General features: G+C 70.4%; 52 protein-coding genes, 1 tRNA gene and 1 riboswitch (1 of these 54 running past the window's edge). Of the genes, 28 read left to right on the forward strand and 25 right to left on the reverse strand.

The genetic code is table 11. The annotated features are described in order from the left end of the window. The first annotated feature begins 300 nt into the window (after positions 1-300). From DEJ27_RS13835 to DEJ27_RS13845, 3 genes are read left to right on the forward strand one after another with little or no spacing between them, the layout of a single operon-like run. A complete protein-coding gene (locus tag DEJ27_RS13835; protein WP_110861878.1) occupies positions 301-1,260 on the forward strand; it encodes a hypothetical protein in 960 nt (319 codons plus the stop codon). 50 nt (positions 1,261-1,310) lie between these two features. Then, positions 1,311-2,048, forward strand: coding sequence for a histidine phosphatase family protein (locus DEJ27_RS13840; RefSeq protein WP_110861876.1), 738 nt, complete (start codon positions 1,311-1,313; stop codon positions 2,046-2,048). Beyond that, positions 2,038-2,901 (forward strand): NAD(P)H-hydrate dehydratase, encoded by an 864-nt coding sequence (locus DEJ27_RS13845; protein ID WP_071245375.1) that lies wholly within the window; start codon positions 2,038-2,040, stop codon positions 2,899-2,901. Before DEJ27_RS13840 ends, DEJ27_RS13845 begins: the two co-directional genes overlap by 11 nt. Before the next feature lie 144 nt (positions 2,902-3,045). Here DEJ27_RS13845 and DEJ27_RS13850 read toward each other — a convergent pair whose 3' ends face one another. Continuing rightward, on the reverse strand, positions 3,046-3,483 hold the full coding sequence (locus tag DEJ27_RS13850) for a YdeI/OmpD-associated family protein (protein ID WP_111091208.1): 438 nt from the start codon (positions 3,481-3,483) through the stop codon (positions 3,046-3,048). Positions 3,484-3,667: 184 nt separating this feature from the next. Between DEJ27_RS13850 and DEJ27_RS13855 the strand changes: the two genes are divergently transcribed. The 4 genes from DEJ27_RS13855 to DEJ27_RS13870 are packed head-to-tail and all read left to right on the forward strand — an operon-like array spanning position 3,668 to position 7,747. Further along, positions 3,668-4,813, forward strand: a complete 1,146-nt coding sequence (locus tag DEJ27_RS13855; protein ID WP_110861872.1) for an ABC transporter substrate-binding protein — start codon at positions 3,668-3,670, stop codon at positions 4,811-4,813. 5 nt (positions 4,814-4,818) lie between these two features. Continuing rightward, complete coding sequence (locus DEJ27_RS13860; RefSeq protein ID WP_258370366.1) at positions 4,819-5,778, forward strand: ABC transporter permease subunit; 960 nt, start codon at positions 4,819-4,821, stop codon at positions 5,776-5,778. Further along, positions 5,775-6,680, forward strand: a complete 906-nt coding sequence (locus tag DEJ27_RS13865) for an ABC transporter permease (RefSeq protein WP_181430166.1) — start codon at positions 5,775-5,777, stop codon at positions 6,678-6,680. Before DEJ27_RS13860 ends, DEJ27_RS13865 begins: the two co-directional genes overlap by 4 nt. Continuing rightward, on the forward strand, positions 6,677-7,747 hold the full coding sequence (locus DEJ27_RS13870; protein WP_111091211.1) for an ABC transporter ATP-binding protein: 1,071 nt from the start codon (positions 6,677-6,679) through the stop codon (positions 7,745-7,747). The genes DEJ27_RS13865 and DEJ27_RS13870 overlap by 4 nt, the downstream gene beginning before the upstream one ends. 133 nt (positions 7,748-7,880) lie before the next feature. On the opposite strand, the gene DEJ27_RS13875 is transcribed toward DEJ27_RS13870, so the two are convergent. Next, positions 7,881-8,360: an NUDIX domain-containing protein gene (locus DEJ27_RS13875; protein ID WP_027466654.1), complete on the reverse strand. Its 480-nt coding sequence runs from the start codon at positions 8,358-8,360 to the stop codon at positions 7,881-7,883. 79 nt (positions 8,361-8,439) lie between these two features. On the opposite strand from DEJ27_RS13875, the gene nagB reads away from it, so the two are divergent. Further along, positions 8,440-9,225 (forward strand): glucosamine-6-phosphate deaminase, encoded by a 786-nt coding sequence (gene nagB / locus DEJ27_RS13880; RefSeq protein ID WP_111091212.1) that lies wholly within the window; start codon positions 8,440-8,442, stop codon positions 9,223-9,225. A 160-nt stretch (positions 9,226-9,385) separates the two neighbouring features. On the opposite strand, the gene DEJ27_RS13885 is transcribed toward nagB, so the two are convergent. Next, the gene (locus DEJ27_RS13885; protein WP_111091213.1) at positions 9,386-10,561 is read right to left on the reverse strand and encodes a MalY/PatB family protein; all 1,176 of its coding nucleotides are present in this window, start codon (positions 10,559-10,561) and stop codon (positions 9,386-9,388) included. 116 nt (positions 10,562-10,677) lie between these two features. Between DEJ27_RS13885 and DEJ27_RS13890 the strand changes: the two genes are divergently transcribed. Continuing rightward, the gene (locus DEJ27_RS13890; protein ID WP_146244704.1) at positions 10,678-11,142 is read left to right on the forward strand and encodes a hypothetical protein; all 465 of its coding nucleotides are present in this window, start codon (positions 10,678-10,680) and stop codon (positions 11,140-11,142) included. A 104-nt stretch (positions 11,143-11,246) separates the two neighbouring features. Beyond that, complete coding sequence (locus tag DEJ27_RS13895; protein ID WP_258370367.1) at positions 11,247-13,694, forward strand: GH92 family glycosyl hydrolase; 2,448 nt, start codon at positions 11,247-11,249, stop codon at positions 13,692-13,694. A 16-nt stretch (positions 13,695-13,710) separates the two neighbouring features. On the opposite strand, the gene nagA is transcribed toward DEJ27_RS13895, so the two are convergent. The 7 genes from nagA to DEJ27_RS13930 form a co-directional block, all read right to left on the reverse strand. Then, the gene (gene nagA / locus DEJ27_RS13900; RefSeq protein ID WP_111091216.1) at positions 13,711-14,877 is read right to left on the reverse strand and encodes an N-acetylglucosamine-6-phosphate deacetylase; all 1,167 of its coding nucleotides are present in this window, start codon (positions 14,875-14,877) and stop codon (positions 13,711-13,713) included. After that, positions 14,874-15,281: a YrdB family protein gene (locus tag DEJ27_RS13905; protein ID WP_111091217.1), complete on the reverse strand. Its 408-nt coding sequence runs from the start codon at positions 15,279-15,281 to the stop codon at positions 14,874-14,876. Before DEJ27_RS13905 ends, nagA begins: the two co-directional genes overlap by 4 nt. A gap of 8 nt (positions 15,282-15,289) precedes the next feature. Then, a complete protein-coding gene (purU, locus tag DEJ27_RS13910; protein ID WP_110861849.1) occupies positions 15,290-16,150 on the reverse strand; it encodes a formyltetrahydrofolate deformylase in 861 nt (286 codons plus the stop codon). 176 nt (positions 16,151-16,326) lie between these two features. Beyond that, complete coding sequence (locus DEJ27_RS13915; RefSeq protein ID WP_110861847.1) at positions 16,327-16,539, reverse strand: hypothetical protein; 213 nt, start codon at positions 16,537-16,539, stop codon at positions 16,327-16,329. A gap of 106 nt (positions 16,540-16,645) precedes the next feature. Further along, positions 16,646-18,031, reverse strand: coding sequence for an MFS transporter (locus tag DEJ27_RS13920; protein ID WP_220035395.1), 1,386 nt, complete (start codon positions 18,029-18,031; stop codon positions 16,646-16,648). A gap of 112 nt (positions 18,032-18,143) precedes the next feature. Continuing rightward, on the reverse strand, positions 18,144-18,578 hold the full coding sequence (locus DEJ27_RS13925) for a MarR family winged helix-turn-helix transcriptional regulator (RefSeq protein WP_220035396.1): 435 nt from the start codon (positions 18,576-18,578) through the stop codon (positions 18,144-18,146). Between the two features lie 56 nt (positions 18,579-18,634). After that, positions 18,635-19,090 carry a MarR family winged helix-turn-helix transcriptional regulator gene (locus tag DEJ27_RS13930; protein WP_111032312.1) on the reverse strand — a complete coding sequence of 152 codons (456 nt, stop codon included), beginning with the start codon at positions 19,088-19,090 and terminating at the stop codon, positions 18,635-18,637. A gap of 74 nt (positions 19,091-19,164) precedes the next feature. On the opposite strand from DEJ27_RS13930, the gene DEJ27_RS13935 reads away from it, so the two are divergent. Further along, complete coding sequence (locus tag DEJ27_RS13935; RefSeq protein ID WP_111091218.1) at positions 19,165-20,037, forward strand: NAD(P)H-binding protein; 873 nt, start codon at positions 19,165-19,167, stop codon at positions 20,035-20,037. Between the two features lie 43 nt (positions 20,038-20,080). Here the strand turns inward: DEJ27_RS13935 and DEJ27_RS13940 are convergent, their stop codons facing one another. Continuing rightward, positions 20,081-20,554: a DUF2017 family protein gene (locus DEJ27_RS13940; protein WP_027466644.1), complete on the reverse strand. Its 474-nt coding sequence runs from the start codon at positions 20,552-20,554 to the stop codon at positions 20,081-20,083. Continuing rightward, entirely contained in the window at positions 20,551-20,856 is a 306-nt protein-coding gene (gene clpS / locus DEJ27_RS13945) for an ATP-dependent Clp protease adapter ClpS (protein WP_071245350.1), read from the reverse strand. The genes DEJ27_RS13940 and clpS overlap by 4 nt, the downstream gene beginning before the upstream one ends. 38 nt (positions 20,857-20,894) lie before the next feature. After that, a riboswitch (ZMP/ZTP riboswitch) is annotated at positions 20,895-20,979 on the forward strand. Positions 20,980-21,075: 96 nt separating this feature from the next. On the opposite strand from clpS, the gene glyA reads away from it, so the two are divergent. The 3 genes from glyA (at position 21,076) to DEJ27_RS13960 (ending at position 23,868) form a co-directional block, all read left to right on the forward strand. Continuing rightward, positions 21,076-22,353: a serine hydroxymethyltransferase gene (glyA, locus tag DEJ27_RS13950; RefSeq protein WP_017888107.1), complete on the forward strand. Its 1,278-nt coding sequence runs from the start codon at positions 21,076-21,078 to the stop codon at positions 22,351-22,353. Continuing rightward, positions 22,350-23,285, forward strand: a complete 936-nt coding sequence (locus DEJ27_RS13955) for a tetrahydrofolate dehydrogenase/cyclohydrolase catalytic domain-containing protein (protein ID WP_111091219.1) — start codon at positions 22,350-22,352, stop codon at positions 23,283-23,285. The genes glyA and DEJ27_RS13955 overlap by 4 nt, the downstream gene beginning before the upstream one ends. A gap of 133 nt (positions 23,286-23,418) precedes the next feature. Next, positions 23,419-23,868 (forward strand): hypothetical protein, encoded by a 450-nt coding sequence (locus DEJ27_RS13960; RefSeq protein ID WP_146244705.1) that lies wholly within the window; start codon positions 23,419-23,421, stop codon positions 23,866-23,868. A gap of 111 nt (positions 23,869-23,979) precedes the next feature. Here the strand turns inward: DEJ27_RS13960 and galK are convergent, their stop codons facing one another. Both galK and galT read right to left on the reverse strand, forming a co-directional pair. Next, positions 23,980-25,119 carry a galactokinase gene (gene galK, locus DEJ27_RS13965; protein WP_111091221.1) on the reverse strand — a complete coding sequence of 380 codons (1,140 nt, stop codon included), beginning with the start codon at positions 25,117-25,119 and terminating at the stop codon, positions 23,980-23,982. Further along, the gene (gene galT / locus DEJ27_RS13970) at positions 25,116-26,213 is read right to left on the reverse strand and encodes a galactose-1-phosphate uridylyltransferase (protein ID WP_110861830.1); all 1,098 of its coding nucleotides are present in this window, start codon (positions 26,211-26,213) and stop codon (positions 25,116-25,118) included. The genes galK and galT overlap by 4 nt, the downstream gene beginning before the upstream one ends. Positions 26,214-26,277: 64 nt before the next feature. Between galT and DEJ27_RS13975 the strand changes: the two genes are divergently transcribed. Both DEJ27_RS13975 and DEJ27_RS13980 read left to right on the forward strand, forming a co-directional pair. After that, positions 26,278-27,132, forward strand: coding sequence for a DeoR/GlpR family DNA-binding transcription regulator (locus tag DEJ27_RS13975; protein WP_110861827.1), 855 nt, complete (start codon positions 26,278-26,280; stop codon positions 27,130-27,132). Next, a complete protein-coding gene (locus DEJ27_RS13980; RefSeq protein WP_110861825.1) occupies positions 27,129-28,061 on the forward strand; it encodes an aldose 1-epimerase family protein in 933 nt (310 codons plus the stop codon). Before DEJ27_RS13975 ends, DEJ27_RS13980 begins: the two co-directional genes overlap by 4 nt. 88 nt (positions 28,062-28,149) lie before the next feature. On the opposite strand, the gene DEJ27_RS13985 is transcribed toward DEJ27_RS13980, so the two are convergent. Beyond that, complete coding sequence (locus tag DEJ27_RS13985) at positions 28,150-28,470, reverse strand: hypothetical protein (RefSeq protein WP_110861823.1); 321 nt, start codon at positions 28,468-28,470, stop codon at positions 28,150-28,152. A 186-nt stretch (positions 28,471-28,656) separates the two neighbouring features. Continuing rightward, complete coding sequence (locus DEJ27_RS13990) at positions 28,657-29,367, reverse strand: SGNH/GDSL hydrolase family protein (protein WP_111091222.1); 711 nt, start codon at positions 29,365-29,367, stop codon at positions 28,657-28,659. A 245-nt stretch (positions 29,368-29,612) separates the two neighbouring features. Between DEJ27_RS13990 and DEJ27_RS13995 the strand changes: the two genes are divergently transcribed. Continuing rightward, entirely contained in the window at positions 29,613-30,167 is a 555-nt protein-coding gene (locus DEJ27_RS13995; protein ID WP_181430167.1) for an SGNH/GDSL hydrolase family protein, read from the forward strand. 22 nt (positions 30,168-30,189) lie between these two features. Here the strand turns inward: DEJ27_RS13995 and DEJ27_RS14000 are convergent. Both DEJ27_RS14000 and DEJ27_RS17555 read right to left on the reverse strand, forming a co-directional pair. Further along, a tRNA-Lys gene (locus DEJ27_RS14000) sits at positions 30,190-30,262 on the reverse strand. Positions 30,263-30,316: 54 nt separating this feature from the next. After that, a complete protein-coding gene (locus tag DEJ27_RS17555) occupies positions 30,317-30,478 on the reverse strand; it encodes a DUF2207 domain-containing protein (protein ID WP_138801981.1) in 162 nt (53 codons plus the stop codon). A gap of 127 nt (positions 30,479-30,605) precedes the next feature. On the opposite strand from DEJ27_RS17555, the gene DEJ27_RS14005 reads away from it, so the two are divergent. From DEJ27_RS14005 to DEJ27_RS14015, 3 genes are all read left to right on the forward strand, one after another. Beyond that, positions 30,606-31,235 carry a hypothetical protein gene (locus DEJ27_RS14005; protein WP_027466634.1) on the forward strand — a complete coding sequence of 210 codons (630 nt, stop codon included), beginning with the start codon at positions 30,606-30,608 and terminating at the stop codon, positions 31,233-31,235. A gap of 536 nt (positions 31,236-31,771) precedes the next feature. Then, positions 31,772-32,371, forward strand: coding sequence for an ECF RNA polymerase sigma factor SigK (gene sigK, locus DEJ27_RS14010; protein WP_027466633.1), 600 nt, complete (start codon positions 31,772-31,774; stop codon positions 32,369-32,371). Beyond that, positions 32,368-33,243, forward strand: a complete 876-nt coding sequence (locus tag DEJ27_RS14015) for an anti-sigma factor domain-containing protein (protein WP_111091224.1) — start codon at positions 32,368-32,370, stop codon at positions 33,241-33,243. Before sigK ends, DEJ27_RS14015 begins: the two co-directional genes overlap by 4 nt. Positions 33,244-33,432: 189 nt before the next feature. Here DEJ27_RS14015 and pstB read toward each other — a convergent pair whose 3' ends face one another. The 6 genes from pstB to DEJ27_RS14045 all read right to left on the reverse strand — a co-directional run bounded on the left by pstB (position 33,433) and on the right by DEJ27_RS14045 (position 41,196). Next, positions 33,433-34,212: a phosphate ABC transporter ATP-binding protein PstB gene (pstB, locus tag DEJ27_RS14020; RefSeq protein WP_027466631.1), complete on the reverse strand. Its 780-nt coding sequence runs from the start codon at positions 34,210-34,212 to the stop codon at positions 33,433-33,435. A gap of 50 nt (positions 34,213-34,262) precedes the next feature. Beyond that, on the reverse strand, positions 34,263-35,348 hold the full coding sequence (gene pstA / locus DEJ27_RS14025) for a phosphate ABC transporter permease PstA (RefSeq protein WP_111091225.1): 1,086 nt from the start codon (positions 35,346-35,348) through the stop codon (positions 34,263-34,265). A 13-nt stretch (positions 35,349-35,361) separates the two neighbouring features. Next, complete coding sequence (pstC, locus tag DEJ27_RS14030) at positions 35,362-36,312, reverse strand: phosphate ABC transporter permease subunit PstC (protein ID WP_110861811.1); 951 nt, start codon at positions 36,310-36,312, stop codon at positions 35,362-35,364. A 250-nt stretch (positions 36,313-36,562) separates the two neighbouring features. Next, the gene (locus DEJ27_RS14035) at positions 36,563-37,669 is read right to left on the reverse strand and encodes a phosphate ABC transporter substrate-binding protein PstS (RefSeq protein WP_110861809.1); all 1,107 of its coding nucleotides are present in this window, start codon (positions 37,667-37,669) and stop codon (positions 36,563-36,565) included. 417 nt (positions 37,670-38,086) lie between these two features. Then, positions 38,087-39,034 carry an NUDIX domain-containing protein gene (locus tag DEJ27_RS14040; protein WP_110861807.1) on the reverse strand — a complete coding sequence of 316 codons (948 nt, stop codon included), beginning with the start codon at positions 39,032-39,034 and terminating at the stop codon, positions 38,087-38,089. Continuing rightward, positions 39,031-41,196 carry an RNA degradosome polyphosphate kinase gene (locus DEJ27_RS14045; protein ID WP_110861805.1) on the reverse strand — a complete coding sequence of 722 codons (2,166 nt, stop codon included), beginning with the start codon at positions 41,194-41,196 and terminating at the stop codon, positions 39,031-39,033. Before DEJ27_RS14045 ends, DEJ27_RS14040 begins: the two co-directional genes overlap by 4 nt. 207 nt (positions 41,197-41,403) lie before the next feature. Between DEJ27_RS14045 and DEJ27_RS14050 the strand changes: the two genes are divergently transcribed. From DEJ27_RS14050 to DEJ27_RS14065, 5 genes are all read left to right on the forward strand, one after another. Continuing rightward, positions 41,404-41,685, forward strand: coding sequence for a hypothetical protein (locus DEJ27_RS14050; RefSeq protein ID WP_027466625.1), 282 nt, complete (start codon positions 41,404-41,406; stop codon positions 41,683-41,685). Between the two features lie 117 nt (positions 41,686-41,802). Then, complete coding sequence (locus DEJ27_RS14055) at positions 41,803-47,130, forward strand: DUF6531 domain-containing protein (RefSeq protein WP_111091226.1); 5,328 nt, start codon at positions 41,803-41,805, stop codon at positions 47,128-47,130. 43 nt (positions 47,131-47,173) lie between these two features. Next, entirely contained in the window at positions 47,174-47,605 is a 432-nt protein-coding gene (locus DEJ27_RS17560; RefSeq protein WP_146238583.1) for a hypothetical protein, read from the forward strand. A gap of 2,835 nt (positions 47,606-50,440) precedes the next feature. Next, entirely contained in the window at positions 50,441-50,680 is a 240-nt protein-coding gene (locus tag DEJ27_RS14060) for a hypothetical protein (RefSeq protein WP_110861801.1), read from the forward strand. A gap of 39 nt (positions 50,681-50,719) precedes the next feature. Next, a complete protein-coding gene (locus DEJ27_RS14065) occupies positions 50,720-51,001 on the forward strand; it encodes a hypothetical protein (protein WP_110861799.1) in 282 nt (93 codons plus the stop codon). A 186-nt stretch (positions 51,002-51,187) separates the two neighbouring features. Here the strand turns inward: DEJ27_RS14065 and DEJ27_RS14070 are convergent, their stop codons facing one another. Then, on the reverse strand, positions 51,188-51,781 hold the full coding sequence (locus DEJ27_RS14070; protein WP_110861797.1) for a hypothetical protein: 594 nt from the start codon (positions 51,779-51,781) through the stop codon (positions 51,188-51,190). 319 nt (positions 51,782-52,100) lie between these two features. Here DEJ27_RS14070 and DEJ27_RS14075 point away from each other — a divergent pair, with 319 nt between their 5' ends. The 3 genes in view from DEJ27_RS14075 to DEJ27_RS14085 are tightly spaced (at most 36 nt apart) and all read left to right on the forward strand, a layout consistent with a single transcriptional unit that may run on beyond the window. Then, positions 52,101-54,788: a hypothetical protein gene (locus DEJ27_RS14075; protein ID WP_146238582.1), complete on the forward strand. Its 2,688-nt coding sequence runs from the start codon at positions 52,101-52,103 to the stop codon at positions 54,786-54,788. After that, positions 54,785-56,191, forward strand: coding sequence for an ABC transporter substrate-binding protein (locus DEJ27_RS14080; RefSeq protein WP_111091227.1), 1,407 nt, complete (start codon positions 54,785-54,787; stop codon positions 56,189-56,191). The genes DEJ27_RS14075 and DEJ27_RS14080 overlap by 4 nt, the downstream gene beginning before the upstream one ends. Before the next feature lie 36 nt (positions 56,192-56,227). Next, on the forward strand, positions 56,228-57,248 hold the beginning of the coding sequence (locus tag DEJ27_RS14085) for an FtsK/SpoIIIE domain-containing protein (protein ID WP_111091228.1). The gene runs 3,251 nt beyond the window's last position; 1,021 of the gene's 4,272 nt are visible here — the first part of the coding sequence; it begins with the start codon at positions 56,228-56,230; its stop codon lies off the right edge, out of view.

Below are 57,248 nucleotides of genomic sequence, written 5' to 3' on the forward strand. Positions count from 1 at the left end.
GCCCCGGTACGCCCGAATCCACCAGCCATCGCGCGCGTTCTGGGAAAGAACGGGCAGCCCGCCGGGAGCCGCCGACACTGCGCCGGGTCGAATCGGGCGTACCTGGTCGAATCGGGCGTACCTGGTCGAATCGGGCGTACCTGGTCGGAATTCCCGGCCAGGTACGCCCGATCCCGCTTGGCATCGCGCGCGTTCTGGGAAGGAACGTCTCCCCTCCACAACCGCCCAGGCCTGGAGGCCCGTCCACAGTTCCCGAGATCGGCCCCAGGAGCGGGTGGCTGAGCGGGCATCGTCACGTGCATGAACGAGTCGCTGCCCATCCTCCGAGCCTCCGCCATGCACGAGGCCGGCCTCGACGCCACCACCCTGCGCCGCCGAACCCGGACGCAGGGGGTCGGCCGCCTGGTCCGGGTCGGACCGAACGCCTTCGTCGACGGCGCCGCGTGGGACGCCGCCGGGCCTCGTCAGCGGTACGTCACCCGAGTCTTCGCGCGGCTCGGTCGGCTCGGCACTCGGGCGACGGCGTCGCACCTGTCCGCTGCGGCCCTGCACGGGCTCCCGGCGCTCGGCGGGTGGGACGTCCCGGTGCACGCGACGGTTCCGGAGTCGATGTACCGGGGCAGGAGCGCCGAGCTGATCCTGCACACGAGACCCGTCGGCCGGGGCGAACGGGTCGCAGTCGGTGCGATCGCCGTCACCTCCGTCCCCCGGACCGTCGTCGACATCGCGATGTCCGGCGACCTGCGGGCGGGCGTCGTCATCGCGGACGCCGCGCTGCGACGTGGGTTCGACGACACCGACCTCCGACGAGCGGTTCCTCCGAAGGCCCGCGCCCGAGCCCTGGCGCAGCAGGTGCTCGACCTGGCCGACGGTCGCTCCGGGTCGCCGGCCGAGTCGCTCGCTCGGGTCGTGTTCCGGGAGCTCGGGCTGCCCGAGCCGGTGCTGCAGCAGGAGTTCGTCGTGGACGGCCGTCGGTCCGCGGTCGACTTCTGGTTCCCGGACCACGGGGTCATCGTCGAGATCGACGGACGGGCCAAGTACTCCCAGGAGCGCTACCTGGGCGGCCGGAGCCCGACCGAGGTGTTCCTCGACGAGAAGCGGCGGCACGGTCGATTGCTCACCGTGCCGGGTGTCCGGACGATCATCCGGCTCGAGTGGCGAGACCTCTTCGACCTCGATGCGCTGGCGCTGCGACTCCGGGCGGCGGGGCTCCCGTGCGCGGTCCGCCCGGTCCGGAGCGCTCGACGCCGCACGGGGTGACCGTTCGGCACCGGTGAACCGGCACAGCACGCTCTGGCTAGCGTGGCGGCATGGCAGTGCAGGAGATCTGGCTCGTCCGTCACGGCGAATCGGTCGCGAACGTCGCAGCGGCCCGGGCCGAAGCAGCGGGAGACGACGCCATCGACGTCGAGTTCCGGGACGCCGACGTCCCGCTCAGCCCGCTCGGCACCGATCAGTCTCGCGCCCTCGGGCAGGAGCTCGCCGACCGCGGGATCGACGACGTCCCCGTCGCGCTGTGGGTGTCGCCGTACCTCCGTGCACAGCAGACCATCGCGATCGCGTTCGAGGCAGCCGGCCTCGCCGAACCCGAGAAGCGGGTGGACGAGCGGCTGCGCGACCGCGAACTGGGCGTCCTCGATCTGCTGACCATGCAGGGCGTCCGCAACCGGTACCCGGACGAGGAACGCCGCCGGCAGTGGCTCGGCAAGTACTACCACCGGCCTGCGGGCGGGGAGTCGTGGGCGGACGTGATGCTCCGGCTCCGGTCGCTCCTCGGCGACGTCGAGCGGGTCGAAGGTGCCGAGCGCCTGGTGATCGCCGCGCACGACGCCGTCGTGATGCTCGTCGTCGCGGTGTGCCTCGACCTCGACGAGCCGGCGCTCATGGAGTTCGCCCGGACCCACGCCGTCGCGAACGCCTCCCTCACCCGACTCCGTCGCGACGCCGGATCGCCGTGGGTGCTCGAGGAGTTCTCCTCCGTCGGACACCTGGACGACGACGAGGTCACCCAGCACACCGGCCGGAAGGACGACGAACATGTCCACTGAACCCGTCACCCCGAACTTCCTGCGGGACTGGCCACTGCCCGAACCCGGTGCCGGCAAGTACGGCCGCGGGCAGGTGCTCATCGTCGGCGGCGCCGCTCGGACCCCCGGCGCAGCGATGCTCTCCGCGCTCGCCGCACTCCGGGTCGGCGCCGGTCGTCTCACCCTGGCGGTCGGCCGGAGCGTCGCGAACGAGGTCGCGGTCGCCGTGCCCGAGTCCGGGGTCGAACCCCTCGACGAGGACCAGGACGGACACATCGCCGTCGGTGCGATCGAGGGCATCGCCGACAGCGCATCGAGTGCCGACGCCGTGCTGGTCGGGCCGGGGCTCGACGAGCCGGACGGTTCCCGTGACCTCGTGGCCGGACTCGCCGACGTCGTTGGTCCGCACACCACCGTCGTGCTCGACGCCTTCGCCCTCGGGGTGGCCGCCGACGTGCGGGACCGCCTGGAACCGCTGCGGGGACGGCTCGTGATGACGCCGAACTCCGGCGAGGCCGAACGCCTGCTCGGGCGGGAGTGCAGCGACGACGACGTGGCCGACGCCGTGGCGATCGCGAACCGGTTCGGCGCGGTCGTGGCCCTCGGTGACGCCATCGCCACACCGCAGGGTCGGGCGTGGCTCAAGGGCACCGGCTCCGGCGGTCTCGGCACGAGTGGCAGTGGGGACGTGCTGTCCGGAGCGGTCACCGGCCTGCTCGCCCGCGGCGCCGATCCGGCACAGGCCGTGGCGTGGGCGTCCTACGTGCACGCTGCCGCAGGCGACCGACTCGCGGTGCAGGTCGGGCCGCTCGGGTACCTGGCGAGCGAACTCGTGACCGAGATCCCGCGGGTCCTGGTCGAGCTGGGGGCCTGAGCCCGCCCGTTCTTTCCCAGAACGCCCGCGATACCTGGTGCTTCCGGGCGTACCTGCCGAGAACTTCCGACCGGGTACGCCCGAAACGACCTGGTACGCCCGAAACGACCAGGCCGCCCGCCGCCCGCCACTCGCCCCACGGCACTACCCCTGCAGGGACTCCACGGCCTTCTCGATCCGCCGTGCCCGGGTCTCCGGGGCCTTCGCCTGCGTGACGGGGTCGGCGAGTGCCCGCTGCCGCGAGTTCGAGAGGGTGTCGAACGCCGCACGCACGCCGGCCTCCTGCAGCGCGGCGGCCAGGTCCTCCGGCAGGTCGACGGTCCGGGGCAGGGTGTCGACCTCGAGTGCGACCTCGACGGTGTCCCCGGCGGCGATGCCGGCGGCCTCGCGGTGCGAGGCTGACAGCGGCACCAGGAACTGCTCGTTCATGACCCCGACGGTGGAGCGGTAGGTGTAGCCCCGGTTGATCGTGACGACCACCGCGGGGCGCTTGCCCGATCCGAGCGCCTCGATGACGGACTCCGGGACGGGGAGTCCGGTCGCCGTCTTCCGTGCTTGCAGGACCGTCGTCGTGAACCGCATCCGTGCCTCCAGGCCTGATGTGGGCGCGACCATGCGCCCAGAACGAGCAAATCGTACAGCCGCACCCGCTGTTCCGCCGCCGTTCACCACGGGAGCACGGGCCGGAAACCGGCCGCGTCCACGATCGACCAGAACCCGGACCCCCGGTCACCTCAGCACCTTCCCCCACCCGAAAGGCCCACCCGTGCAGCACAAGCGCACCCTGGCCGGCATCGCCCTGGCCGCCGCAGCGATCGTCACCCTCGCCGGATGCTCGGCGACGAGCTCCGCGACCGCCGGCTCCGACGGCGACGCCGACTGGAAGACCGCCACCAGTGCCGAGACCGCCGGCGGCATGGACGCCCTCGTCAAGGCAGCCAAGGCCGAGGGCCAGCTGAACGTCATCGCGCTGCCGCCGTCGTGGGCCAACTACGGCAAGATCATCGACGGCTTCACGAAGAAGTACGGCATCAAGATCAACTCCGCGAACCCGAACGGCTCGAGTGCCGACGAGGTCGCCGCGGTGAAGTCGCAGAAGGGCCAGTCCACCGCGCCCGACGTGCTCGACCTCGGCAACGCGGTGCTGCAGGAGAACCTCGACCTGCTCGCCGACTACAAGGTCGCGAACTGGGACGACATCCCCACCGACCTGAAGGAGAAGGACGGCGCGTGGACGCGTGACTACACCGGCCTGATGTCGATCGGGTACGACTCGTCGAAGATCTCCGACGCCCCGAAGGACCTGCAGGACCTGCTCGGCAGCGAGTACAAGGGCAAGGTCTCGATCGCGGGCGACCCGACGCAGGCCAACCAGGCCGCCTCTGCCGTGTACCTGGCGGCGCTCGAGAACGGCGGCTCGGCCGACGACATCACGAAGGGCGTCGACTACTTCGGCGACCTGAAGAAGGCCGGCAACTTCCAGAACGTGCTGCCGACGCAGGCCACGGTCGCCTCGGGTGAGACCCCGGTCGTCATCCAGTGGTCCTACAACAACCTGGCCTGGGGCCCCGCCGCCGGTGGATCGGGCAACAAGGACTGGAAGACCGTCGTCCCCGAGGGGCAGGCGCTCGGCTCGTACTACTCGCAGGCCATCACCAAGGACGCTCCGCACCCCGCGGCCGCGCGCCTGTGGCAGGAGTACATCGCCAGCCCGGAGGCCCAGAACCTGTACCTGCAGGCCGGCGCCTTCCCCGCCACCCTGTCGGCGATGGAGAAGTCCGGCAAGGTCGACCAGGACGCCCTCGACGCCGCCGGTGGCGCGCCGAAGGACTACGTCGAGCTGACCGACGCGCAGGTCGCCGACGCCGCGAAGGTGCTCAAGGCCAAGTGGTCCTCGACGATGGGGTCCTGAGCAGCATGACCACCGCATCGGCAGACGCGCCCGCGGCGAGCGCTCCGAGCACCGTGCGCCCGGCGTCCGCGCCCGCGCCCGCCGATGCCGTCCGTCGCGGCGCCGGACCCCGTGTCCGGCGTCGCGTCGGCCTCGCCTGGCTGGGGCTGACGCCCTTCGCCGCCTACGTCCTGCTGTTCCTCGCCGTCCCCGCCGTGATCGCGATCGGCAGTGGCTTCTTCGACGGCTCCGGAGCGTTCACGTTCGCGAACCTCGCGGCCTTCGCCGACCCGTCCGTGCTGCGGGCGTTCGGCGGGTCGTTCGGCCTGTCCGCCGCCTCCGCGGTCATCGGTGCCGTGCTCGGCGCGGTCGTCTGCTGGGCGCTCTCGGCACTGCGGCCGGACGGGCTGGTCCGGTCGATGATCGACTCGGCGGCGAGCGTCCTCGCCCAGTTCGGCGGCGTCATGCTCGCGTTCGCGTTCATCGCCACGATCGGCGTGCAGGGACTCGTCACGACGTGGTTGGTCACGGTCTTCCACGTCGACCTCAACGCGGACGGCGCCTTCCTGTACACCGTGCCCGGGCTCGTGATCCCCTACGTCTACTTCCAGGTGCCGCTCATGGTCCTCACGTTCATGCCCGCACTCGAGGGCGTCAAGGTCCAGTGGGGCGAGGCCGCCGCGACCCTCGGCGCCTCGCGCCTGACGTACTGGCGCCGGATCGCGTTGCCGGTCCTGGCGCCGGCGTTCTGGGGGTCGCTCCTGCTGCTCTTCGCGAACGGCTTCTCGTCGTTCGCCACCGCTGCGGCCCTCATCTCGCAGGGCGGCATCGTGCCGCTCACGATCCGCACGCAGCTCACCAGCGAGACGCTCGTCGGCTTGCAGAACGTCGCCGGGGTGCTCGCGTTCGGCATGGTCCTCGTGATGGCGGTCGTGATGGGCGCCTACTCGCTGCTGCAGCGCCGAGCCGCCAGGTGGCAGCGATGAGCGCGGCGGCCCCGGTCCGCCCGGCGCAGCCTGTTCGGCTCGGAGGCCCGTCCCGCGTCCGCCGCTTCGGCACGGCGCCGTCCCGTGGTGCGGCGGTGACCGTGCTCACCGTGATCGGGCTGCTGTTCGCCGTCCCGCTGGTCGCCCTGCTGCAGTTCACGTTCCGGCAGGGCACCGACGGCGGCCTGACCTTCGCGCACTGGGCGGCGATCGGCGACCCGGTCAACGCGTTCACCTACCAGCCCGTGTTCGACGGGCTCGGGGCGTCGCTGCTCATCGCCGTGATCACCGTCGGGATCGTGCTGCTCGTGCTGCTGCCTGCCCAGATCATCACCGCGCTCCGCTACCCGAGGCTCCGACGCATCCTGGAGTTCGTCTGCATCGTGCCGATCACCGTGCCGGTCGTGGTGCTCGTCGTCGGGTTCATCCCCGTGTACCAGGTGGTCTCGCAGGTCTTCGGCTCCGGCGCCTGGACGCTGGCGTTCGCGATCGGCATCGTCACGCTGCCGTTCGCGTTCCGCCCGATCGCTGCCGCCATCACCGCGATGGACCTGATCGTCCTGTCCGAGGCGGCCCGCTCGCTCGGTGCCTCGTGGTGGACCGTCACCTGGCGTGTGCTCCTGCCGAACCTGCGCCGGGGCATCACCGCCGCGTGCTTCCTCACGATCACCGTCGTCCTCGGCGAGTACACCCTCGCCGCGTTCCTCTCCCGCAGCACGTTCCAGACCGGGCTCGTGCTCGTGCAGGGGACCGACCCGTACGTCGCCGCGATCTTCTCGGTCGCCGCGCTCGTGTTCGGCTTCGTGCTGCTCGTCCTCATCGGCCGCATCGGGACCCGTCGCACGGGCCGAGCCCGCCGCACCCGCACCACCCGTCGTCCCCGCAACCAGGAGTCCGCATGACCGTCACCGCTCCGGCAGCCCCGGCGTCCCTCGCCACCACCGGTGCCGTCGTCGAACTCCACGCCGTCGAGAAGCACTACGGCGCACACCGGGCGCTCGCGGGACTGTCCCTCCGTGTCGAGCCGGGGGAGTTCGTCTCGCTGCTCGGCCCGTCCGGCTGCGGCAAGACGACGGCGCTCCGCGCGCTCGCGGGTCTTGAGGCGATCGACGCCGGCTCCATCCGCATCGACGGCCAGGACGTCGCCGACACCCCGGTCAACAAGCGCGACATCGGCATGGTGTTCCAGCAGTACTCGCTGTTCCCGCACATGACGGTCCGGCAGAACGTCGCCTTCGGCCTCGAGATGCGCCGGGTCCCCGCCGCCGAACGCAGGAGCCGCGTGGTCGAGGCCCTCGACATGGTCCACCTCGGCGAGTTCGCCGAGCGCTACCCGCACCAGCTCTCCGGTGGGCAGCAGCAGCGCGTCGCCCTGGCCCGTGCCCTGGTCACCCGCCCGCGGGTGCTCCTGCTCGACGAGCCGCTGTCGGCCCTGGACGCGAAGGTCCGGGTCTCGCTGCGCGACGAGATCCGCCGCATCCAGAGCGACCTCGGCATCACCACGGTGTTCGTGACGCACGACCAGGAGGAAGCGCTCGCCGTCTCCGACCGGATCGCCGTGATGCAGGCGGGCGACATCGAGCAGATCGGCACGCCCGAGGAGCTCTACCGCACCCCGTCGTCGGCCTTCACCGCGGACTTCGTCGGTCAGTCGAACCGGCTGCAGGGCGACCTGCGCGGGGGCGACGTCTTCGTGTACGGGTTCCGGGTGCCTGCCCTCGACTCCTCGGCTCCGGACGGCCCGGTGCTCGCCTACGTCCGGCCGGAGGACATCGCCTTCGCCCCCGAGGGCATCACCGGCACCGTCGTCACCTCGAGCTTCCTCGGGTCGATCCGCCGCACCACCGTCCGCCTGGACGACGACACCGTCGTGACCGTCCAGCACGAGGTCGGCGACCGCCGGGCCACCGGCGACCCCGTCGCCGTGCGCCTGCTCGGCGCACCTGTGGCGGTCGCGCCGCTCGTGTAGTCGCGACGACGTTTCGCGCTGCGCGACAGTCCACGCGCGACCAGATGCGTGGACTGTCGCTGTGCACGAAACGTCGGGGGACGCGGACGGGAGGCCCGTGGCGGCCTGGCACCGCGCCTCCAGGCCGGTGGGGTCAGCGCTGGAAGCGCGCCTCGCGCTCGTCCGCCAGCCCGGCCTCGACGCGTGCCCGCATGTTCTCCGACATGTCGGGCAGGGCGTCGAGCCGAGCCCAGAACGCCTCGGTGTTCTCGCCGTCGGCGGGGTTCGGCGTCCCGGAGACGTACCGGCAGGCGAAGACCAGGTCGAGGTACTGCGACCGGTCGCCGTTCGGGTAGGTCATCTCGGGCAGCACCTGCACCCAGGCCAGGCGTTCGGCGACGGCGACGACGTCGGCTTCCTCGAGGACCTCGCGTTCGGCGGCCACGGCGGGTTCCTCGCCCGGGTCGACGATCCCGGTGACCGGGGTGTAGGCACCCGTGTCGGCCCGTCGCACCACGAGCAGTTCGCGCTCGGCGCCGGAGCCGCGCGTCACGATCGCGCTCACGCCCGACAGCCAGAGCGGCGCCGTGCCGATCTTCTCGCGCAGGGACAGGACGAAGTCGGGGGTCGGCATGCCCCCACGCTACCCACACGCCCCCACGCTACCCACACGCCCCCTGTCGCAGACTGGTCATGACCAGTAGGCTGGGTGTGTGGAGATCATCATCCTGCCCACGCCGGACGAGGTCGGTCGCGTCGCCGCGGCCAAGATCGCGTCCGTCGTCGCCAAGAAGCCGTCCGCCGTCATCGGTCTCGCCACCGGATCCAGCCCGCAGGGCATCTACACCGACCTGCAGCGCCGGGTGCAGGCGGGCGAGATCTCGTTCGCCGAGGCCCGTGGGTTCGCCCTCGACGAGTACGTCGGCATCCCGCTCGAGCACCCCGAGTCCTACGCGGCCGTGATCGCCCGCGACGTCGTGGCGCCCCTCGGCTTCGACGCGTCGCGCGTGCGGGTGCCGGACGGCCGTGCCGCCGACCTGGAGTTCGCGGCCAAGGAGTACGACGCCGCGATCCGTGCCGCCGGTGGGATCGACGTGCAGATCCTCGGCATCGGGGCCAACGGCCACATCGGGTTCAACGAGCCGACCTCGTCGTTCGCCTCGCGCACCCGCATCAAGACCCTCGCACCGTCGACCCGTGACGCCAACGCGCGCTTCTTCGACTCGCCCGAGCAGGTCCCGACGCACTGCATGACGCAGGGGCTCGGCACCATCCTCGAGGCCCGCGAGCTCGTCCTCGTCGCCCAGGGCCCGACGAAGGCGGCGGCCGTCGCCGCTGCGGTCGAGGGGCCGCTCAGCTCCTTCGTGCCCGGCTCGGCCCTGCAGCTGCACGAGCACGCGACCGTCGTCGTCGATGAGGAAGCCGCCGCCGGGCTGCAACTCGCCGACTACTACCGCTACACCTACGCGAACAAGCCGGCCTGGCAGCGGTTCGAGTAGGCCGCCGCCGGCGTCTTGCTCAGACGCCGCCGTCTTGGTCAGACGCCGGCGTCTTGCTCAGACGCCGCCCGAGCACTGACACGCCGCCGAATTCGGGGGCGTGTCGATGGCTGCAGGGCGTCGCACGCGCACGCCGGCGTCTTCCGGCCAGGTCCGGTGTTCAGGCGCGCGCGGCTGCGGCGAGGCGGCTGAGCGCCTCGTCGAGGGTCTCCGCCGAGCACCCGAAGTTCAGCCGCGCGAAGCCCCGGCCCTGCCGTCCGAACGCCGGGCCGGAGCCGAGCGCCACCTTCGCCCGGTCGACGAGCTCCGCCGCGGGGTCGTCGCCCCACGGCAGCGCCCGCAGGTCGAGCCACGCCAGGTACGACGCCTGCGGCTGCCGGTACTCGGCGCCGGGCAGCACGCCGCCGATGCGCTCGGCCAGGGTGCGTCGGTTCGCGGCGAGCTCGGTGAGCAGTGACGCCAGCCACGGCCCGCCCTCGCTGAAGGCCGCGACGCTCGCGGTGTAGCCGAGGATGCCGGTGCGCTCGACGACCTCGGTCGGCAGGCCGTCGAACCAGCCGCGGGCCCGCTCCGAGGCGCCGATCATCATCGCGCACTTCGTGCCGGCGAGGTTCCAGGCCTTGCTCGCACTCGTCAGGGCGACGCCGAGCGATGCGGCCTCGGGGCAGGACTCCAGGAACGGGGTGAACACCGCGTCGGCGTGCACGAGCGGCGCGTGGATCTCGTCCGACACCACGACGGCGTCCCACTCGGCGGCGAGCTGGGCGAGCGCGACGAGGGAAGCACGGTCGTGCACCAGGCCGAGGGGGTTGTGCGGGTTGCAGAGCAGCACCGTGCGGGCTCCGTCGGCGAACGCCTGCGCGAGGCCGTCCAGGTCCATCCGCCAGCCGGCCGTGGTGTCGAAGGGGTCGGCGGGACCGGCTGGTGCGAGCAGCGGGACCTCGGTGACGGTGCCGCCGGCCTCGGACACGTACTCCCAGAACGGCGGGTACACGGGCGGCATGATGACCACCTGGTCACCCGGCTCGATGACCCGGCGCAGCACCTCGACCGCCGCGACCGACACGTCCGTGGTGGTGCGGACGAGATCGGGGTCGACCCGCCATGCCCACCGGCTCTCGGCGAAGTCGGCGAACGCCTCGGGCAGTGCCCGCCCGTGCCCGACGTACCCGGTGTCGCCGTTCGTCACCGCGGTGACCAGGGCGTCGCGGATCGGCTCGGCGAGCATGCTGTCCATCTCGGCGACGAACATGGGGAGCACGTCCGGCGGGAAGGCCGTGTACTTCTCGCTCGTGCGGGACCGGTACGCATCGAAAACGGACACCATGACGCTCATGCGCCCATCCTGACAGCGAGCCCCGCCGGGCGCGAGGGTGGTGGTCAGGCCGGGCGGAGCCCCGCCAGCAGCACCTCGACGTACCGGTCGGCACCGTTCCGTGCGACACTCGCCCGATGGTGGGGGTGGACGACGCAGCGACGGACGACCCGGTGGGTTCGGAGTACGCGCGGCTCGAGCGGGAGCGCCGGAGGGGCCGCGGTGCCCGGGGGGAGCGCCGCGTCGCGCTCGCCGCGGTGTTGGTGCTCTGCGTCGTTCCCGTCGCGATGTTCGCCACGATCGTCTCGACGCTGCGCCTGTTCGGGGACAACGTCGAGAGTCCCGGTGCGGTCCACACCTACGAGTTCCTGCTCGTCCTCGGGCCCGTCGCCTTCTTCGTCGCCGTGTTGTTCGACGTCCGGACGGGGCGCACCGGCGTCGTGGTGACCGCCCTCGTCACGGCACCGATCGTGCTCGTCGCCGCGTACGTGCTCGCCGTCCCGCAGGGGCGCTGGAACCAGACGGACAGCGACCCCGGGCGGGATCGCCACGTTCCGGCCTGCTTCAGCGGCACGGACGACTGTGCGGAGTACGGCGGCTGACCCCGAGCCCGTACGGAGCCCGTCGCCGAACCCGACGTGAACAGCGGGAGAGCGCTCGGTGACGAAAGCGGCATCCCCCGTCCGAGGGGGCTAGCGTCACGAACGTGAACCGATCTCGCGTGCACCGTCGCCCGCTCGTCCGTCCGCTCCCGCTCGCCGCGGTGGCCACGATCGCCGCACTGCTGGGCACGGGGATCGTCGCCGCGCCGGCGGTGGCCTCGCCGTCGACGCAGGCCGGACCGACCGTGACCGATCCGGCTCGGTACGTCGACCCCTTCATCGGCACGAGCAACAACGGCAACACCTGGCCAGGGGCCACCGCGCCGTTCGGCATGGTGCAGTGGAGTCCCACCGGTACCGCGGGCGATCAGACCTCGACCCCGGTCGCGAACGGCTACTCGTACGACGTGAACCGGCTGCGCGGCTTCAGCCTGACGCACCTCAACGGGGCCGGGTGTGCTCCGGGTGCTGCCGGGGACGTGCCGATCATGCCGGTCACGACCCCGGTCACGACCTCGCCGTCGGCCGACGCGAAGGACGCCGTCTACGCCGCCGGGTACTCCCACGACCAGGAGTCCGCGAGCCCCGGCCGCTACGGCGTCACGCTCGACAACGGCGTCCGCACCGACCTCGCCGTCACCACGCGTGCCGGCGTCGGCGCGTTCACGTTCCCGGCCGGCAAGGACGCGAACCTGCTGTTCCGGACCTCGAACTCGATCAACGGCAGCGAGGCCGCGATCACCAGCGTCGACCCCCGCACCCGCACGGTCAGCGGCAGCGTCCTGACGGGCGGCTTCTGCAGCCGCCGTGCGAACGGCGGCGGCGCCACCAACCCGGACCGCCGCAGCTACTACCGCCTCTACTTCACCGCGACCTTCGACACGGCGTTCGCGAGCACCGGTACCTGGAAGGACGGCACGGTCCAGCCTGGAGGCACGTCCTCCTCCGGTGGGGAGGGTTACCTGACCGGCGCCGACCGCGCCGGTCGCGGCTCCGGCGCGTGGGTCGGGTTCGACGCGCGTCGCGGAGCGACGGTGCAGGCGAAGATCGGCATCTCGTACGTGAGCGCGGCCGGAGCGGTCGCCAACCGTGACGGCGAGGTGACCAAGCGATCAACCGTCGCCAGCGTGGCGGCCGCCACACGGGCCTCCTGGAACCGTGAACTGTCGCGCCTGCGCGTCGGCGGCGGCACGGCGGACCGGACCACCCAGCTGTACACGTCGGTCTACCACGCACTCATGCAGCCGAACACGCTGAACGACCGCGACGGGCGCTACCTCGGGCCGGACCTGCGGGTGCACCGGATGGACCGCGGACACCGGGCCGTCTACGGCACGTACTCCGGGTGGGACCAGTACCGGGCGCAGATCCAGCTGCTCGCGCTGCTGCGGCCGGACGTCGCCGGGGACATGGCGCAGTCGATGCTCCGGTTCGCCGAGCAGAACGGCGGCGTGTGGGACCGGTGGCTGCACCTCGGTGCACCGACGCACGTGATGACCGGCGACCCCTCGGCCGCGACGCTCGCCACCTGGTACGCCATGGGGGTCCGGAACTTCGACGTCCGGGCCGCCTACGCCTCGCTCAAACGCCAGGCGACGGTCGAGAACGCGGACGCCGAGAGCGACATCGGGTGCCCGGGGCAGTGCCTGGCGCAGCGCCCCGCACTCGACGAGTACCTGGAGCGGCAGTACGCGGCGAACGACGACTGCTCCTGCTGGGGTGGAGCGGCCGAGACCCTCGAGGACTCGATCTCCGACAGTGCGCTCGGGTACTGGGCGGGGGCGATGGGGCTCCGCTCCGACGCCCGGATGTTCGCCGAGCGGGGGACCTACTGGAAGAACACCTTCAACGCCGCCGTCGGGTACCAGGCCGCGCGGCAGGCCGACGGCTCGTGGACGCCGGGCTGGTCGCCGTCGACGGGGACCGGCTTCGCGCAGGGCACCAGCGCGCAGTACACCTGGCTCGTGCCGCAGGACGTGCAGGGGCTGTCGAGCGCGCTCGGCGGTGACGACGCCGCGGTCGCACGGCTCGACGACTTCTTCCACGACGCCTCGGGCAACTGGGCCGTCACGGGCGGCGACGCGACAAAGTTCGACCCGACGAACGAGCCCGACATCCACACGCCGTGGATGTACAACGCGCTCGGCAAGCCCTGGAAGACGCAGGAGACCGTGCGGCAGGTCGTGGACGACGCCTACTCGACCGGCCCGGGCGGCCTGCCGGGCAACGACGACCTCGGCACGATGAGCGCCTGGTACGTCTTCGCCTCGATCGGCCTGTTCCCGCAGACGCCCGGGCGAGCGGAGATGCTCATCGGCAGCCCGACGTTCAGCACGGTCGACATCCGGCGCGCAAGCGGCGAGCGGATCGTCATCCGATCAACCGGGACCGAGCCGTACGTGCAGGGAGCCCGGTTGAACGGGCGGACCCTCGAGCAGTCATGGGTACCGGCGTCGTTCGTGACGCGGGGCGGCACGCTGTCGCTCCGGGTCGGGGACACGGCGGACACGGGTTGGGCGAGCGGCGAGCGGGGGCGGCCGATCGACCGGTGAACACACGCTGCGCGCCTCAGCGCAGCTCGCGCCCGCCGCCCCACACACGCTGCACCTCGAGCGACGGCGACAGCGCCACGAGGTCCGCGGCGAACCCCGGCGCCAGCCGACCCAGGCGGTCGCCGAGCCCGAGCGCCGCGGCCGGCACGCTCGTCAGCGCCGCCACCGCCTCGGGCAGGGTCCGCCCGGCGAGCGAGACCGCGTTGCGGAGCGCCACGTCCTGCGTCAGCGTCGACCCCGCGATGGTCTCGGTCCCCGCGACGTGCGCGACCCCGTCGGTCACCGTGACGTCGAGCGACCCGAGCCGGTACGAGCCGTCCGCAGCGCCGGCGGCACCCATCGCATCGGTGATCAGCGCCACACGACCCGGTGCCGCCCGGAAGAGCGTGTCCGCCACGACCGGGTGCACGTGCACGCCGTCCAGGATGAGCTCGAGCGTCACGCGGTCGTCCGCCACGGCAGCGCCGATCGGCCCCGGTGCGCGGTGGTGCAGCCCGGGCATCGCGTTGCACGCGTGGGTCAGGATCGTCGCCCCGGCGTCGAAGGCGGCGCGGGCCTGGTCGTAGGACCCGACCGTGTGGCCGACGGCGACCGTGACGCCGGCCGCGACGAACCGACGGACGGCGTCGAGGGCTCCGGGCAGCTCGGGCGCGATCGTGACCTGGCGGAGGACGCCCTCGCCCGCTCCGAGCAGCGCGTCGACCGCGGCGGGCGTCGGATCGATCAGGAACGACTCGTTGTGCGCACCCTTGTTGTGCGGGGACAGGAACGGTCCCTCCAGGTGCACACCGAGCACGAGCGGGTCGGTCGCCATCACGGCGCGGACGCGCGCCAGCGACGCCGCGAGGGCGGGCACCGGGTTCGCGACGAGCGACAGGACGGAGCGGGTCGTGCCGTGCGAACGGTGCATCTCGAGCGAACGGTCGAACGAGTCGTCCTCGTACGCCTCGGTCGCCCCACCGTGCCCGTGCAGGTCCACGAAGCCGGGCGTCAGGACCCCGTCGCCCAGGTCGACGACCCGGTCGGCCGCGGGGGCCTCGGGGCCGGAGCCGGTCGCGTGGATCGTGTCGCCGACGACCAGGACCCAGCCGTCGGCCGTGGTGCCGGCCGCGTCGACGACGCGGGCTGCGCGGACCAGCGTGCGCCGGGCCTCCTGGCCGGTCTGGAGGCCCGTGGCGCTCATGCGGTCTCCTTGCGGAACGCGATCACGCCGCTCAGAGCGGCGATCACGATGAAGACGATCCCGACGACCGGGTGACCGATGGAGATCCAGGTCGCGCCTGCGGCGACGACCAGGGCGACCTCGACGATGGTCTTGCCGACGATGTCGGTCTCGATCGGGGACCGCGGCGACCGGAAGAAGTACCAGACGACCGCGGCGAACAGCGGGGCGCCGACCACGAACAGGTAGCCGGGGAGCGGGAGCTGCCACGACCAGTAGCCCCAGAAGGCCAGGGACAGCAGGCCGAACACCATCACGGCGATCCGCAGGACCATCCAGGCCTCGAACCGCCGTCGCGGCTGCCGGACGGCTGCCGGGTCGGGAACCGATTCCCAGTCGACGGGGGACTGCGGGGCGTTGGTCATGGTGCTGCCTACTTGAAGATGATGGTGCGGGCGCCGTCGAGCAGGACGCGGTCCTCCGCGATCCAGCGCACCGCCTGGGTGAGCGTGCGGGACTCCTCGTCCTGCCCGATGGACACCAGCTCGGCTGGTTCCTTGGTGTGGTCGACGCGGACGACGTTCTGCTCGATGATCGGGCCCTCGTCGAGGTCACTCGTCACGAAGTGCGCGGTCGCACCGATGAGCTTGACCCCGCGTGCGTGCGCTTGCCGGTACGGGTTCGCGCCCTTGAAGCCGGGCAGGAACGAGTGGTGGATGTTCACGGCACGGCCCTCGAGCGCGGCGCAGAGCTCGGGTGACAGGATCTGCATGTAGCGGGCGAGGACGACGAGCTCGATGTCGTGCTCCTCCACCGCCTGCAGCACGCGTCGCTCCATCTGCTCCTTCGACTCGGCGTCGGTGACCGGGCGGTGCTCGAACGGCACGGAGTAGAACGCGGCGAGCTCGGACAGGTCCGCGTGGTTCGACAGGACGAGGGGGACCTCGATCGGCAGCTGTCCGCCGCGCTGCCGGTAGAGCAGGTCGTTCAGGCAGTGGCCCGCCTTCGACACCAGCACGAGGGTGCGCAGCGGACGACCGACGACGTCGAGCTGGACGCGGGCGTCGTAGCGGGCGGCGACGGGGGCGAGCGCTGCCTCGAAGGCGGCGCGGTCCACCGGCGCCATCACCTGCAGGCGCATGAAGAACGTGTTCGTGTCGGCGCTGGAGAACTGCTGCGACTCGGTGATGTTGCCCTGGGCGGCGACGATCGCTCCGGAGACGGCGTGCACGATCCCGGGCTGGTCGTCGCAGACGAGCGTCAGGGTCCAGTGTGTGGGGGTCGGGTCGGTCACCGGATCAGGGTACCGGCCGCCGGGGACGTGCTTCGTGAGCAGGAACGGTCGAGTGGGAAGCGGCGACTCGACCGTTCCTGCTCACGAAGCGTCAGTCGTCGGCGTCAGGCGTCGGCGTCGGGAGCGACGACGTCGTGACGGGAAGGCGCGCGTCGCCCAGGAGCGAGGCCGCTGCGTCAGCGCCGGTGCGCGAGCAGGCGGCGGACGAAGTAGACCTCCATGCACAGGGCCAGGACCGTCGCGGCGATGCCGATGCCGACGTACGCGGAACCCCGGTCGGCGTTGGCGATCGCCGCGATCGGGATGCCGACGCAGAGGATTCCGCAGATCACCACGTTCCAGACCGCGCCTGCCTTGGTGCCGCTGCTGAACCCGCCGCCGTTCGTCATGCCTGCGACGCTACCGGTCCGCGGTTGGCGAGGGGCCCCAGGACGTCGGGAGATCCTCGAGTGAGCAGAGGACGTCGGGTGCGGGGTACGACCCGTCGTCTTCTGCTCATTCGGCGTCGACGTCGGGCGCAGCGGCGGTGGCGTTGGGCGCAGCAGTGGTGGCCTGCCCGGCGTCGGCGTCCCGCAGGCGACGGTCGGCCAGGGTCAGCACCGTCAGGAGCACCGCGACGCCGAGGATCACCCACGCCAGCACGTGCAGGTCCGGCGTCGTCGGAGCCTGGCCGAACACACCGCCGATGAGCGAGGACGCCGCGATCGCCCCGATGTACACCGCGGTGCGGGACAGCCCGGCCGCGGTGCCGATGTACTCCGCGGGGACGAGGCGGTACAGCGCCGCCTGGTTCGACACCGATGCCAGGGCCTGCGGCACCCCGAACAGTGCCGGGGTCAGGGCGAGCAGGACGACGGGCGACCCGGTGTGCAGGAAGAGCAGGAGCACACCGCCGAGGATCGGCACCAGCGCGGCGACGACGAGTGGCCCGCGGATCGCGGTCTTCCGTGCGACCACGAACGAGGCCACCCCGGCGACGATCGCGGCCGGCAGCTGGATGTACCCGGCGACGTCGCTCGGGTAGCCCGCGACGTCCTGCACCCACTGCGAGAACCCGTAGGTCATCGTGTAGGCGAGCAGGTACGTCAGGAACAGGCGGCCGTACGTGCGCGACAGGGCACCGTTCCGGGCGAGCAGCCGCACATCGACGAACGGTCGCACGGCCCGGAGCTCCCACGCCACCAGGGCGACGAGCAGCACGACGGCCACCGCGAGCAGCCACCACAGCCCGGCGGACAGGTCGAGCAGGAAGACGAGCAGCGCCGAGACGGTCCCGGTCATCAGCACCATGCCGAGCGGGTCGAGCGCCTGCAGCACCGGCAGGTCGGCGTCGTCACGTGGACGCAGCCGGTCGGACGGCAGCCAGAGCGTCGCCACGACGATGCCGAACACCGCGAGCGGCACGTTCACCAGGAAGATCGCATGCCAGCCGAACGCGGCGATGAGCGCCCCGCCGAGCGGTGGGCCGGCGGCGGCGGACACGAGCGACGTGATCGACAGCGCCCCGAGCACGAGCGGCGGCGTCGGCCTCCCGATCCGGGCGGAGTGCTGCCGGAGCGTGGTGAGCGCCGCCGGGTACGCCGACGACGTCCCGATGCCGATGAGCACCCGGGCGAACACCGCACCGCCGAACCCGGTCAGGACCTCGGGCACCACCCCGGCGATCCCGACGATGACGAGCCCGGTCAGGAACACCTTCTTCGGGCCGAACCGGTCGGCGAGCTTGCCCATCGTGGGCTGCGCGATCGCGCTCGCCAGGTACAGGGCCGCGACGAGCCAGATCGCCTGCGCCGCACCGATGCCCAGGTCGCGGGAGATCGGGGTGAGGGCGACCGACACCATCGTGGTGTTGATCGGGTTGAGCAAGGGTCCGACGAGCACCGGGATGAGGAGCTTCGGACCGAAGCCGCTGGCCGTGGTCGTGTCGGGGGTCGTGGTGGTGGTGGACGTGAGAGCGCTTCTTCCGGTTGCAGGACTGGGCGACGGGTGCGGGTCAGGGATCGACGATCGGCCCGAGCAGGTCCATCGCCCGCGCGACGACGCGGCGGTCCGCCTCGGGCAGGGTCGCGAGCCGCTCGGCGAGCTCGTGGTTCCGCGCGGCCCAGGCGGCCTGGCGTGCGTCCCGGCCGGCCGCCGTCGCGCTGACGATCGACCGCCGGCCGTCCGTCGGGTCGGCCTGCCGCACGGCCAGGCCGAGGTCGACCAGGGCCTGGACGGTCGCGCCCATCGACTGCGGTCGGACACCCTCGGCTCGCGCCAGGTCGGCGATGGTGGCCGGCCCGTGCCGCAGCAGGCGTCCGAGGGCGGCGGTCTGCGACGCCGTGACGTCGTCCGACTTCGAAGCCAGCAACGAGCGCCGCAGCCGTCCGTGCATCGTCAGGACGGCGTCGGCCAGGTCGGTCGGGTCGGTCTCCGGTGCGTCGGTCACGCCCCGGAGGCTAGTCCTTCACCAGCCCACCTTGCAAGGTTGCCTTCCGATATCGTTCAGGGAACGGCGGAACCGTCGTCGCCGGCGTCCGGCTCGAGCAGCGGGAGCAGGGTCGCCGAGATCGGTTCCGCACCGTCGCCGAACCACGCGTTGCTCGCCCGGACGATCGGGTGCGCGCGTGCCAGCAGCGCCTCGCCCTGGTCGGTCAGCCGCATCCGGGAGGCCCGTCCCCGGCCCGGTGCGGCGCCCCGCTCCACGAGTCCCCGCGTCGAGAGCCCCCCGACGAGCGTCGTCATGCTCTGCGGCCGGACGCCGACCGCCCGCGCCAGGTCGGCCTGGCTGAGCTCGCCGGCCGCCGCGAGCTGGATGAGCGCCCCGAACTCGACGGGCGTCAACCCGAGCGGCGCCAGCTCGGCCGCGAGTCGGCGGGAGAGCGTCCGTGCGGCCCGGATCACCGTCCACGCCACGATGCCGTCGACGTCGTCGCGCGGGGCTGGGAGTTCCTGGGGCACGGGGCGATCGTACCGGCGTACATTCTGGTATCAGGAAACTGATACCAGAACGGGTCGGTCGGACAGGAGCAGACATGGGCGAGATCGTGGCGGTCACCGGCGTGACCGGGGACGTCGGGGGCAAGACGGCGGACCTGCTGCGGGCGGCAGGGGTGACGGTGCGAGCTGTGGTCCGACGACCTGAACAGGTCGACGCGCTCCGGACGCGGGGCATCGACGGCCGCCTGGCCGACCTGGACGACGAGGACGCACTCACCGCGGCGCTCGACGGGGTCGACCGGTTCTTCCTCGTGACGCCGGTCAGCCAGCGGCAGCGCGAGCAGGGCACCACCGGGGTCCGTGCGGCGCAGCGGGCCGGGGTCGGCCGGATCGTGCAGCTGTCGGGTGGGGACGCCGCCGAGCACTCCCCGATGTCGTGGGCGAGCGCCGCCTGGCACATCGACCGGCTGGTGCGCGAGAGCGGGCTGGCGTGGACGATCCTGCACCCCTCGTCGTTCATGACGAACGTGCAGCCCTCGGCGCCCGCGATCCGACGGGGGTGGTTCCCGCACACCACGGGCAGCGGGGTGATCGGCTGGATCGACACCGAGGACATCGCCCGGACCGCCGCCCGGGTGTTGACGGAGGACGGCCACGACGGCACCGAACCGGTGCTCACCGGGCCGGACCTGCTCGACGCGCGGGGTGTCGCCGCCGCGCTCACCGCAGGGCTCGGCCGACCCGTGCGCGCCCTGCACCTGCCGAGCCGTGTCTACGCCGGTGTGCTGCGCCTGAGCGGGGTGCCCGCCTGGCAGGCCGAGGGGCTCCGACAGCAGTTCGGCCGGGTCGTCCGCCGCGGCCTCGACGGCGTCGACGTGATGAGCGACGACGTCCTGCGCATCACCGGCACCGCACCCCGGAGCCTGGCCGACTGGGCGCGAGCCCACCGCGACGACCTGCTGGGGTGATTCGTCGCGCGGGAGGTGATCCGGGCCTCCAGGCCGTGGGCAGTCAGCGCGACGTGAGCGTGACGACCAGGTGCTCCTGCACGTAGCCGAGCCAGTCGTAGACGTCGCGCAGGCCGACGCCCGCGTCGGCCTCGACGGAGCGCTCCTCGTCGTCGGCGTCCTCGATGCCCAACCGGTCGGCGATCGTCAGCCGCAGGTCCGTGAGGGTGCGGAGCCACGCCTGCTCGTCCTCGGCGTCGAGCGAACCGTCGCGGGTGCCCGTCAGCCAGTCGTGCACGATCGAGGCGTTCGTCGTCTTCTGCGTGAGCAGATCGGACTGCGTGTACTTCCGGAACTCCGCGCTCGCCTCGTCGTCACCCGGGTAGGCGTCCGGGAACATCCGCTCGCTGATCGGGTCGGTGGACAGGTCGCCACCGAGCACCTGCCGCAGCTGTTCGGTGAGCGAGGCGAGCAGGTCGCGCTCGCCGGAGGACAGGCCGAGGTGGACGCCGTCGGCGCGGCGGACGAACGGGATCACGCTTCGGGGGCCTTGTCGACGGTCGCCTGCAGCCCGTAGCCGTGCATGGACTGCACGTGGGCCTCCATCGATTCGCGCGGGCCCGACGCCACGATCGCCCGACCGTCGTCGTTCACCTGGTGCATGAGTCGCTCGGCCTGCTCGCGCGAGAACCCGAAGTGCCGCTGGAAGACGTAGGTGACGTACGACATCAGGTTCACCGGGTCGTCCCACACCACCGTGACCCACGGGGTGTCCGCCCGCGCGCTGGTCCGTTCGTCCGTGGTGGTCCGTTCGTCCACGTCGGGCGAGAGCAGCGTCATGCATCCAGGGTGACACAGGGCGGGGTCGCTCGGTACGATCGTCAGGTCGCGACTGGCGTTGGATGGGTCACCATCGGGGAGCGACAAAGACACGGTGCGCGGCCGTACGCCTGGGCTGCACCGACCGACCGTCCGAGTGCGACCAGCTGGTCGTCCGCACACCGTAGGAGTCCCGTGTCCATTGCCGATCTGCCCCCGTTCGTCTCCGACTCGGCCGAGGTGGCCGAGCAGGCCGCCGCCCGCGCCGCGTTCAACGCCCCGCTCACCGAGGTCGACCCCGAGATCGCCGCCGTCCTGCAGCAGGAGCTCGGCCGCCAGCGCGACACCCTCGAGATGATCGCGTCCGAGAACTTCGTGCCGCGCGCCGTGCTCGAGTCGCAGGGCTCCGTGCTCACCAACAAGTACGCCGAGGGCTACCCGGGCAAGCGCTACTACGGCGGCTGCGAGTACGTCGACGTCGCCGAGCAGCTCGCCATCGACCGTGCCAAGGCGCTCTTCGGTGCCGAGTACGCGAACGTGCAGCCGCACTCCGGTGCCACGGCCAACGCTGCTGTCCTGCACGCCATCGCCTCGGCCGGCGACACCATCCTCGGCCTCGAGCTCGCCCACGGCGGTCACCTGACCCACGGCATGAAGCTCAACTTCTCCGGCCGCATCTACAACGCCGTGGCGTACGGCGTCGACCCCGAGACGTTCGAGGTCGACTACGACGACATCCGCGCCAAGGCCATCGAGCACCAGCCGAAGGTCCTGATCGCCGGTTGGTCCGCGTACCCCCGCCAGCTCGACTTCGCGAAGTTCCGCGAGATCGCGGACGAGGTCGGCGCGAAGCTCTGGGTCGACATGGCGCACTTCGCCGGCCTCGTCGCCGCCGGTCTGCACCCGTCGCCGGTCCCGCACGCCCACGTCGTCTCGTCGACGGTCCACAAGACCCTGGGTGGCCCCCGCTCGGGCATCATCCTGTCGAACGACGAGACCCTGTTCAAGAAGCTGAACTCCGCGGTCTTCCCGGGCCAGCAGGGCGGCCCGCTCATGCACGTGATCGCCGCGAAGGCCACCGCGTTCCTGCTCGCCGGCACCCCGGAGTTCAAGGACCGTCAGGAGCGCACGATCCGTGGCGCCCAGGCCCTCGCCGCCCGCCTGACCGCCGACGACGCCAAGGCCGCGGGAATCGACGTGCTCACCGGCGGCACCGACGTGCACCTGGTGCTCGTCGACCTGCGCGCGTCCGAGGTCGACGGCAAGCAGGCCGAAGACCTGCTGCACGAGGTCGGCATCACCGTGAACCGCAACTCCGTGCCGTTCGACCCGCGCCCGCCGATGGTCACCTCGGGTGTCCGCATCGGCACCTCGGCGCTGGCGACCCGCGGCTTCGGCGACGCCGAGTTCACCGAGGTGGCCGACATCATCGCGCTGACCCTCATGCCGAACCCGGACGTCGCAGCGCTCTCGGCCCGCGTGAAGGTCCTGACCGACGCGTTCCCGCTCTACGCGTGAGCGGTTCGGTCAGCGCGGCGCTCCCGCGCGAGCTCTGGGCCGGTGAAGGGAGTGCCGTCCGCATCGACGGCACGGCCCTCGCCGCCCGGACGCTCGACGAACTCCGGGGCCGGATCGACCGCCTGCACGAGCACGGCATCCGTCCGGGCCTCGGCACGATCATGGTCGGTTCGAACCCCGGCTCGATGTCCTACGTCGCGGGCAAGCACCGCGACTCGGCGTCGATCGGGCTCGACTCGCACCGCATCGACCTGCCCGAGACGGCGTCCGCTGCCGACATCCGGGCCGCGATCCTGCAGATGAACGACGACCCCCGGGTCACCGCGTTCATCGTGCAGCTCCCGCTGCCGCAGGGCATCGACCCGACGCCGATGCTCGAGCTGATGGACCCGGCGAAGGACGCCGACGGCCTGCACCCGACGAACCTCGGCGAGCTGGTGCTCGCCGTGCCCGGTGGTGCCGGCACGATCGACGCACCGCTGCCGTGCACCCCCCGGGGCATCGTCGCGATGCTCGACGCGTACGAGATCCCGATCCGTGGTGCGCACGTCACGATCATCGGCCAGGGGCTGACCGTCGGGCGGCCGCTCGGTCTGCTGCTCACGCGGCTCGAGGCGACCGCGACCCTGACGCACTCGCTGACCGCCGACGTCGCCGCGGAGTGCCGTCGTGCCGACATCATCGTCGCCGCGGCCGGGGTCGCCGGGCTCGTCAAGCCCGACTGGGTGCAGCCCGGTGCCGCCGTCATCGACGTGGGGATCACCCGCGTCGTCAACGAGGAGACCGGCAAGGCGAAGCTGCACGGCGACGTCGACCCCGCGGTCGCATCGGTCGCGGGCTTCCTGTCGCCGACTCCCGGTGGTGTCGGGCCGATGACCCGCGCGATGCTCATGAAGAACGTCGTCGAGGCCGCCGAGCGCCAGCTGTCGTAGCGCGCGGGGTCGCGCGCTGCCTGCGCTCGCGTGCTGGTCGCGTGCTGATGGTGTGCAGCGATGGTCGGGTGCCGTCGTCGCACCCGACCATTGCTGCACACGAAGCGCACTCCGCCGGTGCTACGGTCGCGGCATGGGGGATGAACGACTGCAGACAACGCCGGTGATGCGAGCCCGGTCCGAGCCGTCGCAACTGACCAAGGACGCCCGGTGGCTGATCGTCATCGTGGCGATCTGCGTGCTGTTCCAGGCACCGGGTTCGAGCTGGGCGACGACCTTCGTGCACGCCGGCCAGGAGTACACGTTCACGTCGGGCCCCTGGTTCGGATGGGCGCTCGCGACAGTGGGGTTCGCGGTCGTCGGGTTCGTCGTCGCGATCGCCCGGCGAGGTGCAGCCCGGTTCGACGAGCACACCGTGATGGGCCTGACCCTGGCCGCCGTGCTCGGGACCACCGCCCTGGTGTGGCTGCTCATGCCGGCACAGACCGCGTGGGTGGAGTGGGCCGTGGAACACGGTCGGACGCACCCGTTCGTGCTCGGAAACGTCGTCGAGCGCGTCGGGTACGCGGACTACTCCGGCTGAGTAGGCGGGCGCGCGGCGGGCGCTGCCGTTCTTTCGCGCCGAGCGACAGTCCACGGGCTGATCGCCGCGTGAACTGTCGCTGAGCGCGAAACGTCGCGCGGCCGAGGGCCGTCAGTCGCGCCGGGCGCCCTGCGCGGCGTGCACCGTGAACACGTTCGGCTCGCGGTACCCGGCCTCGGCGAAGGCCTCGATGACGGCCGCGGTGATCGCACCGCGGGACTCCTGGTCGACGAGCGCGATCGCCGCACCGCCGAATCCGCCCCCGGTCATGCGGGCACCGACGGCACCGTGCCCGACCGCCGTCGCGACGGCCAGGTCGAGCTCCGGCACGGAGATCTCGAAGTCGTCACGCATCGACTCGTGCGACGCGACGAGCAGCGAACCGATCGCCCGTGGGCCCTGTTCGCGCAAGGTGCGGACGGTGTCGAGGACACGCTGGTCCTCGGTCACGATGTGCCGAACGCGGCGGAAGGTCTCGTCGTCCAGGAGCTCCTGCGCCCGGGGTAGGTCGTCGACGCCGACGTCACGAAGGGCCTCGACACCGAGCACCTGCGCACCCTTCTCGCACGAGGCCCGACGAGCCGCGTATCCACCGGTCGCATGGGCGTGCTCGACACGGGTGTCGATCACCAGGACCTCGAGCCCGTTCGCCTCGAGCGCGAGGTCGACGACAGCGGTGTCGAGCGTGCGGCAGTCGAGGAACACGACGGCGTCCTGCTCGCCGAGCAGCGAGGCGGACTGGTCCATGATCCCGGTGGGTGCACCGACGGCGTGGTTCTCCGAGTACTGCCCCACGCGCGCCAGGGTCTTCCGGTCGAGGCCGAGTTCCCACAGGTCATTGAACGCGAGCGCGACGCCACACTCGATCGCAGCGCTGGACGACAGGCCCGCACCGACCGGTACGTCGGACTCGATGAAGACGTCGAACCCGGTCTTGTCGCTCAGATCGGCACCGGCCTGCTCACGCAGGGCCCAGGCGATGCCGAACACGTACGCCGACCAGCCGTCCATGGCCTCGGGCGACAGGTCGTCGAGGGACAGTGCCACGGGCTCGCTCGCGGCATCGAAGGCCGATGCGACGCGGATCGTCCGGTCGTCGCGCTGTGCGATCGACGCGGTGGTGCGACGGTCGATGGCGAAGGGCAGCACGTAGCCGTCGTTGTAGTCGGTGTGCTCACCGATCAGGTTGACGCGACCCGGGGCGGAGTACCGCACCGTCGGCTCGTACCCGTAGACCTGCTGGAACGTCATGCGCGCTCGACTCCCTGTCGGATGAACTCGGCCGCCTTCTCGGGCACGAGGTCCCCGATCCAGGCGCCCATGGCGGCTTCGCTGCCGGCCAGGAACTTCAATTTGTCCGCCGCACGTCGCGGCGAGGTGATCTGCAGCATCAGCCGCACGGTGTCGCGGGCGGTGTGCACCGGTGCCTGGTGCCACGCGGCGATGTACGGCGTCGGGTCGCCGTAGAGCGCGTCGAGCCCGCGGGTGAGCCGGAGGTGCATGTGCGCGAGCTCGTCCTTCTCGGCGTCGGTCAGGCCGGCGAAGTCGGGGACGTGGCGGTGCGGCAGCATGTGGATCTCGATCGGCCAGCGCGCGGCGAACGGGACGAAGGCGGTGAAGTGCTCGCCAGCGAGGACGACCCGCTCGGAACCCCGCTCGTTCGCGAGGTGCTGCTCGAACAGGTCCGGGCCGAACCGTTCGATGCTCGCGAGCAGTCGCTGCGTGCGCGGGGTGATGTACGGGTACGAGTAGATCTGCCCGTGCGGGTGGTGCAGCGTGACGCCGATCGCCTCGCCCCGGTTCTCGAAGGGGAACACCTGCTGGATGCCCGGCATCGCGGAGAGTGCAGCGGTGCGGTCGGCCCAGGCCTCGACGACGGTGCGGGCGCGCGACTCCGAGATGGAGGCGAAGGACCCTGAGGTCTCGGGTGAGAAGCACACGACCTCGCACCGGCCGACCGAGCGGAGCTGGCGGTTCAGGCCGACGTCGCTCAGGGACTCGAGCGACTCGGGAGCGTCGTCGGCTTCGAGCAGCGGGCCGAACGACGGCGAACGGTTCTCGAACACCGCGACGTCGTAGCGGCTCGGGATCTCGGACGGGTTGGCCGGGCTCTGGGGTGCGAGCGGGTCCTGGTCGGCCGGCGGCAGGAACACCCGGTTCTGCCGGGACGCCGCGATCGACACCCACTCGCCCGTCAGGACGTCCTGCCGCATCCGCGCCGTCTCGGGCCGCGGGTCGAGCACGCGCCCGTCGATGCTGCGTTCTGCTGGCAGCGTCGAGTCGGCGTCGTCGAAGTAGAAGAGGTCGCGGCCGTCCGCGAGCTTCGTCACGCGCTTGGTGATCACCGGGACAGCCTAGCGCTCGACTGAAGCGTTGCGAAAGACATCGGAAGCAAGCGAAACTGTCCACATGACGGACGCCGACCTCTCGTTCCTCGCCGGCGCGCTGCCCGCGCCCCTGCGGCAGGACCGCATCGTCGCGATCGTCGACGGCGCCCCGGGCATGGTCCGGACGGCCGCGTTGGCCGCGTCCCTCGGCACCAGCGAGGTGACCGTCCGCCAGGACCTCGCCGTCCTCGACCAGGAGGCCCGGATCCGCCGGGTGCACGGGGGCGCCGTCCGCCTCGGGGCCGGGTCCACCGAGCGCCCCTTCGAGGAGACCGCCGTCGAGCACCAGGTGGCCAAGGCGGCCATCGGCCGTGCGGCCGCCGCGCTGGTGCGCCCGGGGGAGTGCGTCGTCCTCGACGTCGGCACCACGCCGGCCGCCGTCGCCGAGGCCCTCGTGGCGCGCACCGAACTCACCGGCGTCACCGTCGTCACGAACTCCCTCACCACGGCGCTCGCGCTCGAGCGAGCTGTCCCGCGCTTCACCGTGATCGTCACCGGCGGCACCCTCCGGCCCCTGCAGCACTCACTCGTCGCCCCCTTCAACGGCGCGGTCCTGCCGATGATCGCCGCCGACCTCGTCTTCCTCGGCGGCACCGGACTCGACGTCGACCACGGGCTGACGAACGTGAACCTGCCCGAGACCGAAGCAAAGCGGATGCTCGCGGCGACGGCCCGGCGTACGGTCGTGGTCGCGGACGGGTCGAAGTTCGGCCGGGCCCACATCGGGGTCGTCCGCGCGCTCGAGGACATTGACGTCGTCGTCACCGCCGAGGCCGATGCCGCCGCGGTCGCCGCGATCCGGGCGGCCGGGGCCCAGGTGATCGTCGCCGACGGCGAGCGTCGCACCGAACCAGCCGGAAGGAAGAACGCCCCATGACCGCAGCACCCACGGGTGGCCAGTACCGCCTCCACCACGCCGGACCCGACGGGGTCGTCGAAGCCGTGGTCACCGAGGTCGCCGCGGGCATCCGCGAACTCCGCGTCGCCGGCTTCGACATCACCGAGCCGTTCCCCGTGACCGAGCAGCCGCCGGGCGCGAACGGTATCGTCCTCGCACCCTGGCCGAACCGCGTCGCCGGCGCTGCGTGGGAGCTCGACGGCAAGCGGCAGCAGCTCGACGTCTCGGAGCCGAAGTACGGCAACGCGTCGCACGGACTGCTCCGGTTCGCTCCGTACCGGGTGGTCTCGCAGACCGAGACGTCGATCCAGCAAGCGGCGACGATCCACCCGCAGCACGGGTGGCCCTTCACCCTCGAGACGCGCGTGCTGCACGAACTCGTCGACGACGGCATCCGCGTCACGCACGAGGTCACGAACCGTTCGGGTGTCCGCGCACCCTTCGCGGTCGGCGCGCACCCCTACCTGCGTGCCGGTGACACCCCCGCCGACGACCTGGTCGTCACGCTCGACGCCGCGACCGCGTTCACGGTCGACGAGCAGAAGGTGCCGAACGGTTCGGTGCCGGTCGAGGGCACGCCGTACGACCTGCGCCAGGGGCGGCGTGCCGGGGACTCGGACCTCGACACCGCGTACAAGGACGTCACCCCAGACGCCGAGGGGATCCGCCGCACGACGATGCACGGGCCCGAGGGTGACGGGGTCGAGCTCTGGCAGGACGCCTCGTTCCCCTACGTGCAGGTCTTCACGTCGCGCGAGTACCCGCGGGGCGACGGGAAGGGCCTGGCCGTCGCGGTCGAACCGATGACGGCGCCCGCGAACGCCCTGAACTCGGGCGAGGGTCTGCGCTGGCTCGAGCCGGACGAGACCTGGACCGGTTCGTGGGGGATCCGCCGCGTCTGGTCCTGAGGACTCCGGTCGGCTCGCACCGCTGACACGACGAAGGCCCCGCCGGGTGTCCGGCGGGGCCTTCGTTGTGTGTGTCGGAAGCCGGGCGTCAGCCGCGGCGCATCCGGAGCGCCTCGACCGCGAGGGACTCGGTCGCGTACCGGCCGACCTCGTGCGCCCACGCCGGGTCGTCGCCACGGAGCGCGATGAAGTCCTTGCGCTGCCGGCAGACGTAGCCGAGCACAGCGGTGGCCGTCGCGACCTCGATGAAGTCCTTGCGGATGTGGCGAGTAGTGACCTGGGCGTTGCGGCGGAGCGTGTCGAGCAGGAGCTCGTTGCTCATCGTCGTGTTGGTCGCTGCTGCGAGCTCGACGATGCGGCGCGCGTCACCGGTGGTGCTGGTCTGCGTGGCGTCGATGGGCTCGATCACGGTGTACCCCGTTCGTTCGTGGTGGTGCGGTGTTGCAGGATCCGTCGATCGGATCCGGGAACGACACTATCGGCGGTATGCCAACAATCCGCTGAGGGCGGGCTGGGCTGTGCAGGGGATCCGCCATGAGCCGGCTGGGGAGGACTTGTACCCCGGTGCCGCCGCCCACGCTGCCCCGTCACGTCGTCAGGAGCAGCGTTCGCTCGGCGCGGCCCTGGTGAGTTCTTCGAGCGCCCCGTCGATCCTGTCGGCCAGGTAGCGGTACCCGTCGTCGTTGAGGTGCTGCCCGTCGCCCGCCGCGTAGCTCGCACTGTTGCTCGACGTGAACCACTGCCGGTCGATCGCGTCGATGAACGGCACCCGGGCGTCTCGTGCGCCGGCGGCGACCGCCGCCGAGATGGCGACGGTGGTCTTCGCGCGGGGCTGCGGTGCCGAGGGGCCGATCGCGACCACGACCGCGTCCGGCCACTGTCGCTCCGCGGTCCGCAGGGTCTGCTCGACGCGGGTCTCGAGGGTCGTGGCGTCGACGAGCCAGTCGTTCTGGCTGCCCTGCACGATGACCAGCTCGGGGTCGAGGGACGCATGCCGCTCGATCCGCGCGATGTAGGTCCGTGCGGAGGAGTGCGACCTGCCGGTGTTCACGTAGCCGCTCCCGGGCACACCGTCGATGGTGGCGTCCCAGCCGCGTTCCGTCACGAGGTCCTGCGCCCAACCGTGCATTCCGTCGTACGAGCCACGCCCGGCCGTGTACGAGTCGCCGACGATGAGCACGTCCGAGCCGGGGGCGATCGCCGACGCCGCCTCGCTCGCCGACACGGTCGGTGCTCCCGGCTCCGGCTGGCACGCGTCGGACACCGCCGGGAGCATGACGAGGAACCCGGCGACGCCGAGGCTCATCGCGCCGAGGGCGACAGCCGGTAACAGGCGTCGCCTCCGGCGTCGTCGTCTGAGCAGCAGCGAACGGGGACCGTCCGGCCATCCGCCGTCGGTTCGTCGGGCCACGGCCGGGATTCTACGCGGCCCGATCCGCACCGCGGCTGACCGGTGAGGAGTGTCCGCGAACACCGCTGGCGGCACGCGGAGCGCTGGACTGGGCGTGGTTGGCTGGACACCCGCGACCGAAACCGACCCTGGGAGCTCCCGTGACGACCGTCACCTATGCCGGCGACAGCATCACGAACCCCGAGAACTCGTTCTCCTGGACCAGGTTCCTGACCGGGACCGATCTGCGGCTCGTCAGCGGTGTCGGCATCAGCGGCGCGACGTCGGCGGCGGTGCGGAACGCCGTGGCCCCCGTCGACGCTGACGTCCTCGTCGTCATGGTGGGGACCAACGACATCCGCCTCGGCGTGGGTCGGTCGACCATCCGCGACAACATCGCCGCGATCGTCGAGGTCGTCGGCGCCGACCACGTCGTCATCGGGCAGGTCGCACCGTCCAACCTCACCGACTACGGCGCCGACCACATCGACCGTGCCGCCGGCGGGTTCGCCCACAACCGCGACCTCGCCCGGTTCACCGCCGATCGTGGGTGGCTGCTCGTCGACCCCTGGTTCCCGGTCCGGCGCCTCGACGGCACCTACGCGTCCGGTGCGGCTGACGCCGACGGCGTCCACCCGACGGTCGCGACCGGCACCACCGCCGGGGCCATCCTGTCCACCGCCATCCGCATCGCCGCCGGTGGGGCGTCTGCCTGACACGCCGGGGTTCAGGAGGGTGTGGGCCCCGTGGGGCTCGAACCCACGACCCTCGGATTAAAAGTCCGGTGCTCTACCAACTGAGCTAGAGGCCCTCACCCGCAAGGCTAGCGGGTGAGGGCCTGAAGGAGCGGAACCGTCGGTCCGGGTCAGCCCCGACGTCCGGTGAGCGAGCGCAGCAGCCACGCGATGACCGCGATGACCAGCAGCACGATGCCCACCCAGAGCAGGAACTTCAGGCTCGCGGCGAACCCGCCGACGAACAGCAGGATGACTGCGATCACAGCCAGGATGATGAGCAGGGCGTTCATGGATGATCCTCTCCTTCACGTGCAGGGAGGAGCGCCTCCCTGCCGCAACACGGTACGCGTGGCGCAGCCGTTGCGTTCTGGGCGAACGGGACGCGGGCGTGTCACCGGCCGCGCCTACACTGCTGCGGTGCCTCGCGATCACCACCGTCCCGTCCACTTCACCGACGCCGAGTTCGCCGCCATCCAGGGCGGTGAGGACCCGGCGCTGGTGAACCGTGTCGCGCACGAGACCGCGAACGCACTGCTGCACCGGGTGCGCGAGGACCCGGACCCCGCCGTGGTCGAGCGGCTCGTCACCTACACCGACGTGCACGGCATCGACGCCATCGCGGAGCTGTGGGCACGGGTCGGGGCGCACACCCTGCCGGGGGCGCTCTGGCGGGTGTACCTGGTGCGCATCGTCATCCGGCAGAACCCGGAGGAGATCGCGTACCTGTTCGAGCGGGGCACCGCGCAGATCGGCACGATCGACCAGGCGGTCGCGGGCGCCGAGGAACCGACGGGCCCGGCCGAGATCCTGACGCTCGCCGACCGCATCCTGCACGGCCTGTACACCGGCGACCTCGCGGTGGCGCTCGACCGCGGGGCGTCGTTCTGCCGTCTGACCGCTGCCGGCGCGACCGCCGTGGCGGACGAGTCGGACCTGGTCGCGTCCGAGCGCGCGAGCGAACTCACGACGCGGGCGCTCCGCCTGACGGAGCTGGCGGCCGATCTGACCGAGGCGGCGGCGCTCTGGCGCCGCGACAGCCTGGACTGAGCGCGCTGCGGGACGGACCCGCACCGGGCCTCCAGGCCAGGGCCGCACAGCAGCGCGATGACGCACCAGGCCAGGGCCGCACAGCAGAAGACCGGAACGCACCCGGGCATGGAAAGACCGGGCCGCAGAAGCGCCTCTCGGCGCGAGGCCGCTCGAAGCGGCGAATTTTGGAGCCCGGGGCTTGCTGCGGCCCGGCGAGGTCAAGTCTACGAGACGCTGGCTGATCACTCGACCCTGTTCACTCATGGTGGACAGAACCGGCGCCGGGCGTGCCAGCGCGCACCCCTGCGAAGGCACGCCGCGCCCGTCCCGCCGAGAAATCCCGACCCCCATCCAATCCACAGCGGGGACCGCGCCGAATCATCTGCGTGACGGACGGAATGCCCGTCACGAAGCGAGAGGCCCGGTGTGACCCGGACCGGCACCGCCGGTCAATTCCCTGTGGGTCACGCCGGCCCCTCGTCTCGACCGCCCATGCGGAGGCTTCGCGCTACCCGCCTGGTCAACGAAAGCAACCGAGAGGAGGGAAACCTGCAATGCTTGCCCTCGTGGATAGCGACACCGAACGCTGGAGCTCGTCAGAGCCAGCTCAGGCATCGCCGGACGACCTCCTCGCCCGGGTCGCCGCCGGTGACCAAGCCGCCTTCGCGGACCTCTACGACGCACTCTCCGGTCGGGTCCTCGGTCTGATCACGCGCCTCCTCCGGGACCGCGCGCAGTCGGAAGAGGTCACGCAGGAGGTCTTCCTGGAGGTCTGGCAGCAGGCCACCCGCTTCGACCGGAAGCGCGGCACCGCCGCCAGCTGGGTCCTCACCATGGCTCATCGCCGAGCGGTCGACCGGGTCCGTGCCTCGCAGTCGTCGCACGACCGCGACACCAAGATCGGCATCCGCGACCTCGAGGCCGGTTTCGACCAGGTCTCCGAGTCCGTCGAGATCCGCATCGAGCACGAGCGCGTCGGCCGAGCGCTGGCGAAGCTCACCGAGTTCCAGCGGCAGGCCGTGCAACTCGCGTACTACGGCGGCTACTCGCACAGCGAGATGGCCGAACACCTCGGTGTCCCCATCGGCACCGTCAAGACCCGTCTCCGTGACGGGATGATCCGACTCCGAGACGAGATGGGGGTGACCTCATGACCGAACGCCACGACGACCCCGCACTGATGACGGGTTCCCACGCCCTCGACGCGCTGTCCGACGACGAGCGCGCGCTCCTCGAGGACGCCCTCCGGACGTCTCCCGAGCTGCAGGCCGAGAACGACTCGCTGCGCGAGACCGCGCTGCAGCTCGCCTACGCCGTCGCACCGATCGAGCCCCCCGCGTCGCTCAAGGCGTCGCTGCTGGCCCAGATCGCCACGACCCCCCAGGCCGCACCCCTCGCCGACACGACGGTCGACCAGACCCCGGTCGCCGAGACCACCTCCGTCCAGGAGGCCCGTCCCGAGCCCGCCAGGCACGTCGCCTCGATCGCCGACGGCCCCACCGCCGGTGGCCGGGCGTCGTCCGAAGCTCGCCGCCGCTGGTTCCAGCGTCCGGCGGTCACGTTGACGGCCGCCGCTGCCGTCGCCGCGGTCTTCTTCGGCGGACTCGGCGTCGGATCGATCTTCGACCCGAACGGCTCCGGCACCGGCACCACGCAGGCCTCGAGCGGCCTCGACCGCATCTACGCCGCCTCGGACTTCCAGCGCACCACGACCAAGGTCGCGGGCGGCGGTTCGGCGACGGTCGTGTGGTCGAACGACCTCGGCAAGTCCGCGGTGATCCTCGACGGTGTCGAGCAGGCGCCGAAGGGCAAGACGTACGAGCTCTGGTACATCGGCTCCGAGGAGCAGGGCGGCACCATCAAGTCGGCCGGCCTGGTCGACGGTGCGGCCGACGGTGTGCACTCCGCCGTGCTGCAGGGCTCGATGTCCGAGGGCGCGACCATCGGCATGACGGTCGAGCCCGAGGGCGGTTCCGAGCAGCCGACCACCTCGCCGATCATGGCGGTGCCCACCACCACCGCCTGACCCACTTCCGGAAGGTGCCTGTGCAGTCGATGCGCAGGCACCTTTCGTCGTTCCACGAGTCGATCGACGGGTGTCCTGTCGCCACACGCGTGCACGGGGCCGCGCGCAACCACCAAGGCCCGGTGCGCGTCCGTGGCGGACGTGCACCGGGCCTCCAGGCAGTCCGTCAGCGCGACGGACAGATGCCGATCAACCGAAGCGGCCCGAGACGTAGTCCTCGGTGGCCTGCACGGACGGGTTCGAGAACATCGTCGCGGTGTCGTCGAACTCGATGAGCTTGCCGGGAGCGCCGGTGCCGGCGATGTTGAAGAACGCCGTCTTGTCGCTGACGCGCGACGCCTGCTGCATGTTGTGGGTCACGATCACGATCGTGAACTCCTTCTTGAGCTCCTCGATCAGGTCCTCGATGGCGAGGGTCGAGATCGGGTCGAGGGCCGAGCAGGGCTCGTCCATCAGGAGCACGTCCGGCTCCACCGCGATCGCGCGGGCGATGCAGAGACGCTGCTGCTGCCCACCGGACAGGCCCATGCCGGGCTTGTCGAGGCGGTCCTTGACCTCGTTCCACAGATTCGCGCCCTGCAGCGAGCGCTCGACGATGTCGTCGGCCTCGGAGCGGGAGACGCGCTTGTTGTTGAGCTTCACGCCCGCCAGCACGTTGTCGCGGATCGACATCGTGGGGAACGGGTTCGGACGCTGGAAGACCATGCCGACCTGACGACGGACGAGCACGGGGTCCACGCCGGCGCCGTACAGGTCGTCGCCGTCGATCTTGACCGAGCCCTCGACCCATGCGCCGGGGATGACCTCGTGCATGCGGTTCAGGGTGCGGAGGAAGGTGGACTTGCCGCAGCCCGACGGGCCGATGAAGGCCGTGACGGTGCGGGGCTCGATGGTGATGTCGACGCCCTCGACCGCCTTGAACTTCGAGTAGTAGACGTTGAGGCCGTCGACCTCGATGCGCTTGGACACGTTGATCCTTCTGGGTGGGTGGTGTCGCTGGTTCCGCGGGGGGCGGAGGGTCAGCGGCTGAGCTTGGGGGCGAAGAGGCGGGTGATGAACCGGGCGAGCAGGTTGAGCAGCATCACGATCAGGATGAGCACGAGGGCCGCGGTCCAGGCCCGGTCGACGAACGGCACCGGGTTGGCGCCCTGCTGCGAGTACTGCGTGTACGCGTACACCGGCAGGGTCATCATCGGGTCACGGAACAGGTTGTAGTTCATGCTCGCGGTGAAGCCGGCCGTGACGAGCAGCGGGGCGGTCTCACCGATGACGCGGGCGATCGAGAGCATGACGCCGGTGGTGATGCCGGCGAGGCTGGTGGGGAGCACCACCTTGAGGATCGTGAGGTACTTCGGCACACCGAGGGCGTACGAGGCCTCGCGGAGTTCCATCGGGACGATCTTCAGCACCTCTTCGGTGGAGCGCACGACGATCGGGATCATCAGCACCGACAGGGCGACGGAGCCGACCAGGCCGAAGCGGGCACCCGGGCCGAGGAACAGCGCGAAGAGCGCGTAGGCGAACAGACCGGCGACGATCGACGGGATGCCCGTCATGACGTCGACGAAGAACGTGATGCCCTTCGCCAGTGCGCCGCGACCGTACTCGACCAGGTAGATCGAGGTGAGCAGGCCGATCGGCACCGAGATGAGCGCCGCGAACAGCGTGATCTCGAGGGTGCCGATGAGGGCGTGGACAGCGCCGCCACCCTCGGAGATGACCCCGCGCATCGAGTACGAGAAGAAGTTCGCGTCGAAGCGGGCGATGCCCTTGGCGATGACCGTCCAGAGCAACGACACCAGCGGCAGGACCGCGATGACGAACGCCGTGACGACGAGCGAGGTGACCAGGCGGTCGACCGCCTTGCGGCCGCCCTCGACGATGCGCGAGATGACGACGATGAGGACGTCGAACAGGACCGTGCCGAGGAAGATCGCGGCGACGACGTTGAAGTCCTCGACGGCGCCACCCGCGTTGAGCAGGGCGAAGACCAGGACGAGGGCGACCCAGCTGCCGACCAGCAGCAGCCACGGGACGGAGGCGTGCAGCTTGCCGTTGGCGTAGACGTTGCCGGCGGTGCCGGTCTGACGGAGCGCGAGGGACATCGGGTGCGACCTCTCAGCTGACTCGGCTGCGGACGATGTACCGCGCGAGCATGTTGATGACCAGGGTGATGACGAAGAGGATCAGACCCGACGCGATGAGCGCGTTGAGTGCCGTGCCCGAGGCCTCGGCGAACTGCAGGGCGATGTTCGCGGCGATCGTCGAGGGGTTCTGCGACGTCAGCATCTGGAACGTGACGTTCGTCGAGACCGACAGCACCAGCGCGATCGCCATCGTCTCGCCGAGTGCGCGACCGAGGCCGAGCATGATCGCGGAGACGATGCCGGACTTCGCGAACGGCAGGACCGACAGGCGGATCATCTCCCAGCGGGTCGCGCCGAGGGCCAGGGCCGCTTCCTCGTTGAGGGTCGGGGCCTGCAGGAAGATCTCACGCATGACCGCGGTCATGATCGGGATAGCCATGACGGCGAGGACGATCGACGCCGTCAGGATCGTGCGGCCGGTGCCGGACACCTGGCCGGAGAACAGCGGGAACCAGCCGAGGTACTCGTTGAGGAACACGTAGAACGGCTTCACCAGGGGCGCCAGCACGGCGATGCCCCAGAGGCCGTAGACGACCGACGGCACCGCGGCCAGCAGGTCGATCACGTAGCCGAGGACCGGCGCGAGTCGACGCGGCGCGAAGTGCGAGATGAAGAGGGCGATCCCGAGGGACAGCGGCACGGCGATCACGAGCGCGATGAGCGCGGACCAGACGGTGCCGAAGACCAGGGGGCCGACGAAGTCCCAGAAGTTCGTGGCCTTGCCCGGCAGCTCTCCGACCTTGGCGGAGAAGGCCGGGATGCTCTGCCAGACGAGGAACGCGGCGACGAGCACGAGCACGAAGAGGATGAGGCCGCCGGCGATGACCGAGGCGGCGGAGAAGACGCGGTCGCCGACACGGACGACGGCCTTCGGCTTGATCGGGGTGACGGTGGCCCCTGGCTGGGCCGGTGCGGTCGTCATGGGGTACTCCTGTCGGAGGAACGCCGGGGGAGGCGACGGGTTCTGGGGGTGGTGGTGCGGTGTCCGGGCCGTGGGCCTGGACGGGGGCCCGTCCGTGTGGGGTCCTGGACGGGGGCGCGTCCGGGTGGGTTCCTGGACGGGGGCCGTCCGTGTGGGTCCTGGACGGGGGCCGTCCGTGTGGGTCCTGGACGGCTGAGTGCCCGGACGCCGGTCAGGTGGGTGGGACCGGCGTCCGGGCGCTCAGGGGGCCTTACTTGATGGACGCGACCGCGTCCTTGGCCTTCGACGCGAGGTCGGAGGAGAGGGCGGCCGACTTGGCCTCCTTCGCAGCGGCGTCCTGAGCGGCGCTCGAGACGACGTAGTCGAGGTAGCCCTTCACGAGCTCGGCCTTGTCGGCCTCCTTGTACTCCTGGCACGCGATGGCGTAGGAGACGAGGACCAGCGGCCAGGCGCCGTCAGCGGTGTCCTTGCGGTCGATGTCGATCGCGAGGTCGTTGTCCTCGCGGCCGGTCGCGATCTCGGAGTCGGCGACGACCTGCGCGGCACCCTCGGCCGAGAGCTCGGTCGCCTTGTCGCCGACCATCAGCTTCGCGCGGTCGAGGTCGCCCGCACCGGAGTCGTCGATGTAGGTGATGGCGTTGGTGGCGCTGCCCATCGCGGAGGCGACACCGGAGGTGCCCTTCGCGCTGTCACCGACCGAGTACGGGAAGGTCTGGCTGGGCTCTTCGGTCCAGACGTCAGCGGCGTTCGCGGAGACGTACTCCGAGAAGTTCTGCGTGGTGCCCGAGTCGTCCGAGCGGTGCACGACCGTGATGTCGGCGTCCGGCAGCTTCGCGTCCTTGTTCAGGTCGGCGATCTGCGAGTCGTCCCACTTGGTGATCTTGCCCGAGAAGATGCCCGCGATGGTCTTCGCGTCGAGGGTCAGGTCACTGACGCCGTCGACCTTGTACGCGATCGCGATCGGGGAGATGTAGACGGGGATGTCGATGCCCTTGGTGTCCGCCTTGCAGGACTCGAAGGTGCCCGAGAGCTCCTCGTCCTTGAGCGCGGCGTCGGAGCCGGCGAAGTCCGCGGCACCTGACATGAAGTTCTCGCGGCCGGCGCCCGAGCCGTCCGGGGTGTAGTTGACCGTGACGCCCGAGGCCTCGTTCTGGAAACCGGCGGCCCAGGTGGCCTGCGCGGTCTGCTGTGCCGAGGAGCCGGAGCCGGTCAGGGTGCCGGAGAGGCTCGAGTAGTCGTTACCGCTGGTGGAGGAGGACTCGGTGCTGCCCGCGTCCTCGTTCGCCGCGCACGAGGAGAGCACGACTGCGCCGGCGATCGCGATTGCTGCGATCGAACCGATTCGCTTGATGTTCACAGGGGTCCCTTCGGGAATGGAATGCAGTGGGACCACTGCGGTCCCTGGGCCGGTGCCGACCCGGGAGCGACTGTAGGGACGCGAGGTGACCGCAATCACCCCCGTTGGTGAACGGGAGGTGAACGAGGGGTTGTCCACGTCGGGGCGGCGTGCGCCGCACCCGCGCAGGGAGCAGGATCGGGGGCACTGTGCGCTCGTTCGGAAGATGCGCACGCATGATCGCGGACGAGCGGTCGGGAGGCCCGGATCGCGTTCCCGGGCGCGGCGCGGCCCCGGCGTGTGGCCGGGTACCGGGCGCGTTGGCTGCGGTCCGGCGGCGCTGTGGCCCGGCGGCGCTGTGGCCCGGCGGCGCTGCGGTCCGGCGCTGTGGCCCGGCGGCGCTGCGGTCCGCCGGCACTGTGGTCGGGCGGTGGCGGGCTACGCCGGGATCGTGTTGCGGTGCGTCTCGACCGCGACGAGCGTGTCTCCGGCGATGTGCATGACGGAGAAGTCCCCGACCGACAGCATCGCGGCGCGGCGCAGGTCGAACCGGCCGGACTCGTCGGCGGTCGCGGTGGCGATCCGGGCGATGATGTCGGGCAGCACCGGGCCGTGCGAGCACAACACGGCGGTCTTGCCCTTGTCGAGCCGGCGCCGGACGACGCCCTTGACGTCGGCAGCTCCGCGGTCGTGGGCGTCCTGGCTGAGGTCAGGGGTGCTCGAGACGCCGAGCTTCGTCGTGGCGGACAGTGGTTCGACGGTCGCGAGGCACCGCGCCGCCGTGCTGCTCACGATCTTCTTCGGGCCGAACGCCGCGACCGGCGCCGCGGCGGCCTTGGCCTGCGAGCGGCCGACGGGCAGCAGCGGACGGGTGGCGTCGGGGCCGTCCCAGTCCGAGCCGGGCACCGTCTTCGCATGGCGCAGGGTGATCAGGGCGAACGTGCGGTGCTGTCCGGCGGCGGCACGCTCGGCGAACCGGTCGAGGATCGCGACGTCCCGCTCGTACGTCAAGCGTTTGCGGGCGTCGTCGATGGTGACCCACTCGAGCGCCGCGACCTCGTGGTTCGGCACGAAGGCGCCGGCGCGGGCGTACTCCTTGGCCGAGACCCGGGCCGCCCAGTAGTGCACGACCTTGTCGCGACCGTTCGGCAGCACGTACTCGGCGGTGCCGAGCGGTGCGCCGAGGTGGACGCGGTACCCGGTCTCCTCGTCGATCTCGCGCACGGCGGTCGTCGGGACGGCCTCGCCCGGGTCCACCTTGCCCTTGGGCAGGGAGACGTCCTTGTGGTGGTCACGGTGGATGAGCAGCACGAGGGGTGTGCCGTCCTGTTCGCGCCAGACGACCGCACCCGCAGCGACGACGGGGCCCGAGGGACCGCCGCTCACCGAGTCGAGCGCTTCCGGGCCGAGATCTTCCGCATGGTCACATTCTGCACGTCCTCGAGCGGACGGCCCGCATCGTCGGTGGAGTGCCGCGTCCACTCGCCGTCGGACTCCAGGTGCCACGAACTCGCGGTGTCCGCCATCGCGAGGTCGAACATCTCCTGCACCTCGGCGATGTGGTCGGGGGCGGTGAGCCGGACCAGTGCCTCGACACGACGGTCGAGGTTCCGGTGCATCATGTCGGCACTGCCGATGAACACCGCCGGGTCGCCGTCGTTGTGGAACGCGAATGCCCGCGAGTGCTCCAGGTACCGGCCGACGATGCTGCGCACGCGGATGGTGTCGCTGACGCCTTCCATGCCGGGCTTGAGCGAGCAGATGCCGCGGACCCAGACGTCGATCGGCACCCCGGCCTGGCTCGCCAGGTAGAGCGCGTCGATGATCTGCTCGTCGACCATCGAGTTGACCTTGATCCGGATGCCCGAGGGCTTGCCCGCGCGGGCGTTCGCGGCCTCGGTCTGGATGCGCTTGAGCAGGCCCTTCCGCAGGTGCAGCGGTGCCACGAGCAGGCGCTTGAACTTCTTCTCGATGGCGTAGCCGGACAGCTCGTTGAACAGGCGCGTGAGGTCCTTGCCCACGGTGTCGTCCGACGTGAACAGGCCCATGTCCTCGTAGATGCGCGAGGTCTTCGGGTTGTAGTTGCCCGTGCCGATGTGGCTGTAGTGCTTGAGCGTCCCGCCCTCTTGCCGGATGACGAGCACCAGCTTGGAGTGCGTCTTCAGCCCGACCAGGCCGTAGACGACGTGCACGCCGGCCTTCTCGAGCTTCCGGGCCCAGGTGATGTTGTTCTGCTCGTCGAAGCGGGCCTTGATCTCGACCAGGGCGAGGACCTGCTTGCCCGCGGCCGCGGCGTCGATGAGCGCTTCGACGATGGGGCTGTCGCCGGAGGTGCGGTACAGGGTCTGCTTGATCGCCAGGACGTTCGGGTCGGCCGCGGCCTGCTCGAGGAACGCCTGCACGCTCGTGGCGAAGGACTCGTAGGGGTGGTGGACCAGGACGTCGTTCGCCTTGATCGCGCGGAACAGGTCGGGCTTCGTGTTCGGTTCACCCGGCTGGAACTGCACCGGGGTGGTCGGCACGTGCTTGGGGTAGTGCAGGTCCGGACGGTTGATCTTGGAGATCTCGAACAGCCCGCCGAGGTCGAGCGGCGACGGCAGCCGGAAGACCTCTTCCTCGGTGATGTCGAGTTCACGGACGAGCAGGTCGAGGGTCACCGGGTCCATGTCCTCGGTGATCTCGAGGCGGATCGGCGGACCGAACCGGCGGCGCAGGAGCTCGCGCTCGAGGGCCTGGATGAGGTTCTCGGCCTCGTCCTCCTCGATCTCGACGTCCTCGTTGCGGGTGACCCGGAACACGTGGTGCTCGAGGACCTCCATCCCCGGGAACAGGTCGTCGAGGTGGTTCGCGATGAGGTCTTCGAGCGGGATGAAGCGCATCCGACCGGAGTTGTCGTCGGGGAGCTTGATGAAGCGGGAGAAGTTCTGCGGCACCTTGAGGCGCGCGAACTCCTGGCGCTGCGACTTCGGGTTGCGGACCCGTACCGCCAGGTTGAGCGAGAGCCCGGAGATGTAGGGGAACGGGTGCGCCGGGTCGACGGCCAGGGGCATGAGCACCGGGAAGATCTGCTCGTTGAAGTACTCCCGCATCCGCTGCCGGTCGGCCTCGTCGAGGTCGGACCAGTGCTCGATGTGGATGCCCGCGGCGTCGAGGTCGGGCTTGAGCGACCCGATGAAGGCCTGGGCGTGCCGGTCCTGCAGCTCGTGGGCCTTCTTCGCGATGTCACGCAGGACGTCGCTGGGGGCACGGCCGACGTTGGTCGGGACGGCGATGCCGGTGTCGATGCGGCGCTTCAGGCCGGCGACGCGGACCATGAAGAACTCGTCGAGGTTGGACGCGAAGATCGCCAGGAAGTTCGCCCGCTCCAGCAGGGGCTGCGTGCGGTCTTCACCGAGCTCGAGCACGCGCTGGTTGAACCGCAGCCAGCTGAGCTCGCGGTCGAAGTAGCGGTCCGTCGGCAGTGACTCGTGCTCGATCTCGATGACTTCGTCGAAGTCGTCGAGGTCGGGTGCGACGGATTCGCCGTCGAGCTGCGGTTCGGTGTCCATCCCCACATCCTGCCACCAGGCCCCTCCCGCCGGAGGGGCCTCGGTGGACGCTGTGGAAACCGGCGGTGAACCGTTCGGATGTGGAGGAAGGGTCACGATATACCGACGGTGACATCTGCCCGGGTTTGTGGGTATGGTGGGCCGTGTCAGAGCCTCCGGGGGGATTCCACTGCGCGGGGGTGCAGCTACGAATGAAAGAGGTTCATCATGTCGCGTGTCCTTTCGACCGAGCAGGCCAAGACCGCCATCCGTCAGGTCCAGTCGATCATCAACGGTGGTTTCACCGACCAGATCTCCCAGCTCGACGCCCAGGGCCGGATCCTGTCCGACTCGAACGTCTGGGACGGCCCGCTCGCGGCGACGTTCCGCGGGTCCACCTGGCCGGAGACCAAGGCTGCTCTGGACAAGGCGAAGACCGAGCTCGAGCAGCTCCGCACGCAGCTCGACAAGATCTCGCAGGACATCTTCACCGCAGGTGGCGGCGCGTAAGCACCGGCCTGTTCCCGCCCGGACCGTCGCACTCGCGGCGGTCCGGGCGTTCGCGGTCGGTGGGGCCGCTTCACCAGCACGATCAGCAGGACCAGCACCGACCCTGGGGGGACAACCATGGCGAAGATCCACGCCAACACGGATCCGATCGAGTTCGACGATGCCACCGCGGATGCGCTGAAGAGCTCGCTGACCACGTCGGCTGACGCGATCAGCGGACAGAAGGCATCGAGGCAGTCGTACGTGACGACCGCCTCCCAGGAGTTCCGCGGGCACTTCTCGCAGCTCTTCACGCAGAACGCGGGGACGGCATCGAGCGATGCCACCAACATCGTCGACGCCCTCGAGACCATCGCCGGGTGGATCGACACCATGAAGGCCGCCGCCGCGGACGAGCGCGCGCGCCGCAAGACCGCCCGCGAGTGGCAGGAGCGCGAGGACGGCCGCAACGGCTTCCAGGACTTCCTCAACGACACGGTCCACTACGACCCGATGCCGACCGTCGAGAACGAACCGGCGCCGAAGTTCGACCCGCCGGCGGTGACGACGAAGCCGCGTGACACCCCGAACCCCGGAGCCGGCGGTGGGGGCGGTGGTGGCACGTCGTCCGCCCGGCCCGCTGACCTCCGCTCGTTCGCGACCGGTTCCTCGGCGCTGAACCGTGCCCTCGACGGCAAGCCCGGGGCGCTCCGCGGCAAGCTCGCCGACTTCGCCGCGAAGTGCTCGTGGGCGCACATCGACGCCGGCAGCGTCGTGACGGCGTTCGAGCAGTGGATCGCGGCGAACGACCAGGACGTCACGTGGGCCAACACCGTCGCCGACGCCTTCGCGGCCGCCGGCGGCGAGGGCGAGGTCTCGACCGTCGCGGACTCCGGGCTCGCAGCCGCGCTCGCCGCGGCCGGCGTCTCGCAGACCCGCACCGATCTGCAGTTCGAGCCGCCGACGGCCTACGGTGCCCAGCCGACGACCGGCTTCTCGATGGACCCGGTGAACACCACGACGGGCAACTTCCTCGAGCCGGAGCTCGACCTGGCGTTCACCGGTGCATCTGCGGCGCTGCAGGTGACCCGCATGTACAACTCCCTCGACCAGCACGTCGGACTCTTCGGTCCGGGGTGGGCGTCGATCCTCGAGACCCGCCTGCTCCTCGACGACGAGGGCGCGTCGTTCGTCGGCGCCGACGGTCGCCAGGTGCGCTTCCCGCGCGACGGCGAGGGGTGGGCCCGCGGCGTCGGCGAGAACCGCTGGCTCGCGGCCGAGGGCGACCGGCTCGTCGTCCGCGACAACCAGGGTGAGCGCATCGACTTCTCGCCGTCCGGGCTGTGGCTCGGACAGCGCGGCGGTGCCGGCACCGCGGTCCGCGTCGAGCGGGACGCCGACGACGTCGTCGTGCGCCTGGTGCACGAGCGCGGGCGCTCGATCGACATCGACCACGTCGACGGCCGGGTGGCGGTGCTCCGCGCCTCCGACGGTCGCCGGGTCGAGTACGGGTACGACGATCGCGGCCGACTCGTCTCGGTGACCGACGCCGTCGGCACCCGCACGTACGGCTGGAACGACGACGACCTCATCACGACGGTCACGAGTGCGGCCGGTGTCGTCGAGGTCGACAACACCTACGACGACCAGCGCCGCGTGGTCGAACAGATCAGCCCGCACGGCCGCACCGTGCGGTTCGCCTACCTGCCCGGCCGCGTCACGGTGGTGTCCGACCACGACGGCTCGCGGTCCAACTCCTACATCGCCGACGCCAAGGGGCGTCTCGTCGGGGTCATCGACTCCGACGACCGACGCCAGTCGATGAGCTACGACCGGCACGGCAACCTGGTGTCGGCGACCGAGCGCGACGGGTCGGTGACCGTCCACGCGTACGACGACCGCGGCCGGAAGACCCGGACCGTCACGCCGTCCGGCGGCGATCTGACCTACGGGTACGACGACCAGGACCGCGTGACGACGGTCGTCACCGAGGCCGGTGCCGTCGTGAGCTACGCGTACGTGGGCGACGACCGCGACCCGTCGGTCATCGTCGACCCGGTCGGCGGCCGGACGGAGCTGACCTGGCAGGACGGCTCCCTCACCCACGTCGTCGACCCGACCGGCGTGGTCCTGACGCTTTCCTACGACGCGTTCGGTGAGCTCGTCTCGACCACCAACGCCGTCGGCGACACCGCTCGGATCGAGCGCGACGCCGCCGGTCACCCGGTCGCCGCGACCAGCCCCTCCGGTGCACGGAGCGAGTACCGCTACGACGCCGCCGGGCTCCTCGTCGAACGACGCGACGCCGACGGAGCCGTCTGGCGTTTCGAGTACGCCGCCGGAGCCCGGATCGCTGCGATCACGGACCCGCTCGGAGCACGGACGGCGCTCGAGTACGCCCCGAACGGCGAACTCGCGACCACGACCGACCCGCTCGGTCGCCGCGTCTCACGGACGTTCGACGACCAGGGGAACCTGGCGGAGCTCGCGTTGCCGGGGGGCGCGGTCTGGACGTTCGCGCACGACGCCTTGTCGCGCCTCCAGGCCGTCACCGACCCCGCCGGCGCGACCTGGCGGCGCGAGTACGACGTCGTCGGCGAGCTGACGGCCACCGTCGACCCGACGGGCGTCCGCCAGGAGTTCTCGGACGACGTCGCGACCGGCGTCGCGACCCTGCGCGACGCCTTCGACACCGCGACCGTCCGGTTCGACGAGTACGGCCGACCCGTCGAGTCCACGTCTGACGAGACCGGTTCCGAACTCATCACCTACGACGCCGCCGGTCGCCCCGTCGAACTCGTCGACGGCGAAGGCGGACTGACCCGACTCGAGCGCGACCTCGCCGGTCGCGTCGTCGCGTTGGTCGCCCCCTCGGGCGCGCGCTCCACGTACGAGTACGACGCCTGCGGGCGTCCCGCCGCAGCCACCGACGCCGCGGGGGCGCGGACGACGCTCACCTACGACGCGGACTCCCGTGTCGTGGCCCGGACCCTGCCCACCGGCGAGGTCGAGGAGATCACGTACGACGCAGTCGGGCGCGTGGTCACGCAGACGACTCCGGGTTCCGGCACCGCGCGGTTCCGCTACGACCAGGCCGGGAGGCTCGTCTCCAGCCACGACGCACGCTTCGGCCGTCGTCGGTTCCGCTACGACGCCGCCGGGCAGCTGATCCAGGTCGTCAACGGTCTCGACGGGGTCACCTCGTTCGAGTACGACGAGCGCGGGCGCCTGGTGACGATCACCGACCCTGCCGGCGGGACCACTCGACGGGAGTACGACGCCGTCGACCGCGTGGTCGCCGTCACCGATCCGCTCGGGCGGACCACCATGGCGGCCTACGACCCGGCCGGGCGCCAGATCCGGCAGACGGATCCCGACGGCCGCACCACCGAGTGGACGTACGACGCAGCCGGCCGCCAGCAGGCCGTGCTCGTCGACGGTGCGGTGCAGTCGGAGATCACCCGCGACACCGTCCACCGAACTGTCGTCGTGTCGGACCACACCCGTGGTGCAGGCCGGACGATCGAGCACGAGCTGCAGCACGACCGCCGTGGCCTGCTCGTCCGCCGAGCCCGCGGCGACCAGTCCGTCGCGTGGGAGTACGACGCTGACGGCAACCGCACCACTCGGGTCGACCCGAACGGCACCCGAACCACCTACCGTCGCGACGCCGTCGGCCGCGTCGTCGGTGTGGACCGTGACGGCACCGCTGCCGGCGCGTTCTCCTACGACGCCTCGGGTCGTATCGTCCAGGCGGCCACGGGCGACCTGGTGCAGTCGTGGTCGTACGAGGGAGGCGCCCTCGTCGCGCACACCTCGACCACGCTCGACGGTGCCACCAGCACGCGGATCGAGCGCGATGCCGACGCGCGGATCACCGCGGTCGACGGACCGTCCGGAGCGGTGTCGTACGAGTACGACGCCGCCGGGCAGCTCGTGCGCGCCGGGGACTCGACGTGGGCCTACGACGACGGTGGGCGACTCGTCGCCGAGACCGTCGGTGGTGTCGAGACGCGCCACGACTACGACGCTGCCGGACAGCTGGTCGCGACGATCACCGAGGCCGGCCGGACCGAGTACGTCCACGACGGTCTCGGCCGACGCATCCGGCGGACCGCAGCCGATGGTTCGACCACCGAGTACGCGTGGTCTGACCTGGGGTACCTCGCTGCCGTCGTCGACCGCGACGCCTCGTACGCCGAGACCGGTCGGCTCGACGTCTGGGTCGACGCGCTCGGTGAGCTCGCCGAGGTGGGTGGGGTCGCCGCGTGGTGGGACTCCGCCGCGGTCGTGCCGTCACTCATCAGCATCGCCGACACGTCGCTGCTCGACCTGCCGGGGGGTGTCACCGCGATCGGCGATGCCGTGACGCAGCCCGCTTGGCGCAGCGCTCGCGCGACCGATGCTGCGGACCCGTGGGTTGCGCTCGCTGCCGTCACCGACGTCGGGCTGCCCGCGGGGGTGTCCCTGACCGGCTCGGGTGGGGTGTCCGTCGCAGGGCTGGAGTGGCTCGGCGCCCGTGTGTACGACCCTGCGGCGCGGGGCTTCCTGTCGGTCGATCCGCTCGCGCCGATCCTGGGTGCCGCGTGGTCGGGGAACCCGTACTCGTACGCGGGCAACGATCCGTTGCAGGCCGTCGACCCGCTCGGGCTGCGGCCGGCGACCGATGCCGACATGCAGGCGTACCGGGATGCCAACCAGGGGTTCATCGTAGGAGCCGGCAAATGGATCGGTGAGCACAAACAGGCGCTCCTGGCGACGGCGATGATTGTCGGGGCTGTGGCCCTCATGTTCGTTCCAGGAGTGAACATCGCAGTGATGGCCGCCGCTGCGGCTGGGTCGGGTGCGCTCATGGCCGGGGGGATCTCGATCATTCAGCAGGGGCCGGACACGGGAAACGTCGACTGGGGGAAAGTTGGGATCCAGATGGTGATCGGCGGCGCGGCTGGGTTGGTCGGCGGTGGTGCTGCTGGCACGATCGCCAAGTACGGAACGCAGGCGACCCGTGCTGCCCTCCCTACAATTCAGAACATCGGCAATTCAGGCGTTCAGAACGTGGCGCGGGCCGCCGTGGGTTCGATGGGACAGCGAGCGGTCTCGGGAGGGCTGCAGCAAGCAAGTTCGAACACGCTTGACTACGGCATAAACGGCGAAAACCGCAACCTGGGTGGCTATGTGCACGCATTCGGTAGCGGCTTCGCCACGGGTGCAGGCGGGAGCGTCTTCGCTGGCAAGCTGGCAGGCGAACTTCGGCTGCCCCTGGTGAACGCGCAGGGCGTCGCCTCTCGAGCCGCCGGGCTCGTCAACGAGAGCACGGACCTCGTGGCCAACCACGTTGTCGGAGCGGGACAGTCCGTGGTCAACGAAGTCGTGCGACCCAACGGTGACCGCGGGGCAGACTTGCTCCCGGACGCTATGGGAGGATTCATCTCCGGAGCGAAAGGTCCACGTTGGGTTGGACACTGAGAGGGTGTGCTCGATGAATGACCGTAGAACCGCGCGAGCTACCGTGAACGATTCGGATCATGCGAGCCGTGGGGGTTACTCGAGATCGCGCTGGATTCGTTTTTTCTCGGCCCTTGGCGTATTGATCTTTATTATCCTTGCCGTGTTCGTGGGACCGGCGTGGTTGAACGCTTACGACGCGGCGAACCACACCTGGATAACCTGCGAAGTGAAGTCCGCTCATGCAGAGACTGGTAGTAACGTGAGTCGAACGGGGATTGGTGGTTCGCGTGCAGAGGTTGAAATAAGTACGAAGGGCTGCGGGTCGCTTCTGCTGCGCCAAGGCATCACTCAAGCGAACTCAAAGCGGGTTGCGACCGCGCTGGAAGAGAGCGGCAAGGTTGAGATTGAGGTGGGCTCGGGGTCCTACGCTATTCGCTCGGTTCTTGGCGTGATCAATCGCCTGCCTACCGCCTACGGCTTCCGCTCTGCGTAGTGTCATCGCATTGAGCGAGCCGACCGCCGCATCGAAGCCCCGAAGAAGGGGAATCGAAGGGCCTGGATCATCCTGGCCGTCTGGGCTTTCGGCGTCGTGGTGTCGCTAGTAGTGCTGCTGGTATGGCCATATTGGATGAGCGCGTACGACGAAACGCACCGGAAGACCATGCCGTGCAGCGTCTCCAGCGCAGAGGTCTACGCCGGGTCCACGGTGAGCCGTACTGGTTTGGGGGTGCCGTTCTCCTACCTGAAGGTAGACACACAAGATCGCCGACACGTCGCTGCTCGACCTGCCGGGGGGTGTCACCGGCACCATCGTGAACCAATGGCCGCTTTCCTAGGAGTGCTGTTGAGTAAGTTAATTGAAAGAATTGAGCAGCTCGTCCCTCTGCTTCTCAGCATGCAAGAGGTGGACTACGCCAGGGCGTTCCAGCAGGATGTGATCGCCATCCGCAGCGGAGACAAGGCCCGAAGAGTCAGGGCACTGGCGGACGTCGAAGGAATGCTTCGCGAGGGGTCGGGTACGCTAGCCGATCGTTATATCACTTGTGACGATGGTTCCCCAGATGTCGAGCGATCCCGATTGTTTCGTCATCTAGTGGTCAGGGTCAGATCCGAGGCAGCGATCCGACGGAGGCTGCGACTCTGAAGTGAGTGAAAAAAGACGAGAAGTACAAGGTTGCCTGCCGACGAGTCGTTGAGGCTTGCAACCGCGCAGTTCACCGGCAGGAAGTGACGGCTGGAGTCGGTCACTTCGTGGGCGGCTTGCGGGACGGCGTGAACGAATGAATGCGGCTCGGAGGCAACGGGCCTGTGCGAGGAGCTGCCAACGGGCTGTTGTCTGAAGCAGAAGGTCAGACGCACTCGACGCCGAGGCGCGTAGCAGGGTCGACGGAAAAGGGGCAGTGATTGGAACAAGAAGCTCGGGGTGCTGATGCTCTGCGGAGGAAACGAAAAAGGGGAAATATTCTCGTTTTCTTCGTTCTCGGTCTTGCGGTTTTCGTCACGATCGGCATCGTCGGTGGCGGGCAGCTGTTTGAAGCGTATGACAGATCGCACCAGATCGAGGAGACTTGCGAAGTTCAGAAGGCTGAGGCCTCATCAGGTGGCTCGACTTCCTCGAGGGGTGTCGGGACCCTATTCGATCAGGTTGAAGTCGACACGAAAGATTGTGGCCCCCTGGTGCTGCGACGCGGAGTGACTGAGCAGAACAAGTAGGAGATCGCGGACGAGTTGAGCTCCGCCGGACGTGTGCAATTCCGCATCGGGGCTGGGTCGTTCAAGTGGCGGGAAGTGCTCCACACCGTCCGGACACCGGTGATCGTGCAGTCCTACGTAGCTCACGAATAAGCTTGAACCGTGTCGGGGGGCTTTGGCGGCGATGCCGATGCGCGGACCGCCTCGCTTGACGGACCCTCGGGAGTGGTGTCGTCCGAGTTCGACGCTGCTGGGCGATTGGGACGCTGTTCCGCGCGGAAGGGAAGGACGAAGCCCCCGAAGAAGGCGAGTTGAAGGGCCTGGACGGCCCTGGCCGTCTGGGCTTTTGGAGTCGTGGTGTCGCAAGTAGTGCTGCTGGTATGGCCATTTTGGTTGAGCACGTACGACGAAACGCACCGGAAGACCATTGGTCTCCACGCCCGCTGATGAGAACCACGGAACATCGGAGTTGTAGTTGACGAGATCGGCGCCTGATCGCACAGTGCAGAGAAGGCTTGCGCGTAGGAGGAGGGCCTTAGCTTCCATTGTCCTGGTGTTTGTTGTCCTGTTTCCATTGCTCGGCTTCTTCGTTGGGCCGATTACGTTGAAGGCGTACGACGCGGGGCACCGGGTTAGCCCGATCTGTACCGTCAGCTCGGCGCACAGCAGCGTTGATTCGTCTCGTTCGTTGAAGGGCGTTGGATCGTCGACATCTCAAGTTGTGTTTGAGACTTCAGATTGTGGGACGCTCGTGTTGCAGTGGGGTGTCACGCGTGACAACGAGGACAAAATCGCCCGAAGCGTGGACAAGCGAGGGCGTTACAGATTCGATGTGGGCGAAGGGTCCTTCAATATGCGAAATTCCTGAACATGATTCGTCAGGCCGTATATGTGAAGAGCTTTGAATCCGCTTGAATTCCGCTTCCTCCTTTTGGGGTCGGCTTCGCCAATCGGGCGATTCAGCTCTGCCTGCCCGGACCGCGCCTTCGCGATTGAGCGCGTTGCGCAGGGGTTGTGCGGAGGCGGGACGTTCGAGTTCTCGCTTGGCACATCTTCGCGGCGGTTCCGAGGTGCGCTCCAGGTGATGAATTGGTATCCGACGGCCTTTGAGTACAAGCAATGAATTGCAGCAGTTGAGGGCTGCTTCAAGCGGCGGAGACCAATCCCGAAGAATCAGGGCACTGGCGGAAGTGGCGGCGACGGGAGAAGGAGAGCGCAACCGTGCCGAATGCTGAGACTCGGCTTGGGACGGAGGTTGCCCGGCGGCGTGTCTTTCGGAACCGCGCCGTCGCCGTGCTCTTGCTCTTCCTCGTCGTTGTCGTCCCGATCTGGGCATTCTTCGTAGCGCCGATCGCTTTGGGTGCGTACGACGATTCTCATCTGATGTCAGTGACCTGAACGGTTGAATCAGCAAAAGCGGGGAGCGGGCTCGTTCCGGCTGCGTGCCGGGCTCAAGATCCTGAAGGTAGCGCCGGAGATCTACAGCTACACCGGAGTGCCCGCCTCGGAGGCGCCCCGGCGCGGACCGCGTGACAGCACAAACGACGAGTGAGCCGGAGCGGTGATGTTGAGACGAAGGAGAACACGTGTCCAGGTCGTCACGCTGTGCAACGAGGTAGCCGGATTCCTCGGTCGGATGGAGGCTCGTGAAGCGGAGGGCTTCTACCTCCGCCAGGCCGAGGCGCTTCGCGTGGAGGAAGCGCGGCTTGCTCGGCGGCGGATCTACCGAAGGATCTACTCCGCGTCGAACTCGGGGGCAGGGGGCATGGGCGACATGTTCGTGGTCACGCCTGACGGCGCGGGCGATGTCCCTGCGACCGAAGCGTTCCAGCGGTCACTCTCCGCGCTGCTGCGGGCGACGCGCACATTTCCGTGATGAACTCGTTGTTCCGGCGCTGAAGGGGCACGGGAGAACATGACATTGTCGGAATTGCTCAAGCGACTCGACGATCACGCCGTCGAGGACGCCGCGTCGGCTTTGCAGATAGCCGCCGTACGATCTGCTCTCGTCGCCGTGTCCGAGCAGCCGCCCGACCATTCGGGGTACCGCAGGGGGATACAGGGCGCAGCCCGCCTTGTTGCCGACACCTGGCCCTACGAGAGCGAGCTGGGGGCGCTGGTGCTGGCCTTTTCCGAAGCGGTGCGACGCGACATTGGCCCGTACCGCACGACGGACACCGGGGCTGCAGTCGAGTGATCCAGGACTGAACGACTCGCACCGTCAGCTCCGCGCACAGTCTTGCGGGCTCGTCTCACTCCGTGAAGGGCACCGGCTCGTCGACGTCGCAGGTCGTCTTCGAGACGTCCGACTGCGGGGCGCATGTGCTGTGTGGGGTGTGGATCGCGACAGGTCCGTCGGCCCAGTGCAGCAGCAGTACGCCGGTCAGCGCCCGAAGGCCCCGGCGAACTCACCCCACTGCGCGGGCGCCCGCTGCTCGAGCCACGCGCAGAGCTCGGGATAGGCGGCGTCGATCGATAGGACGCTGATCACGCCGCGTTGGCCGTTCACCTTGATGTCGAGGCCACCGAACCGGTTGGTGGTGGGCCGGATGCGCTTGATCGCCGCCGGATCGACGGTCCGCGCGGCACGGAACATCGGCGTCACGACCAGCTGCGAGTCGTACGCCTCGACGCGACGGCGCTTCTGCCCGACGCCGAGGTAGACGAACAGCAGACCGAACAGCACCATGCCGACGCCGGCGATGAGCATCCCGATCGCGTCGGGGTCGTCGAGCACGCTGAGCGTGACCAGGAAGAAGAACCCGCCCACGACGATGACGACGATCCCGATGATCCGGAGCAGCAGGTAGCTGAACCGGCGAGCCCGGACGGTGAAGAGCACGCCGTACGCCTCGTCTCCCACGACGGTGGACGGTGGCCGCTTCCGGTCGTTCTGACGAACGAGCGCGCTGACGGCGGCCGGGATGGTGATCATGGCAATGAGCGCGATGAACACCGGCGAAAGGTTGATGTTCACCGGTCCGCCCCCGTTCCTGCGTTCGTGCGCCGTTCGAAGGGCGTGATGCCCTGGTCCCCCTGGATCATGCGTGCAGAGTATCAGCGCCCTGTGGACAGGCCCGAGCATCGTCGCGGATGCTCTATGTTGGATTTCAGTAGCGAGCTGTGGCCCGAACGGGGGTGGCTCCCGGGGCGGACCAGCCCGGACCTGACGCCGTTCAGCAACTAGCATCGATGTGCTCGACGATTCTCTTGGGGGGAAGACCGTGATGAACCAGCGTGCCGGGAACACCGGAGCACGACGGACCGGACGACGGATCGCGGGGACGGTCGCCGTCATGGGGATCGCAGCGCTGGTGCTCGCCGGCTGCACCTCCGACGACAAGCCTGTTGCCGACCCCTCGCGGGTCCTGCAGACCGTCGACACGCGCCTCGCCGCGGACGGCTCGATCACGTCGATCTCGGACACCGCGATCTCCGTCGCGGGCAAGGACTCCTCGTCGGCGACGACCGAGCACGACCCCGCGAAGGCGGCGAGTGACCTGCCACTGCGCATCACGACGCAGTACTCGACCAAGAAGAAGACCGGCACGGATCTGGCCGACCTCGACGGGTACTCGGGTCGGGTGTCGATCGACCTGACGATCGAGAACCTGACGGTCACGTCGAAGAACCTGACCTACGACGTCGCCGGCACGTCGCGGTCGACCCCGGCACTCGTGGGCGCGCCCTTCAGCATCGCTGCGTCGACCGTGCTGGCGGGGACCGCCGCCGACCGCGTCGTCACGGACTCCGCCGACTCCGGCTCGTCGACCGACGGTGTCGTGAGCACCAACGAGGACGGCGACGCGGTCGTCCAGTGGGGCCGGTTGCTCGCCCCGCCGACCTCCGGCGCGAGCAGCACGCTGCACCTCGTCGCCGACGTCGAGGACTTCACCGCGCCGACCATCGACGTCGCCGCGCAGCCCGGGCTGTCCACGGACCTGTCCTCCACGGGCGTCGTCAACGCCGCCTTCGGGTCCGACAGCGACTCCGAAATCGCGCTCCAGCGCCGCACGATCGACCTCATCTCCCAGGTGAACGAGGTGTTGGCGCGTGCCGGTGGCACCATCACCGAGGTCCGGTCGAACCTCGAGACGACGTCGGAGACCCTCGGCGTCAGCACAGCCGAGCGCCTCAAGGAGAGCAGCTCCTCCCTCGCCAGCACGATGCAGTCCCTCTCCGGACAGCTCGGCTCCCTGAACAGCGACCTCGGCACCACGGTCAAGGCCACGCAGTCGACGGTGTTGCAGCAGCTCCAGCAGACCACCACGAGCCTCGACAGCCTGCTCGGGGACACGTCCGCGACCGCGCCGGCAACGGTGCTCGACGGCAACGGGTGCGCGGCCACGCCGAAGACCCAGTCCACCGGAGGCAGTGTCTACGGCAACCTCCTCCGCGTCTCGGCGCAGCTCACCGGCTACGCCGATGCGAGCGAGGCGTGCAAGCAGCAGGTGAGCGGGCAGCTGGCGGGCGCCGTCGGCCCGGCGTCGCCGGACGAGACGACGTGCGCCCCTCAGGAGGCCCGTGGATCGTTGACCTGCGCGCTCTGGGATTCGTCGCGTGCGGTGAGCACCTCGCTGATCGGTCTGGTCAGCACCGGGCAGCAGCTCGCCGACCAGCTCGACCCCAAGCTCGCGGACATGGCGATTGAGCAGTCGGACGCCCTGCGCGCCAAGCTCGGCGAGATCGACACCGCCGTGCAGGCCCTCGGCGCCGACGGCACCGGTGAGGTCGCGCGCACCCTGCAGGCGTTGCAAGACCTCCGCGACCAGACCGCCGACGACCTCGGCCCCGTGCGCGACGCCGTCACGACGGTGAACCGGCAGGCAGTCGCAGCACGCGGGCTGGTGGGCAACGCCGGCGACGGTCGGTTCAGCACCTCGATGCAGGCGCAGAACCTCGAGGTCGCCGACCAGCTCTGCGCCCTCGCGGCGACGGACCAACTCGACGCCGAGCAGGCCGATGCGCTGCGCGGGTACCTGACCGCCACGCCGTGCCCCGGCGCCGAAGAGGGCACGACGTTGCAGCCCGGTGGACGCTTCAGCACCCCGATGGACGAACGCCTCAGGGACCAGGCGAAGCAGTGGGACGCGGTGGTCGCGGCGACCGATCTCCGCTCCGAGACCGGGATCGGTGCCGCGGTCACGACGCTGTCCGACGACGTCGACGCGCTCGACGACGGCATCGCCGAGGTCCGCCGGGCGGTGCGCAACGACGGTGGTTCGGTCGAGGGAGCGGCGCAGGAGCTCCAGGAACTCGTCGAGCAGGCAACGAAGTCGAGCGCTGTGGTCGGCACCCAGCTGACCGCGATCAGCACGCAGCAGACCCAGCTGCAGGACGCCGTCCGCAAGGCCTTCGCCGACGCATCGACGCAGTCCGAGAAGGACGTGCAGAAGATCATCGACCAGCAGGTGCGGCAGGTCAGCGAGACTGCGAAGGGCAGCCGTGATGCGGTCATCTCGGCCTTCGACAAGTCGATTGCCGGGCTCCGGTCCACCTCGGGCGAGGTCACGAAGGACTCGAAGGGCACGATCGACGAGCAGAAGGGCACGCTCGAGCAGGAAGGCTCCGAGCTGGCATCCGCCGTCGACCGTCAGACGGCCTCGAGTCTCGAGCAGATCGCTGCGAGCACGAGCGCCTCGACGCGCGACGTGCAGGGAGCCTCCACGCTGCTCACCGGCGACCTCAACCGGGTGATGCTCGACCTGGGCGACCGCAAGGTCAACGGATCCGGCATCCTCGGCGCGATGGCCACGAGCGCGGCGAAGTCCGACTCCGCCGACTACCAGCTCGCCCTGGCATCGCAGAACGCCGCGGGCTACGCGAACGTCCGCGCCGAGGACGTCGCCGGGATCCTGCTCCAGCAGGAGCAGTTCCGAGCCTCCCTCGACGCCGCGACGACGCTGCCCGCCTTCCAGCTCAAGGTGCCGGCCAGCGCGACCTCGACCACGCTGTACACCTTCCGGATCGGGGCGGACCGATGAGCGACCAGACGATCGACGAGTCCGACGGCACCGAGGCGGGACGTCCGCGTAATCGCCGTCCGCTGGTCATCGCCGCCATCGCGGTGCTCCTGGTCGCCGCGGTGGTCGCTGCCGTCCTGACCTTCCGGGCGATCGGCAGCAGCACGCCGGCCGAGGCTGTCCCGGCCACCGTGCCGGTGAGGATCACCGTCAAGCACGTCCCCGACACCACGAAGATCGGCGTCGTCGTCACCCTGGGCGACGGTGAAGGGTCCGAGTGGAACGAGGCGGCACAGGGCGCCCTGGTGGCCGAGCGACGACTGGCGCTCGGCGGGACCGACATCACCCTCGTCACGAAGAACGACGGCGGGACGTCCGCGGGGGCGAAGACCGCGGTGGAGTCCCTGGCGAAGAGCGGCGTCGCGGGCATCGTCGTCGCGTCGTCCGGCAATCACGTCTCCGGAGCGCTGACGACGGCGGCCGAGAAGCACATCCCGGTGGTGGTGCCCTACGCCTCGGCCGAGAAGGACTCGTGGTCGACCGCGCCGACCGCCGAGTCGATCGGCGCCGCGATGACGACGGCGCTCGGCGACGCGAAGTCGCCGCTCCTGGTGAACCTCGGCGGTGGCGCGCCCGCAGACCTCCGAGTGGCGCACGTCCTCGACGGGGACGACACCGCAGACACCGCGGAGCTCGCCGCGACCATCGCCTCGCGGACCGGCGCGACCGACGCAGACGACGACACCGCCGAGGCCGCGGACGCCGACCCGAAGGCCACGCCGGACTCGGACGCTGTCGTCGTCAGCGGGTCCGCGCAACGACAGGGTGCCCTGGTGGCGGCACTGCAGGCCGCAGACGTCACCGTGCCGGTCGTCCTCACCCCGGACGCGACGAGTCCGGCCTTCGGCGCCGCACTCATCGATGCCGGCGGCAGCCTGAGCGGCTCCTTCCGCACCGTCGGGGTGGCCACCGACGACGCACGGGCGCTCTCCTCGGACGCCGAAGGTCGGGCGATGTCCGCGTTCCTCGGTGGGGTCCGGGTGCTCGCCGACGATGCCGACGCTCAGAACCTGACGGGCGACCGGCCGTTCTCGGCGGTGGCCGGGGCAGCGGACGCCCGCAGCCACGATGCCGTCGTCGCCCTGGTCCGCGCGGTCGGCAAGTCCGGCAGCACGGAGCCCTCCGACGTGACCGATGCCCTCGCCGCGCTCGACCTCGACTCCGCGGCGGGCATCGCCGGTCCGGCGCTCGACTTCACGCGGCAGCAGGCGCTCGGTGCGTCCGCGACGGTGTTGGCGGCCTCGGCACAGCCACTCGGACTCCGACCCGACAACGCCGCCGCTGCTGGCTCCGAAGACGCATCCGGCGACGACGCGGCTCAGGCCACCTCGCTGGTGTGGTTCGAGGACTCCACCGCACGCTGACCCACCCACGCACAACCCGAGAAGGACACCGCGAGCATGCGCCTGCTGATCGAGCTCGACGACCGACGTGAAGCGGTCGAGGTCGACGGGTGGTCCGGCGCGTCCTCGCTGGGGGAGCTCCTCTCGGCGGCGATCGGCGTCGAGCTCGATGCCGAGACGACCCTCGCGGTCGACGGTCACCGCACCAGTGCGGCGACCCCGCTGCGCGACCTCGTCCTGCTCGAGGGGTCCCGCATCGGCCGCGCACCACAGGAGCGACCGCAGACGATCGACGGGTGGAGCGTCACCCTCGCCGGGGGACTCGAGGCGGGTCTCGTCGTACCGGTCCCGCGCAGCCGGAAGCTCGTCGTGGGCCGGGCGCCCCAAGCCGACGTCGTGCTGCCCACCGAGAGCGCTTCGTGGGAGCACTGCACGATCGAGCGCGAGGACGACGGGGTCCGGGTGCGTGACGCCGGGTCGACGAACGGCACCGTGATCGCGGGCGAGCGCATCGATGCCGAGGGAGTCCTGCTCACCGGGACCACGAGCGTCATCGTGGGCGGCGCCGTGCTGCTGGTCCGGCCAGCGCTGGACGAGGTCCCCGTGCCGGCCGCGGGCTCCCTGGCCAACCTGACGCCCGCGGCGACCGCGCCGTTCAACCGCCCGCCCCGAGCCGGGCGGAACACCGAGACCGAGACCGTCGACCCACCGGCCAAGCGCGAGGTCCCGCAGGCCTCGAAGTTCAGCTGGATCACCGTCGCAGCGCCTCTGGTCCTCGCCGGCGCGATGGTGCTCCTGCTCGGCGACGCCCGGTTCGCCCTCTTCGCGCTGCTGTCGCCGGTCACCGCGATCGGCATGTGGTTCGAGCAGAAGCACCGTCGGGCGAAGAACCTGAAGGATGAGGACACCCGCTTCGCCGAGGCGGTGGAGTCCTTCCGGGGTGAGATCGCCGAGGCCGCGGCGGTCGAGGCGGCCCGTCGGCAGGAACTCGTCCCCGACCCGGCCACCGTCGTCCGCCGGGCCGAGCTCCCCACCACCCTGCTGTGGCAGCGACGCTCCGAGGACGCTGACTTCCTGA

Source organism: Curtobacterium sp. MCPF17_018 (assembly GCF_003234135.1).
GTDB classification, from domain to species: Bacteria; Actinomycetota; Actinomycetes; order Actinomycetales; family Microbacteriaceae; genus Curtobacterium; species Curtobacterium flaccumfaciens.

Coding starts and splice junctions, on each gene's coding strand:
- DEJ27_RS13845 (WP_071245375.1), top strand. CDS start 2,038: ATGTCCACTGAACCCGTCACCCCGAACTTCCTGCGGGACTGGCCACTG.
- DEJ27_RS13885 (WP_111091213.1), bottom strand. CDS start 10,561: ATGAGCGTCATGGTGTCCGTTTTCGATGCGTACCGGTCCCGCACGAGC.
- DEJ27_RS14060 (WP_110861801.1), top strand. CDS start 50,441: ATGGAGGCTCGTGAAGCGGAGGGCTTCTACCTCCGCCAGGCCGAGGCG.
- DEJ27_RS13980 (WP_110861825.1), top strand. CDS start 27,129: ATGACCGCAGCACCCACGGGTGGCCAGTACCGCCTCCACCACGCCGGA.
- pstA (WP_111091225.1), bottom strand. CDS start 35,348: ATGTCCCTCGCGCTCCGTCAGACCGGCACCGCCGGCAACGTCTACGCC.
- DEJ27_RS13860 (WP_258370366.1), top strand. CDS start 4,819: ATGACCACCGCATCGGCAGACGCGCCCGCGGCGAGCGCTCCGAGCACC.
- nagA (WP_111091216.1), bottom strand. CDS start 14,877: ATGAGCGCCACGGGCCTCCAGACCGGCCAGGAGGCCCGGCGCACGCTG.
- DEJ27_RS13990 (WP_111091222.1), bottom strand. CDS start 29,367: ATGAGCCTCGGCGTCGCCGGGTTCCTCGTCATGCTCCCGGCGGTGTCC.
- DEJ27_RS14065 (WP_110861799.1), top strand. CDS start 50,720: ATGACATTGTCGGAATTGCTCAAGCGACTCGACGATCACGCCGTCGAG.
- sigK (WP_027466633.1), top strand. CDS start 31,772: ATGCTTGCCCTCGTGGATAGCGACACCGAACGCTGGAGCTCGTCAGAG.
- DEJ27_RS14050 (WP_027466625.1), top strand. CDS start 41,404: ATGTCGCGTGTCCTTTCGACCGAGCAGGCCAAGACCGCCATCCGTCAG.
- DEJ27_RS14045 (WP_110861805.1), bottom strand. CDS start 41,196: ATGGACACCGAACCGCAGCTCGACGGCGAATCCGTCGCACCCGACCTC.
- DEJ27_RS13870 (WP_111091211.1), top strand. CDS start 6,677: ATGACCGTCACCGCTCCGGCAGCCCCGGCGTCCCTCGCCACCACCGGT.
- DEJ27_RS13935 (WP_111091218.1), top strand. CDS start 19,165: ATGGGCGAGATCGTGGCGGTCACCGGCGTGACCGGGGACGTCGGGGGC.
- DEJ27_RS14080 (WP_111091227.1), top strand. CDS start 54,785: ATGAGCGACCAGACGATCGACGAGTCCGACGGCACCGAGGCGGGACGT.
- DEJ27_RS13905 (WP_111091217.1), bottom strand. CDS start 15,281: ATGACCAACGCCCCGCAGTCCCCCGTCGACTGGGAATCGGTTCCCGAC.
- DEJ27_RS13875 (WP_027466654.1), bottom strand. CDS start 8,360: ATGCCGACCCCCGACTTCGTCCTGTCCCTGCGCGAGAAGATCGGCACG.
- DEJ27_RS13975 (WP_110861827.1), top strand. CDS start 26,278: ATGACGGACGCCGACCTCTCGTTCCTCGCCGGCGCGCTGCCCGCGCCC.
- DEJ27_RS13865 (WP_181430166.1), top strand. CDS start 5,775: ATGAGCGCGGCGGCCCCGGTCCGCCCGGCGCAGCCTGTTCGGCTCGGA.
- DEJ27_RS13890 (WP_146244704.1), top strand. CDS start 10,678: ATGGTGGGGGTGGACGACGCAGCGACGGACGACCCGGTGGGTTCGGAG.
- DEJ27_RS14055 (WP_111091226.1), top strand. CDS start 41,803: ATGGCGAAGATCCACGCCAACACGGATCCGATCGAGTTCGACGATGCC.
- DEJ27_RS13960 (WP_146244705.1), top strand. CDS start 23,419: ATGGGGGATGAACGACTGCAGACAACGCCGGTGATGCGAGCCCGGTCC.
- DEJ27_RS13835 (WP_110861878.1), top strand. CDS start 301: ATGAACGAGTCGCTGCCCATCCTCCGAGCCTCCGCCATGCACGAGGCC.
- DEJ27_RS17555 (WP_138801981.1), bottom strand. CDS start 30,478: ATGAACGCCCTGCTCATCATCCTGGCTGTGATCGCAGTCATCCTGCTG.
- DEJ27_RS13850 (WP_111091208.1), bottom strand. CDS start 3,483: ATGCGGTTCACGACGACGGTCCTGCAAGCACGGAAGACGGCGACCGGA.
- galK (WP_111091221.1), bottom strand. CDS start 25,119: ATGACGTTCCAGCAGGTCTACGGGTACGAGCCGACGGTGCGGTACTCC.
- clpS (WP_071245350.1), bottom strand. CDS start 20,856: ATGACGCTGCTCTCGCCCGACGTGGACGAACGGACCACCACGGACGAA.
- pstC (WP_110861811.1), bottom strand. CDS start 36,312: ATGACGACCGCACCGGCCCAGCCAGGGGCCACCGTCACCCCGATCAAG.
- DEJ27_RS13840 (WP_110861876.1), top strand. CDS start 1,311: ATGGCAGTGCAGGAGATCTGGCTCGTCCGTCACGGCGAATCGGTCGCG.
- DEJ27_RS13915 (WP_110861847.1), bottom strand. CDS start 16,539: ATGACGAACGGCGGCGGGTTCAGCAGCGGCACCAAGGCAGGCGCGGTC.
- DEJ27_RS14015 (WP_111091224.1), top strand. CDS start 32,368: ATGACCGAACGCCACGACGACCCCGCACTGATGACGGGTTCCCACGCC.
- DEJ27_RS14075 (WP_146238582.1), top strand. CDS start 52,101: ATGGGGATCGCAGCGCTGGTGCTCGCCGGCTGCACCTCCGACGACAAG.